The following is a 54,810-nucleotide window of genomic DNA, read 5'->3' as shown; positions in this document are numbered from 1 at the left end:
CCCGCTCGGCGACAACCTTCTCGGCCCACCCGGACCGGGCATACGCGGCGAGCGGCTCCGGATCCAACCCCATCTCCGCCCGCACCTCCCGCAGCAACGGCCGCACATCCGTGTCATACGCATCCATCAGCACGGCATTCGCACCGAGCACGTCCCCCGCGGCCTGCGCCGCGGCCAACGCCCCCCGGTCCACCAGCAACGCCTTCGCCGTGGCCTCCTGGACGTTCATCACCGAGCGGATGATCGCCGGGATCTTCGCCTCGATGTTGTGACACTGATCGAGCATGAAGGCCACCTCGGAGGTGAACCCGCCCCCAGCCACTACCTCGCACATGATCCGGAACAGCTGGAACGGATCAGCGGCACCGACCATGAGGTCGTCGTCCGCGTAGAACCGCGAGTTGAAGTCGAACCCGCCGAGCTTCCCCTCCCGCAGCAGCGTGGCGACGATGAACTCGATGTTGGTGCCCGGCGCGTGGTGCCCGGTGTCGACGACGACCTGCGCCTTCGGCCCCAGCTTCAGACAGTGGGCGTAGGCCGTGCCCCAGTCCGGTACGTCGGTCGTGTAGAAGGACGGCTCGAACAGCTTGTACTCCAGCAGCATCCGCTGCCCCTCGCCCAGCCGCGCGTACACCTCGGCCAGCCCCTCCGCGAGCCGGTCCTGACGCGCCCGGATGTCGTCCTGCCCGGGGTAGTTGGTGCCGTCCGCGAACCAGAGCTTCAGGTCGCGGGACCCCGTCGCGTCCATGATGTCGACGCACTCCAGCAGATGGCCGACGGCCTTGCGGCGCACCGCCGCGTCCGGATGGCAGATGCTGCCCAGCTTGTAGTCGTCGTCCTGGAAGGTGTTGGAGTTGATCGCCCCCAGCTTCAGGCCCTGCTTCTCGGCGTGCCCGGCCAGGTCCGCGTAGTCGTCCACCTTGTCCCAGGGGATGTGCAACGCCACCGTCGGCGCGACCCCGGTCACCGCGTGGACCTGCGCCGCGTCGTCCAGCTTCTCCTTCGCCGAGCGCGGCACGCCCTGCTGGGCGAACACCTTGAAACGGGTCCCCGAGTTTCCGTACGCCCACGACGGCGTCTCGACGGCCTGGGTCTTCAGCGCGGCCTTCACCGCGGCGAGGTCGGTCACTTGGGAGCTCCTGGGGTATGAACGGTGAAACGATTCAGGACGGCAAAGTATGAGCCCCCCGAAGGGGTGTCAAGAACTCCGACCAACCTGGTTTTCCGTGACTCGGCCGTGACCTTAGGCTATCGAAATTTTTTCGATACGGACCCATTGACGTGACATGCCCGTGGTGTCTACGGTCCCGGCAATCCAGTTGAAACCTTTCACGACGCTGTGGGGTCGGTGCCGACCGTCTCGCCGGTGTCGTCGAGGAGCCATCCATGACCCACCCGTCCGACACGGGACCGGCCCCGGTGCTGGCGCTGAAGGACGTCTCCAAGTCCTTCGGTGCCGTGCGCGCCCTGCGGGACGTCTCCCTGGAGCTGTTCCCTGGCGAGGTGCACGCCCTCGCCGGGGAGAACGGCGCGGGAAAGTCGACGCTGATCAAGACCCTCGCCGGGGTGCACCGACCGGACGCCGGTCAGGTGCTGCTCGACGGTGAGCCCGTCGTCTTCCACGGCCCCGGCGACGCCCGCGACGCCGGAATCGCCGTGATCTACCAGGAACCCACGCTCTTCCCCGACCTGTCGATCGCCGAGAACATCTTCATGGGCCGGCAGCCCCGGCGGGCGCTGGGCCGGATCGACCACAAGGCCACCCGCGCGGCCACGGCCGCGCTCATGAAGCGGCTCGGCGTCGCCCTCGACCCCGACCGCCCCGCCCGCGGCCTGTCCATCGCGGACCAGCAGATCGTGGAGATCGCCAAGGCGCTCTCCTTCGACGCCCGGGTCCTGATCATGGACGAGCCGACGGCGGCCCTCACCGGCAGCGAGGTCGCCCGCCTCTTCGGTGTCGTCCGCACCCTGCGCGACCAGGGCGCCGCCGTGCTGTTCATCTCGCACCGGCTTGAGGAGATCTTCCAGATCTGCCGGCGGGTCACCACCCTCCGGGACGGCGCCTGGATCGCCAGCGAGCCCGTCGACGGCATGACCGAGGACGACCTGGTCCGCCGGATGGTCGGCCGCGACCTGGACGAGCTTTACCCCAAGCAGGACCTACCGGTGGGTGAAGTCGCCCTCTCGGTACGGCGGTTGACCCGGGAGGGCGTCTTCACCGACATCTCCTTCGAGGTGCGCGCCGGTGAGATCGTCGGCCTCGCCGGACTGGTCGGGGCCGGCCGCACCGAGGTCGCGCGGGCCGTGTTCGGCGTCGACCGCTGGGACGCGGGGGAGGTGGAGGTGCGGGGCCGCAAGCTCACCAACGGCGCGCCCTCCACGGCGATGGCCGCCGGGCTCGCTCTGGTCCCCGAGGACCGGCGTGCGCAGGGCCTGGTGATGGACATGTCCATCGAGCGCAACATCGGCCTGACCGGACTGCGTACGACCGTCAGGGCCGGCCTGATGGACCGGGGCGCCGAGCGCAGCCGCTCCCTCGACTGGGCGGTGAAGCTCCAGGTGAAGTACGCCCGGATCGCCGACACCGTCAACACCCTCTCCGGCGGCAACCAGCAGAAGGTGGTCCTCGCCAAGTGGCTGGCGACCGGACCGAAGGTGCTGATCGTCGACGAACCGACCCGGGGCATCGACGTCGGCACGAAAGCCGAAGTCCACCGGCTCCTCGGCGAGTTGGCCGCCGACGGGGTCGCCGTCCTGATGATCTCCTCCGACCTGCCCGAGATCCTCGGCATGGCCGACCGCGTGCTGGTGATGCACGAGGGCCGGATCACCGCCGAGATCCCGCGCTCCGACGCCACCGAGGAAACCGTGATGGCCGCAGCGACCGGGAGGGCCGCCGCATGACGACCACCGCCGTGGGGAGGGCCGCCGCATGACGGTGACCGCCTCCGAACAGACCTCCGTCGCCGAGACGCCCGAGTCCAGCGGGACCCGGCTCGTCGACCGCGTCTTCAAGATGCGCGAACTCGCCATCCTGGTCGTCTTCCTGGTGATGATCGCCGTCACCCAGGCCGGCAACAGCCAGTTCCTCTCCCAGCAGGGCATCAAGGACCTGCTGCTCAACGCGACCATCCTGGTGCTGGTCGCCACCGGCCAGTCCCTGGTGGTGATCACCAGGAACGTCGACCTGTCCGTCGGCTCCACGCTCGGCATCACCGCCTTCGCCGCCGGCGACTACCTGCACGGCGGCGGCAACACGGTCGTCGCGATCGTGCTGGCCGTGCTGCTCGGCATCGGCTGCGGACTGCTCAACGGCCTTCTCGTCAGCCTCGGCCAGGTACCGGCACTCGTCGTCACCCTCGGCACGCTGTACATCATCCGGGGCGTCGACTCCATCTGGGTCGGCTCCCGGCAGATCACGGCCGCCGATCTCCCCGGCGGGTTCAACGACTTCGGCTCGGGAGGGCTGTCGGCCGTCCCGTGGCTCGCGCTGATCGCCCTCGCCGTCCTGGTCGCCACCGCCTACTACCTCAAACACTTCGGCAGCGGACGGGAGTTGTACGCCCTCGGCTCCAATCCGGAGGCGGCCCGGCTGGCCGGCATCCCGGTGCGCAAGCGGATCCTCACCGCCTACACCTTCTGCGGTGCCCTCGCCGGGCTGGCCGGGGCCATGTACCTGGCCCGCTTCGGCAACGTCGACTCCGGCACCGGCACCGGCTACGAACTCACCGTGGTGAGCGCCGTGGTGGTCGGCGGTGTGGTCTTCACGGGCGGCTCCGGGAGCGTGTACGGCGCCGCACTGGGAGCGCTGCTGCTGACCTCCGTCAACAGCGTGCTGCCCGCCCTCGGGGTCAGTTCCGTGTGGGTTCTCGCCATCAACGGCTTCCTGCTGCTAATCGCCATCGCCGTCGACCGGGTCGTGGCGCTGCGGGTGGCGGCCGCGCTGAAGAAGAAGTCGGCCCTCAAGAGGACCGCGATCAGCAAGGAGAGCACCAGCCATGCCTGAGTCCTTGACGCGTGCGATTCGCTGGGACACCGTCGTCGGCGCCCTGCTGGTCGTCCTGCTGCTGTTCTCCTTCGGTTTCGTGGACGGCTTCGGCAACTCGCTCAACCTGTCGTTCCTGATCGGCAACACGCTTCCGATCGCCCTGATCGCGCTGCCGATGACGCTGCTGGTCGTGGCCGGCGAGATCGACCTGTCGGTCGCCTCCACCGCCGGACTCTCGGGCGCGGTCATGGGCAGGCTCTGGAACGAGGGCATGGCGATCGAGACGATCATCCCGCTCTGCCTGCTGCTGGGCGTGGTCTGCGGCCTGGTCAACGGACTGCTGGTGACCCGGCTGGGCCTGCCGTCGCTGGCCGTCACCATCGGCACGCTCGCGGCCTACCGGGGCATCGCGCAGATCGTCCTCGGCTCGGACGCGGTCACCGACTTCCCCACGCAGTACCTCGACTTCGCGGCCGGGCGGCTCGGCGACACGTTCTTGCCGCGGGCCTTCCTGCCGTTCCTGGCGCTGCTCGTGGTCGCCGTGGTGGTGCTGCATGCCACGCCGTTCGGGCGGTCGCTGTTCGCCGTCGGGGCGAGCGAGGAGGCGGCGCGGTTCGCGGGGATCCGGGTGAAGCGGAACAAGTTGATTCTGTTCGTCGCCACCGGCTTGATGGCGTCTCTGACGGGGATCTTCTGGGCCCTGCACTACGCGAGTGCGCGGTACGACAACGCGACGGGGCTCGAACTGAGCGTCGTGGCCGCGGTGTTGCTCGGCGGTATCGACTTCGACGGGGGCAAGGGGACGCTCGGTGGGGCCGTTGCCGGGGTGTTTCTGCTCGGGGCGTTGCAGAACGTCATGAGCCTGCTGAATGTGTCCGCGCAGTCCCAGATCGTCGTGACCGGTGTGTTGCTCGTCGTCTCGGTGCTCGGCCCGAGGGTTGCACGACAGATCGCCCTTACCAGGCACAGGGGTGCGAAGGCCGTCTGAACACTGCGGGCCGTGTGTGGCTGGTCGCGCAGTTCCCCGCGCCCCTGAAGGGGCGCTCCCATGAACTCCACTTTCAAAGGAACCCGTCATGCGTAAGTCATCCCTTCGGCGTGCCTCCCTCGCGCTCGCCGCTGTCTCCGCCCTCTCTCTCGCCGCCACCGCCTGTGGCGGTACGACCAAGAACAACTCCGGCAGTGACGAGTCGGCGGCGGCCACCTCGACCGCGAAGGCCGACCCGAACGCGGCGCTGAAGAAGGGGCTGACCGTCGGCTTCCTGCCCAAGCAGGTCAACAACCCCTACTTCACCTCCGCCGACAAGGGCGGCGAGAAGGCGCTCACCGAGCTGGGCTCCAAGTACAAGGAGGTGGGGCCCTCCAGCGCCACCGACACCTCCGGGCAGGTCTCCTACGTCAACACCCTCACCCAGCAGCAGGTCAACGCCATGGCCGTGTCCGCCCAGGACCCCGGCGCCCTGTGCACCGCGCTCAAGCAGGCCATGAGCAACGGGATCAAGGTCGTCACCTACGACTCGGACACCAACGCCGGCTGCCGCAACGCCTTCGTCTCGCAGGCCAGCGCAGAGGACCTCGGCCGTACCGAGGTGCAGCTGCTCGCGAAGCAGATCGGGTACAAGGGCGAGATCGCGATCCTGTCCGCCGCGCAGACCGCGACCAACCAGAACACCTGGATCGGGTTCATGAGGGAGGAGCTGAAGGACCCGAAGTACAAGAACGTCAAGCTGGTCAAGGTCGCCTACGGCAACGACGACGCCCAGCAGTCCTTCCAGCAGACCCAGGGCCTGCTCCAGCAGTACCCGAACCTCAAGGGGATCATCTCCCCGACCACCGTCGGCATCAAGGCGGCCGCCCAGTACCTGTCCGGCTCCAAGTACAAGGGCAAGGTCAAGCTGACCGGGCTCGGCACGCCCAACGACATGCGTCAGTACGTCAAGAACGGCACCGTCGACGCCTTCGAGCTGTGGGACCCGGCCAAGCTCGGCGACCTCGCCGCCCGCACCGCCGTCGCCCTGGCCTCCGGGCAGATCACCGGCAAGGAGGGCGAGACCTTCAAGGCCGGCGACACCACGTACACCATCGGCAAGGACGGCGTGATCAGCCTCGGCAAGCCGACCGTGTTCGACACGAAGAACATCGACCAGTTCAACTTCTAGGGCATCAGGGGGTGTTGATGCAGCGGGTCTGTTTTCTCCTCAAGGTCCGGCAGGACCGCATCACCGAGTACCGCGAACGCCATGCCGCCGTGTGGCCGGAGATGCGCGCGGCGCTCGCCGCCACCGGCTGGCACAACTACTCGCTCTTCCTGCGCGACGACGGACTGCTGGTCGGCTACCTGGAGACCGAGGACTTCGAGGCCGCCCGTGCCGGCATGGAGGAAACCGAGGTCAACGCCCGCTGGCAGGCCGACATGGGGCCGTTCTTCGAGTCGCTGGACGGCACCCGGCCCGACGAGGCGATGAAACCGCTCACCGAAGTGTTCCACCTCGCCTGACCGCCCCCTCGCCCTGGAGCCGCTCATGAGACGCCGTACCGTGCTCACCACCGCCATACTGGCCGGCGTGGCAACGCCGGGCATCGCACGGGCCGCCGATCCCGGCCCCTCCGTCACCAAGCGGAGCACCAGCCAACTCGACCCGCAGGCCGTCTACTTCGTCTCCTACGACGGCCTGGTCAACAACAACTCCTTCCAGAAGAACGGCCTGTTCACCTACAAGGGCTACCAGTACGCCGGCTGGTACACCTCGACCGGCGCCGCGGTGATCGGGCGCCGGGCGCCGGGCGGTTCGTCATGGGCGACCGTCACCCTCGCCCACCGGCTGAAGGCCGACGACTCCCACAACGTCATCTCCATGGGCGTCTCCAGGGTCGACGGCCGCCTCCACATCAACATGGACTCCCACAGCGACGGCTTCTTCTACGTGAAGTCGGCCGCCGGGCTGCTGGACGACCCCGGTTCCACGGCGTGGACATCGGCCGTCTTCGGGACCGTACAGACATCGCTGGACGGAGTGTCGCCGACCTCGCAGTTCACCTACCCGCAGTTCGTCTCCACGCCCGAGGGCAGGCTCCAGCTGAGCTACCGGGTGGGGATCTCCGGGAACGGCCGCAACGCCCTTGCCGAGTACGACGGTTCGCGCTGGACCGTGCTGGGGGAGTGGTCCGGCGCCGGCGGGACGTACACGAGCGAGCACGGCTCGTCGACCGCCCGGAACATGTATCTGCACGGCGTCGACTACGACGTGAACGGGCGGCTGCACGCCTTCTTCACCTGGAGGGAGCAGAGCAGCACCGTGATGTGCAACGGCGGCGGCATCACCAACCACGACACCGGCTATGTCTACTCCACCGACCGCGGCCGTACCTGGCGCAACGACGCCGGCGTCCTGGTCGCCACCACCGGCACCTCGGACACGGTCGCCGTCACCGACCCGGGTCTCGTCGTCGACCCGCTCAACCCGGACCACTCGCTGATGAACCAGGAGAGCCAGTGGACCGACTCCGCGGGCCTGCCGCACGCGATCATCAGCTATGTGCCCGGCCGCTTCGGCCAGTGCACCACGAACTACGTCGGCGACCGCACGGCGAACGGGCGGGCCTTCCACGTCCGCAAGAACTCCTCCGGCACCTGGCAGAAGACCGAGATCCCCCTCGCCCTGAACTCCAGCCAGCGCACCAAACTGGTCCTGGACAGGTACGACAATGCCTACGCGGTGTTCCCGTACGGCCGGATCGCCGGTGCGTCCAGGGCCTCCGGGTACACCGACTGGGCGCTGCTCCACGACGGCAGTGAGCTGAACGCCTTCGGGGAGGTCGTGATCGACGAGATGCGGGTCGGGGCGGACCACGTGCTGTCGTTCATGTACCAGGAGAAGTCGAGCGGTACGACCCCCTCGGCACTCCATGTCGTCGACTTCGCCCTGCCCGGCTGACCCGGGCCGGTGTGCGAGTCATGTCGTAATGTGAAGCCCTTCCGGATGTGCCCTTCCTCGCTGTGAAGGTGTCGTCCACGGTTCCCTGGAGGTCTCGCCCGATGGCCCAGTCGGTGGGTATCAAGGACGTCGCCCGCGCCGCCGGAGTCTCGGTGGGCACGGTCTCCAACGTCATCAACCGCCCGGACACGGTCGCCGGCGAGACCCGGGCGCGGGTGCAGTCGGCGATCGACCGGCTCGGCTACGTCCGCAGCGAGTCCGCGCGTCAGCTGCGCGCCGGCCGCAGCCGGATCATGGGCCTGCTCGTCCTCGACATGGGCAACCCCTTCTTCGTGGACGTGGCCCGGGGCGCCGAGCGGGCGGCTCGGCAGGCCGGGGTCGGTGTGATGGTCTGCAACAGCGCCCAGAACGCCGGTGAGGAGGCCGACTACCTGGCGCTCTTCGCCGAACAGCGGGTGCGCGGCGTCCTGCTCACCCCGGCGGACGCGACCGGCCGCAACATCGAGACCTTCCGGCGGCACGGCATCCCCTTCGTGCTGGTCGACCGGGTCGCGGAGGGCACCACCGAGTGCTCGGTCAGCGTCGACGACGTGGCGGGCGGCGCGCTCGCGGTCCGTCATCTCGTCGACGCGGGGCATCGGTCCATCGCCTACGTCAGCGGGCCGCCCGGGCTCAACCAGGTCCGCGACCGGCGCACCGGCGCCCTGAACGCACTCGCCGAGGCGGGCCTCGGGCCCGACGCACTGCGCGAGCTGCCGACGGAGCGTCTCGACGTCGCGGCGGGGCGGGACGCGGGGGCCCGGCTGCTCGGTCTCGCCGACCGGCCCACCGCCGTGTTCTGCGCCAACGACCTGCTCGCCCTCGGTGTCCTGCAGGCCATGTACGCGGCAGGCGTGGTCGTCCCGGACGACCTGGCGATCGTCGGCTACGACGACATCGAGTTCGCCGCCGCGGCCGCCGTGCCGCTGACCTCGGTACGCCAGCCGGCCGTGACCATGGGCGCCATGGCCGCCGACCTGCTCCTGGAGGAGACCGAGGAGCGCGAGGGGCAGGCGGCGCACGAGCACCGCCGGGTGGTGCTCCAGCCGGAACTGGTGGTGCGCCGCTCCAGCCTCGCCGCCCGCTGATCGGTTATTCAGTAACGATTTCATGATCCCGGGGGCGGCCGGGCCCCGGACGTGTGCTGAACTGGGTCGCGACCATCCGTCCGTCACGGGAGAAACGTTGAGCCTCAGCTACCGCCAGCCCGGCGTCGTCCTCACCGACCGCCACTTCACCGTCCCTCTGGACCACGCGGACCCGGACGGCGAGACCATCGAGCTGTACGGCCGGGAGGCGGTCGCGAGCGACAAGGCGGACGAGGAACTGCCCTGGCTGCTCTATCTGCAGGGCGGCCCGGGATTCGGGGCGAATCGTTTCGTCGGACGGCAGGCCTGGCTCGACCGGGCCCTGCGGGAGTACCGCGTGCTGCTCCTCGACCAGCGCGGCACCGGCCGTTCCACTCCGGTCAACCGGCAGACGCTGCCGCTGCGCGGCGGCCCCGCCGCCCAGGCCGACCACCTGGCCCGCTTCCGTGCCGACTCGATCGTCCGGGACTGCGAGGCGATCCGTCCGCAGCTCACCGGCGGCGCCCCCTGGACCACCCTCGGCCAGAGCTTCGGCGGCTTCTGCACGGTGACCTACCTGTCGTTCTTCCCGGAAGGTCTCAGCACCTCCCTCATCACCGGCGGCCTGCCGTCCCTGGACGCGCACGCCGACGACGTCTACCGGGCCGCCTACCCGCGCATCGAACGCAAGGTCACCGCGCACTACGACCGCTACCCGATGGACGTCGAGCGGGTCCGGCGGATCGCCGAGCACCTCCTCGACCACCAGGTGGTCCTGCCGAACGGCTACCGGCTCACCGTCGAGGCCTTCCAGTCCCTCGGCCTGATGCTGGGCATGAGCGACGGCAGCCACCGCCTGCACTTCCTGCTGGAGGACGCCTTCGTCCGCACCCCGGCCGGCTCCGAACTCTCCGACGCCTTCCAGGAGCAGGCCCAGGCCCTGCTGTCGTACGCGAGCAACCCGCTGTACGCCCTCGTCCACGAGCCGGTCTACGGCCAGGACACCCGCCCCACCGCGTGGGCGGCCGAGCGGGTGCGCGCCGAGTTCCCGCAGTTCGACGCGGCCAAGGCGCTCGCCGACGACGCCCCGGTGCTGTTCACCGGTGAGACGGTCCACCCCTGGGTGTTCGAGACCGACCCGTCCCTGCGCCCGCTGCGCGAGACCGCCGAACTGCTCGCCGCCCGCACCGACTGGCAGCCGCTGTACGACCCGGCGCGGCTCGCCGTCAACGAGGTCCCGGTCGCCGCCGCCGTCTACCACGACGACATGTACGTCGATGCCGGGCACTCGCTGCGGACCGCCCGGGCCGTCCGGGGCCTGCGCACCTGGGTCACCGACGAATTCGAGCACGACGGACTGCGCGCCGGCGCCCCGCGGGTCCTGGACCGGCTCCTCGCGCTCGCCCGCGACGAGGTCTGACGCCCGCGAAGGAGAACGCGGACAGGGGGTGTCCGCACCTCCTGGTAGGAAAGGGCGCGGGGGAGCACGCCCGGCCATCGCCGCGCGCCCCCGGCCGACGAACGGGGAGACGGATGAACGACACGGAACTGCTGGCCCGCCGCTTCCAGGAGCACCGCGACCGACTGCGCGCGGTGGCCTACCGGATGCTCGGCTCGCTCGCCGAGGCCGAGGACGCGGTCCAGGAGGCCTGGCTCAAGCTCGGCCGCACCGACGCGGACGAGATCCGCAATCTCGGCGGCTGGCTGACCACGGTGGTCGGCCGGGTCTGCCTCGACATGCTGCGCTCCCGCACGGCCCGGCGCGAGCAGCCGATCGACGAGACGTTCGTCCCGGACCCGGTGGTCAGGCCACTGTCGGTGGTCGACCCCGAGCAGGAGGCGATCGAGGCGGACTCCGTCGGGCTCGCCCTGCTGATCGTCCTGGAGACGCTGGAGCCCGCCGAGCGGCTGGCGTTCGTGCTGCACGACATGTTCGCGGTGCCCTTCGACGACATCGCGCCGATCGTGGAACGCGGTTCGGCGGCGACCCGGCAACTGGCCAGCCGGGCCCGCCGCCGGGTGCAGGGGGCCACTCCGTCGGCCGACCCCGACCTCGGCCGACAGCGCCAGGCACTGGAAGCCTTCCTCGCCGCCTCCCGGGGCGGTGACTTCGAGGCGCTGGTCGCGGTGCTCCACCCCGATGTGGTGCTGCGGGTGGACTCGGGCGCGCTGGTGCGGGGCGCGGCCGCCTCCAAGGTGCTGCGCGGCGCCCGGTCGGTGGCCGAAGGGGCGTTCACCTTCCGGCAGTTCTCGGTCTGGTCGCGGCTCGTGCTCGTCAACGGCACGGTCGGCGTGGTCACCATGCCAGAGGGACGCCCGCTCTCGGTCATGGCGGTCACCGTCGCCGACGGCCGGATCACCGAGATGTACATCCTCGCCGACCCGGCGCGGCTCGAACACCTGGACCTGCCCGCCCAGGAGATGTGATCCACGTCCCACCCGGCGGCGGGATGTCACACTCGCCGCCGCCGGGCCCCTCCCAGATGCAGGACCAGTCGAACGACTGCACCGGATGCGCTCCCAGGCCACCGGTGGAGTCGTCCGCAGGAGACTGCAGGAGAGGGGAAGACACGTGAAACTCGTCGTATTCGGGGCGAACGGACCGACCGGGCGGCAGGTCACCGCGCAGGCGATCGCCCAAGGGCACACGGTCACCGCGGTCACCCGCCACCCCGAGGAGTTCCCGCTCGGCGACGCGCGGCTCCGGGTGGCCGGCGCGGACGTGCTCGACCCCGTCGCGGTGGAACGCGCCGTGGCCGGGCAGGACGCGGTGATCTCCACACTCGGGGTGCCCTACAGCCGAAAACCCGTCACGGTGTACTCGGAGGGCATCACCCGCATCACGCAGGCCATGACGAAGCACGGCGTCCGGCGCCTGGTCTGTGTGAGTTCGACCGTGCTCTTCGGCGTGGCGGCACCCGGCGAGACCTTCCTCTTCCGGAAGGTGGTCGAACCGTCCATCGCCCGCACCGTCGGGCGCACCGTGTACGAGGACATGCGACGCATGGAGGAGATCGTGCGCGACGGCGATCACCGGTGGACCGTCGTCCGGCCCGCCGGTCTCTTCGACACGGAGGCCGTCAGCTCCTACCAGGTCGCCACCTCGCGCCTGCCGGGCCGGTTCACCTCGCGCGCGGATCTGGGCAACGCGCTGCTGCGTGAGGCGGTCGACGATCGTCATGTGCACGCCTTCGTCGACGTGCGCACCTCGGAAGGCGTTCCGAGCATCCTCGACGTCATCCGGAAAGAGGCCTTCGGGGGCAGGAAGTGAATCCGGAATCGACCGAGCCGCCCGGGGAGGCCGCGCCCATGTCCGAAGACCGTTTCGTCCTGCTGGAGCCGGGTGCCGCCCGGCCCGGGCGGATCCCGCTGCCGCCCGCGTTCGCCGTGAAGGCGACGACCGAGGACACCGAGGGGCGCTTCTCGCTGCTGGAGGTGACCCTGGTCCAGGACATCCCACGGCATGTCCACCGGCACGCGGACGAATGCGTGTACGTGCTGGACGGCGTCCTGGAGATCGAGTTCGACGACCGCAGGCACCGGGCGCCCAAGGGCACGTTCGCGCTGCTCCCGCGTGGCGTCCCGCACGCCCTGAGCGGCGCCTCCGACCCGCCGCCCCGGGTCCTGCAGGTCTCCGCGCCCGGCGGCTGGGAGAGGTATCTGGAGGACCTGATCGAGGCGGGGCCCGCCGTCTTCACCGAGGGGCGGCTGGACCCCGTCAAGGTCAACCCCATAGCGGCCAGGTACGACATCGGCTACGAGGAACAGAGCTGAGCGCGTCGGACAGGAGGGGAACAGGAAGACAGGAGGGCGACCCATGACAGCCGAATCCGAGGAGAGCCCGGCGACGGGCGCAGCGGGACCGACCCGGGAGGTCCCGCCGGGCACGGCGGACCGGCGGGACGGCCCTCCGGACGCCGCGACCCGGCTCTTCGTCGACCACCGCGAGCTGTTGTTCTCCGTCGTCTACAACATGCTCGGCAGCGTCGCCGACACCGAGGACGTGCTCCAGGAGACCTGGCTGTCCTGGTCCGGCAAGAACCGTCGGGGGCCGTTGCCGGAGATCGGCAATCCGCGTGCCTATCTGGTCCGGATCGCGGTGAACCACGCGCTCGCCCGGCGGGCGGCCGTCGCCTCCCGGCGGGAGACGTACGTCGGTCCCTGGCTTCCCGAGCCCCTGGTCACCGATGCCACCGGCGGCCTCGCGCCGGACACCGCCGACCACATGGTCCGCTCCGACACGGTCTCCATGGCGATGCTGGTGGTGCTGGAGACCCTCACCCCGCTGGAACGGGCGGTGTTCGTCCTGCACGAGGTGTTCGGCTATCCCCACACCGAGATCGCCGGCATGCTCGACCGCAGCCCCGCCTCGGTACGCCAGCTCGCCCACCGGGCCCGCGCCCATGTCCACGCCCGCCGCCCCCGCTACCGCGCCCACCCCCGCGTCCGGCGGGAGGCGACCGAGCGGTTCGTCTCGGCCGCCCTCGGCGGGGACCTCCACGCGCTCATGGAGATCCTCGCCCCGGACGTGACGGTCTGGATCGACGGCGGGGGCGTGCGGCAGGCGGCCGGACTGCGCCCGGTGCACGGCCGGGAGAAGGCCGCCCGCATGCTGGCCGGCTACGCCACCCGTCGCGCCGGGGACCTGGACCTCCACTACCGTCGTGTCAACGGCGACGACGCGGCGGTGCTGTTCACGGGTGACTCCCCGTACGCCGTGATGGTCATGGACCTCACCCCGGACGGCGACCAGGTCTCCGGCGTCTACGTGGTCACCAACCCGGCCAAGCTCACCCACGTACGAGCGGACGAGGAGCCGGATCAGTAGCGCGCGGTGCTCTCCAGCAGCGGCGGATAGACCGAACTGGGCACCCCGTCGACGGTGGCGCCCCCGTACTTGAGCATCGCGCCGACCTGGCGGTTGAGGTCGTGGGGGAAGCCGAGGACGGGGGCCGAGACCTCGTCCAGGCGGCCCGTCTGCTCCGGTGTCAGGTGTACGTCGAGGGCGGCGACGTTCGCCTCCAGGTGGCCGAGCGTGCGCGGGCCGATCAGCGTGGAGGTGACACCGGGGCGGTGCTGCACCCAGGACAGCGCCACGGCGGCGGGGCTCGCGCCGGCCTCCTCGGCGACGGCCGCGAGCGCCTCGATCACGGTGAACTGGGCCTCGCTGGGCTGTCCGACGACCGCGGCCCGCCTGGCGTCGGCGGGTGCGGCCCGTCCGCGGCGGTACCTGCCGGACAGATAGCCGTTCTTGAGCGGGCTCCAGGGCAGCAGACCCATCCCCGCGTCCTGGGCGAGCGGGATCAGCTCGCCCTCGATGGTGCGCTCCAGCAACGAGTACTCCATCTGCAGCGCGGTCACCGGCGTCCAGCCGCGCAGCAGCGCCGTGGTGTGGGCCTTGGCCGTGAACCACGCCGAGGTGTCGGAGAAACCGACGTACCGGATCTTGCCGGCCGTCACCAGGTCGTCGAGGGTGCGCAGGGTCTCCTCGACGGGTGTGGCCCAGTCGTGGTTGTGCAGCCAGTACAGGTCGATGTAGTCGGTGCGCAGCCGGCGCAGGGAGTCCTCCAGCTGGCCGACGACCGCCTTGCGGCCCGCGCCGCCGCCGTTGGGGTCGCCGAGGTGCAGGTTGCCGAAGAACTTGGTGGCGAGCACCAGGCGGTCGCGCCGGCCGGGGCGGGCGGCGAGGAAGTCGCCGAGGATCGCCTCCGAGTGGCCGTTGGTGTAGAAGTTGGCGGTGTCGACGAAGTTGCCGCCGAGGTCGAGATAGGTCTGGAGGATCTTCTCCGACTCCTCGACCGAGCAGCCGAAGCCGCCGTCCTCGCCGAAGTTCATCGCGCCGAGGCAGAAGGGGCTCACCTTGAGCCCGGAACGGCCGAGACCGACGTACGAGTCGAGTGCCATGAAATGCTCCCTGGAAGCTGTGTGGGGAATCCGGCCCTTCGAGCCAACCAGCCTGAGCTGCGGGAACGTTAGAGCGATCGCACCGAGGACTTGCACGATCCTGTCGGGTTCCGGGGGCGGACGCGGTCCGGCCGCGCGGAGTCGACGAGGGTGTCCTCCTGCGCCCGGAGCGCGTCCGAGCCGTGGTCCCCAGGTCAGTACGCTGGGCAGATGCCAGAACAGATATCCGAACGCCGGCGGTTGCAAGGGCTGCGCGGGGACTGCGCCCACTGCTTCGGCCTGTGCTGTGTCGCTCTGCCGTTCACCGCCTCGGCCGACTTCGCGGTCAGCAAGCCCGCCGGCAGGCCCTGCCGGAACCTCGGCGGCGACCACCGCTGCGGGATCCACACCGACCTGCGGCAGCGGGGGTTCACGGGCTGCACGGTCTACGACTGCTTCGGCGCCGGGCAACGGGTCTCGCAGGTCACCTTCGGCGGGCAGGACTGGCGGACCGGGACCGAGGAGCACGCCCGCCGGATGTTCGACGCCTTCCCGGTCGTACGGCAGCTGCACGAACTGCTCTGGTACCTCACCGAGGCGCTCGGCCTGCCCGCCGCCCGCCCGGTCCACGGTGAGTTGAGGCAGCTGCTGGAGGCCACCGAGGAACTCACTCTGGGGACGCCCGAGGAACTCGCCGCCCTGGACGTGGCCGCCCACCGGCAGCGGGTCAACGTGCTGCTGCTGCGCACCAGCGAGCTCGCTCGCGCGGACGTGCGGGGCCGGAAGAAGGACCGCCGGGGAGCCGACCTGATGGGTGCCCGGCTCCGGGGCGCCGACCTGCGCGGCGCGAGCCTGCGCGGCGCCTGTCTGATCGCCGCCGACCTCACCGGCGCCGACCTGCGGGACACGGACCTGATCGGTGCCGACCTGCGCGACGCCGATCTCACCGGCGCGGACCTCACGGGTGCGTTCTTCCTGACCCAGCCGCAGGCCGACGCGGCCCGGGGGAGTTCCGGTACCCGGCTGCCGGTGTCAGTCACCCGCCCCGTGCACTGGACAGCCGGCGCCCTCTGAGGCGGGCGTGTCGTCCGGCACGGTCACCGGTGCCGGGGCGGGACGGCGCCGCTCCAGCCGCAGCCGCAGCCCGTCCGGCATCAGCGTCAGCCGTTCGGTCACCCGCAGCCGGTAGCCGGGGTCGGCCTTCAGGTCGTAGCGGCGCAGCAGCAGGCCGAGGACCAGGGTCGCCTCGTGCAGGGCGAACTGGCGGCCGATGCAGGCCCGGGCACCCGTCCCGAACGGCTTGAAGGTGTGCGGGGCCCGGCCGCGCGCCGCCTTCGCCTCGAAGCGGTCCGGGTCGAAGCTCTCGGCGTCCGGTCCCCACACCTCGGGGTCCCGGTGCAGCATCGGGGTCAGCACCAGGGCCCAGGCGCCCCGGCGCATCGGATGGTCCCCGGCGAGCACGGTGTCCTTGCGGGCCTCGCGGGCGAAGGCGGGGGCCGTGGGCCACAGCCGCAGCGACTCGTCGAGGACCCGGCGGACGTACCGGAGCCTGGCGACCTGGTCGTAGGCCGGTGCGGGCGTGTCGCCCCAGACCCGGTCGACCTCGGCGGCGGCCCTGGCGGCGACCTCCGGGTGCAGGGCGAGGTAGTGCAGGGCGAAGGAGAGCGCGCCCGAGGTGGTCTCGTGGCCGGCCACCAGGAAGGTGATCACCTGCCGCCGTACGTTCTCGGCGGACAGCCGCTCCCCGGTCTCCGGGTGGGCCATCTCCAGCATCCGGTCAAGGAGGTCGCCGTCCCCAGGGCCGGTCCTGCGGCGCTCGGCGACCAGGTCGTCGACCGTGCGGTTGAGATGGTCGATGTCGGCCGCGTTGCGCCGCGAGGCCTGCCGCAGCAGCAGCGGGGCCAGCGGCGAGGGCACGCTGTTGAGGCGCTGGGCATAGGTGAGGGTGCCGATCATCGCGGTCACGAAGGGGTGCGGCCGGTCCCGCTCGAACGAGCCGAAGTCGTGCCCGAACCCGGTCCGGGCGATCGTCTCCAGGGTCAGCTTGGTCATGTCCCCGGGCACGTCGACCCAGCGGCCGGCCGCCAGCTCCCGGTCCCAGTGGCCGGTCAGCCGGCCGGCCACCGACAGCATCATCGTGTGATAGCCCTCCATGGCCTCCCGGCTGAAACCCGGGGCCAGGACGTCGTGCGCCAGCTGCCAGTTCGGCTCGTGGTTGTACGCCGTGAACAGGCCGTCCCCGGCGATCGGGCGCAGATTGGCGACCCCCAGGCCCACGTGCTTGGCGAACCGCGACTCGTCGGCCATGTCGGCGGCCAGTTCGGCGCCCCACACGAACACGAACTCGTTGCCGAACGCCCGGCGCCGGAAGATCGGGCCCAGCTGCCCGGCGAAGCGCATCGAGTCCTGGAGCGGCTTGCGCCGGTCGACCCCGAGGACGTCGCCGAGGAGGGGCAGCCGGCGCGGCGGGTGCGGTATTCGGTGCAGCTCGGGCCAGCCCTGCTCGGCGCCCCGGAACCCTTTCGGCAGCGGGCCGTCCGCCCCCGTCGCCGTCTGCGTGGCCGTCTCCGCCATGGCGCGATCTCCCTCGATGCTGCGGCAGGTTGAGCTAGTTGTACGTGGGTTCAATAGGCGGTTTCAGTCTCATCCTGTTGTTGAACCCACGTCAAGTAAAGTGCGGGCATGGTCGCGAACCAGGGTGAGCGCAGCCGCCGCAGACTCAGCACCGCGGAACGACGTGAGCAGCTCCTCTCGGTCGGGGCCAGGCTCTTCTCCGAGAGCCCGTACGACGACGTGTGGATCGAGCAGGTCGCCGAGATCGCGGGTGTCTCCCGGGGCCTGCTGTACCACTATTTTCCGACCAAGCGTGATTTCTTCGCTGCCGTGGTGGAGCGGGAGAGTGAGCGGATGCTGCGGATGACGGCGGCCGAGCCCGGTGTGCCGGCCCGTGCGCAGCTCTCCGAGGGCCTGGACGTCTACCTCGAGTACGTCCACACCCACGCGCACGGCTTCCGCGCCTTCCATCGTGCCGAGGCCTCCGGCGACCAGGCCGTGCGTCGTGTCTACCGGCAGGCCCAGGCCGCCCAGGAGCGCCAGATCCTGGCCGCCCTCGCCGCCGACCCCGAGTTCGGCCCGACTCTGGAGCTGCGCCCCGACACCCGGCTGGCGGTGCGCGGCTGGCTCGCCTTCACCACGCACGTCTGCCTGGAGTGGCTGCGCACCGAGGAGTTGACCCGGGAGCAGGTGCGGGACCTGTGTGCGCGGGCGCTGCTGGGCGTCATCTCCTGAGCGCCGCGGCCCCCTTCCGCGGCTGTCCTCACCTTGTTCCTCACCCTGTTCTTCACGTACGCCACGCACTCCGCGCTTGGCGTACTCCCCGATCTTCGCTAAGTTAGGTGAGGCTTACCTAAGGAGGTTTCGGGATGGGTGACGAACAGGTGGCCTGGGCGGCCGGCCCCGGCGCGGCCGAACAGGCCCGGTCACTGGTGGCCACGGCATGGTCGTGCATGGTGACCGCGGACGGCGGACGCGAGGAGTTCGTCGGCGCGCACGCCGTCGCCGACGACGGCCGGGTGCTGCTGCATGTACCGGAGGACAACCCCCTGCTCGCGGCCGCGATCTGTGCCCCGCGCGGCGAGCCGTCCGCGGTGCTGGAGTTCGCCGACGTCGCGCCCGTCCCGGTGCGCAACCGGATCCGGGCCCGGCTGTGGATGGCCGGCTGGTTGGTGCCCTCCGACGAGCACCTGGTCTTCCAGCCCACCCGTGTGGTGCTGCGCCGGCCCTCCGGCGCGGTCGTCATCGACCTCGACGAGTTCGCCGCGGCGCACCCCGACCCGCTGGCCGGCACCGAGGCCCACCTGCTCACCCACCTCGCCGACGCGCACCCGGACGCCGTCGAGCGGCTCACCAGGCTCGTCGAGCCCGAGAGCCTGCACGCCGCGACCCGCGTCCAGCCCCTCGCCGTGGACCGGCACGGACTCACCCTGCGCATCGAACGCACCCGCGCCCACGGTGACGTACGGCTGGCCTTCCACGCGCCCGCCGACGACGTCGCCCAGCTCACCGAGCGCATGCACGTCCTGCTGACCCAGGCCAGTGCCGCCGCCTCCTGCCCGCGGACGCTACAGAGGCAGCGCGCAGACGGCGACGGGTGACGCGAACGGCTTGCCAGCGAGCCGGAGTTCACCGCTGCGCGGATCGACGGTGAAGACACTCACGGTGCCGGACCGCTGGTCGGCCGCGAACAGCAGCCGGCCGTCCGGCGAGAACGCGATCTGCCGGGGGAAGTCCCCTTCCACCGGCACCGTGTCCAGCAGTCGCAGCCGGGCCCCGTCGGCCTCGACCGCGTACCGCGCGAGCGTGTTGTCACCCCGGTTGGCCAGGTAGGCGTAGCCGCCGTCGGCGGTGACCAGGATCTGGGCCGGGTAGTTGGTGATGGCCGCCCTGCTGCCGGACGACTGGGGTGCGCCGATCGAGAGCCGGCCGGCGGCCGGGTCGTAGCCGCACACCGCGATCGTGTCGTCCACCTCGTTGGCCAGGTACGCGTACCGCCCGCCCGGATGGAAGGTCAGGTGGCGCGGGCCGGCCCCCGGCCTGGTGTGCGCCTGGGCGACCTCGGTGAGCCTGCCCTTCGCGAGGTCCAGGCGGTAGCTGTAGACCGTGTCGGTGCCCAGGTCGACGGCGAGGACATGGCCGCCGTCCGGGCTGGTGATGAACTGGTGGGCGTGCGGGCCCTGTTGACCGGGGCCGGGCGCCGGGCTGGAGTGCGTGACCAGGTCCGTGCGCTCGCCGAGGGCGCCCGTGGCGTCGATCGGGTGGACGGCCACACTGCCCGAGGTGTAGTTGGCGCTGAGCAGCCAGCGGCCGCTGGGGTGCACCGAGAGATGGCAGGGCCCCGCCCCGCCCGTGCTCCGGCTGCCGAGGATCTTCCGGTCCGCCAGGCGTACGGCGGTCACCCCGCCGTCCGTGCGCTCGTTCACCGCGTACAGCGTGCGGCCGTCCGGGTGGACGGCCAGATACGACGGGTCGGCGACGCCGGTGAGTGTGCCGGTGCCGGTGATCCGGCCGCTGTCGGGGGAGTAGGTGGCCAGGCCGATGCCGGTGCCGCCGCCGTCCACGGAGGTGTAGGTGCCGAGGTAGAGCGGGCGCGGGCCCGCGGATGGCCTCGTCGGCGGCTCGGCCGCCGGGCGCGGTGCCGCGTCGCTCTCCTCGAGCGGTGCCGCGGGTGCCGGGACCGCCACCACGGCCGCCGCGCCGGCCATCGCACCGACGAACCGGCGCCTGCTCCAGCCGCCGCGCGTCGCTTCCGTACCACTGCCCATGCCCGCACCTCAGGTCGTCGGTCACCTCGGTCGTCACAGCAACCTTGGCGCGGGCCCCTGGTCAAAAGCAAGACGGGCAACGACCGTTGCACACTCCGCAATGGCTGTCACCAGTCGCCGTCCGCCACCGGCTTGCCGGGCGTGTCCTTCAGCGGGATCACCTGCCCCTGGGACGGCTGCTGCCAGGGCTCCAGGTCGTCGCCGAGCCAGTCGCCGACCGGCTTGACCGTCTCCAGGGCGTCCGTGGGGGCGAGATCCTGGGCGTCCTGGTCGTAGTACTCGTACCAGGGCAGCCCGGCACGGGTGTACGCCGCCCGGTCCACCGGTGACGGCGGCGGCGCCTCGCCCGTGATCCGACGCCACTCCGGGGGCGTGACCAGGTGCACGAAGACCCGCCCGGCAGGGCTCTCGGCCCAGTCCCGCGGCGGCCGGTCGTCCTGGTAGATCTCCTGGCGCATCGAGCCGCCGACCCCGAGGCCCATCCCGGCCGAGCGGGAGCGCGGGGCGGCACCGGGTGCGGGGGCGGCGGCCATCATCGGAAATGCCGCGCCGTAACCGCCGGGCGATCCCGGCGCGGGCGTCCGCTCCCGCCGCAGTCGCTCCCGGCGCCGCCACTCGGCGAGGGGCTCCTCCTTGAGGGCGAAGGACTGGAGCTGCACGCCGCCCCAGACCTCCTCGCCGGTGACCTGCCCCTCCACCGTGGCGCCGAGACCGAGCGGCACCGCCACGAACTGGCGGACCGTGCCCTTCCCGGAGTTGATGCCGTCCAGCCAGGGCTGCCGGGGCAGCGCCAGGTAGTTCTGCGGATCCCGGGACAGCCGGTCGCTCCACGGCTCGCCGGAGACCGCGCACACCTTGCCGACGCCGACCTGGAGGGCGGCCGGCTCCACCGTGCCCGCGAAACTCAGCCACATCGCCTCGCGCAGATACACCGGCAGCATCACCCCGCCACGCGCCCGCCACCCGGCCGGAACCGTGTCCGGATAGTCGCTCACCCGCCGGACCGGGAACTCGCCGAGCCCCGGCGGCAGCGGATGCGTCCCCGTCTCCGGCAGTCGCAGCGTGCGCACGAAGCGCACCGCCACCCCGCCCGGCAACCGCAGCGTGTTTCCGTCGATCCGTACCGCCGTGTCCGTCACCGGCGTTCCCCCTTCTCCGTCCTGGACTGAGAACGCCCCGCACCGTCCGCCCGGTTCCGCTGCAGCCGCTCCGGTACGCCGATCCGCTCCCGCAGCCAGGTCAGCCGGGGCCGCCGGGCGCGCTGCTCGCCGGAGACGCGGTCCAGCTCCTCCAGCAGCCGGCGGGAGCGGTGCTCGGTGTCCATCTCGTCGAGGAGCCGGTTGACCTCAGTCAGGACGGCACCCAGGAGCTGCCAGTTCCGGTCGTCGCCGCGGACCTCGTCCCGGAGCAGCTCGGCGAGCTTGTCGCGGGTGCCGGTCGCGGTGTGCAGCTCGGCGGAGAGCCGGGCCTCGGCCGACTCGGCACTCTCGCTGATACTGGTGGTGACCAGCACCGCGAAGCTCACCACGGCGTCGGCGATCTGGGACAGCAGCTGCTCCACGGCCGCCCCCGCGTCCGAGGCGAACAGCGCCTCGGGTTCGCGGGCCTTGGCCAGGTCGGTGAAGGTGCGGGCCAGCACCCGCAGCACCACCGTGCAGATCTCCAGCGTGTCCAGACCGGTGCGCAGCACCACCCGGTGCAGCAGACCCTCCTTCACTCGCGGATTGAGCCGCAGGCTGTCCTCGGCCTGCCGCAGCGCCGCGTCCACCTCGACGATGGCATGGTCGAGCCGGCGGGCCTCGTGCAGTCGTTCGGCCGCCCGCTGCCAGGGCGTCAGCCCCGACGCCTCCTCGCCCATGCGCAGCATCAACTGCCGCAGCCGGCGGGCCAGGCCCTCGATCGACTCGCCGGCCTCGTCCACCCACACCGGGGGAGGGAGCAGCAGGTTGCAGGCCATGCCGACGACCGCTCCGATCAGCGTCTCCACGATCCGCGCCCAGGCCGTGCTGCTGATGGTGGTGACCCCGAGCACCAGCATGGCGCTGATCGCCACCTCGGGGATGTACTCGTCGACCCGGACCAGGTGCCCCACCGCCAGCGAGGCCACGATCAGCAGCGCCAGGCTCCACCAGGTCAGCCCCACCAGCTGGCTGAAGGCGATGGCGACCAGCACACCGGCCACCACCGCGTTGACCCGGCGGAAACCGTTGGTGAGGGTGGCGTACAAGGTCACCTGCACGACCAGGAGCGCGGTCAGCGGGGCGGTGAGCGGTGCCGGTTCGGGGCTCAGCCGGAGCGCGACGACGTAGGCGATCGTGGCCGCGGCGGCCGACCGCAGCGTCTGGACGACCACCGGGTCCCGATGGCGCCGCAGCAGTTGCGGCAGACCCTTGGCCCACTCCCTTACGTCTTGCATCCCTTGGCCTGTTCCCACTCACGGGTCACGTCGAACGTGTTTTCCGCGGATCACTCGGGCGCCAGTGGCTGGATGACCAGGGTGGACTACGGAGAGTTTCCGACCGCCGCGCCCCGGCCCCCGCAACCGAACACCAGGCCGACGCGTCTCCCGCTCCCGGGGGATCGAACGGACGGGCGGGACGGAAGGGTTGGGACGTTGGACTTCGGCGCGGTGCTGTGCACGGTGGTGGGCCTCGGGCTCCTCGGGGTCGCGGCGCGTGAGGGTGCGGTGGTGCGGCGGTTGCGCCGGCACGGGCTGCGCACCCGAGGAGTCGTCGTGGACAACGTGCGCACCCGCGACAGCGACGGGCCGAAGTGGATCCCCGTCATCGCCTTCACGGACCGCTCCGGCTACCGGGTGGAGTTCTCCCCACGCATGCACGGCTCCGGCATGGGCCTGGCCACGGGACGCGAGGTGGAGGTGGTCTACCTGGCGACGAACCCCCAGACCGCCCGCGTCCGCATGTGGCGCCACCTCGTGGGTCCGCTGGTGTTCCTGGTGTTCGGCGGAGTGGTCTTCCTCGGGGTCGGCGTACTCATCGCCCTGACGGGCTGACGCCCGGCCCGACGAAACGACCGCGACCGGGCGGGACGTGATCGGATAGGGTCGGCCGGCACCGAACGAGCGGGGACAGGCCGCGGGGGGAGCCGATGGAACTCACCGACATCGGGACGGCACGAGCCGCGGCGGCGCTGCGCCATGTGGCCGCGCTGTCCTCGGGACCGGCCCTCGACCCCGGTCTGCCCATCACCCTGAACTTCCACCCCGACCGGCTGTCGGCCGGGCTGCCGATCCTGGAGGCGCTGACCCGGGACGGGGCCTACCACTCACAGTTCGTCACCGGCACCAGCAACGGCGGGCTCACCGCGCACCCCGGCGGCGACCGCTGGCGCTGGGAGAGCCGGATCTTCGGCGGGACCTACGACGACGCGGCCCCGGCCGAACGACCGGTGTACGGGGCGCTGAACTTCCGCCGCCAAGTGGTCGGCGCGGCGCCCCGGTTCGGTTCCTCGCACCTGCGGCTGACCGGACCGGCACTGCACCGCGCGACCTTCTGCTACCCCGACAGCGCGGCCGAGCCGACGGACTTCGGCGTCGCCGCCGGAACGCACCTGCTCGCCCTCGCCGAGGCCGACGAGCAGGACGCCCTCAACGACTACATCGAGACACAGGTGCACGGCGGTGTACGGCTCGACCGGGACGTGGCGGCCCTCGTCCTGGACGCCTGCTACCAGGGCACCCCCGTCGAGACGGCGGCCCGCAGGCTGCCCCTCCCGGTCGAATGGCACCCCGGCTACCGGCTCACCGTGCCCGACCTGCGCCGCCACGCCGGCTACCGGGGCCCGCAGTACGCCGAACTCGGTGCCCTGATCGCCGAGAAAGGTGTCGTGGACCCCCGGATCATCGGCGACGCGGCCCGCACCGGCCGGTACGAGATCCAGGACCTCAAGATGGTCTGGCACACCGTCGCCCGCTTCGGCGCCCCGGAAGGCGCGGGTACGGCCTACTCCGCCGGCTCGGGTGGCCAGGTACCGGGGGTCAGTACGCCCAAGGCGTAGGCGCGGGCGACCAGTTCGGTGCGGTTGGCCGCGGACCAGCGGGCCGACAGGCGGCGCAGGTGGTAGGTGACGCCGTCCTTGGTGAGGCCAAGGTCGCGGGCGGCCCAGGCGGTGCTGGCGCCCCCGGCCAGCAGGGCAAGCACCCGCCCCTCGACGGGGGTGACCTTGGCCGGCTCCGCCGCGGGCGTCCCGCGCTCGCCGTCCACCCGCAACATCACCAGCGGCGACGGCGTCTCGCCCACGGCCTCGCTGACCGGGTCCGCCGTCAGTTCCCCATACCGCTCGGCCCCGCCGGGCGCCCGCCACCGTACCGACACCTGGTAGCGCGAGCGGTGCCGCAGCCGCAGCGCCTCGGCGATCCGCTCCACCTGCGCCTCCTCCTGCGGGTGGAACAGCTCCAGCACGTCCCGGCCGCGCAGCCGTCCCGGGGGCGTACCGCACTCGGCGGCCATCGCCGGATTGGCCACCAATACGAGCCCGTACACATCGCACACCGCGACCGGCACCGCCACCCGGTCGAAGAGCGTCAGCGCACGGTTGCGCCACACCACACCGTCGAGCCGGTCCGCCGCCATGCCCACCTCCGCTCCTGCGCCCTCCATCCAAGGCGACCACGCAGGTCACAGGCAACTTGACGGCCTGGCGCAAGAGCCGGCGCGCATTTCCCACTGCACGATCGTGTAGTGCGGCGGCACCGTGCCGCACCCCCGGAGGACCACGCTTGATCGCAGGACTTCCTTACCGCGAAAGGCAGTTGTCGCGCCATGCCCCCCACCGTGCCGCACCCCCTCACCGCAGACACCCTGCACGGCGTCCCCGTCGTCGACATCACCGCCACCGGACCCGGCCGCACCCCGATCCAGCAGGTCATGAACCTGATGCGGGAGCACGGGCCGGTCCTCGTACGGCGGCTGCACGGGCGGGACACCCTGTTCGTCGCCGACGCCGACCTGGTGGCCGACCTCGCCGACGAGCAGCGGTTCGCCAAGCACGTCGGGCCCGCCCTGGAGAACGTCCGGGCCTTCGCCGCCGACGGACTGTTCACCGCGTACAACGACGAGCCCAACTGGGCCAAGGCGCACGACATCCTCATGCCCGCCTTCGCCCTCGGCTCGATGCACACCTACCACCCGGTGATGCTCAAGGTCGCCCGCCGGCTCATCGAGTCCTGGGACCGCGCCGCACGGGACGGCCGGCCCGTCGACGTCCCGGACGACATGACCCGGATGACCCTCGACACCATCGGCCTGGCCGGGTTCGGCTACGACTTCGGCTCCTTCGAGCGCACCGACCCCCACCCCTTCGTCGAGTCCATGGTCCGCTGCCTGGAGTGGAGCATGACCCGCCTGGCCCGCAGGCCCGGCGCCGACCACTCGGCGGCCGACGCGGCCTTCCGTGACGACGCCGACTATCTGGCCCAGGTCGTCGACGACGTCATCGCCTCCCGTACCGGCACCGACCAGGGCGGAGCCGAGGACCTGCTCGGCCTGATGCTCTCCGCCCGGCACCCGGACGACGGCACCACCCTGGACCCGGCCAACATCCGCAACCAGGTCATCACCTTCCTGATCGCAGGCCACGAGACCACCTCAGGCGCGATGTCCTTCGCCCTGTACTACCTGGCCAAGCACCCGACCGTGCTGCATCTCGTCCAGCGCGAGGTGGACGCCCTGTGGGGCGACACGCCGGACCCGGAGCCGACGTACGACGAGGTCGGCCGGCTGACCTACACCCGGCAGGTGCTCAACGAGGCACTGCGGCTGTGGCCCACCGCGGCCGCGTTCGGCCGGCACGCCCTCGACGACACCCTGCTCGGCGGGCGGGTCCCGCTGCGGGCCGGCCAGTCCGTCACCGTGCTCGCCCCGATGCTGCACCGTCAGCCGGTCTGGGGCGACAACCCCGAGCTGTTCGACCCCTCACGGTTCACCCCGCAGGCCGAGGCGGCCCGCCCGGTGCACGCCTTCAAGCCCTTCGGCACCGGTGAACGCGCCTGCATCGGAAGGCAGTTCGCCCTCCACGAGGCGACCATGCTGCTGGCCATGCTGGTGCACCGCTACCGGCCGCACGACCACGCGGACTACCCGCTCACCGTCAAGGAGACCCTCACCCTCAAGCCCGAGGGCTTCACCCTGACCCTCACCCCGCGCGCCGCCGCCGACCGCGTCCACCAGCCGCTGCCGGGGGCCGCGCCGACGGTCGCCCACGACCCGTACGACACGGCCGCTCTCCCGGCCCGGGTCCGCACCGGCACCGGCGCCCTCCTCCTGCACGGCAGCAACTACGGCACCTGCCGCGGTTTCGCCGGCCGGCTCGCCGACGAGGCGACCGACATCGGCTGCGACACCGAGGTGGCCGCCCTGGACGCCTACGCCGGCGGGCTGCCCACCGACCGGCCCGTCGTCATCACCGCCGCCTCCTACAACGGCCGCCCCACCGACGACGCCACCGCCTTCGCCGCCTGGCTCGACGGCGGACCCGACCTCACCGGAGTGTCCTACGCCGTGCTCGGCGTCGGAGACCGCAACTGGGCCGCCACCTACCAGCACTTCCCGACCCGGATCGACGCCCGGCTCGCCGAACTCGGCGCCACCCGCCTCACCGACCGGGCCGCCGCCGACGCCTCCGGGGACCTGACCGGCACCGTCCGCACGTTCACCGCCCGGCTGCGCACCGCCCTCCTCGAGCACTACGGCGACCCGGACGCCACCCCGGCCGGACCGGAACCCACCGCCGCCTACGAGGTCCGCGCCCTGACCGGCGGCCCCCTCGACGCCCTCGCCGAGCGCCATGGACTCGTCCCCATGACGGTCACCGAGGCCCATGACCTCACCGCCCCCGGCCACCCGCGCACCAAGCGGTTCCTGCGCGTCGCCCTGCCCGACGGCGTCACCTACCGCACCGCCGACCACCTGACCGTGCTCCCCGCCAACGCCCCGGAGCTCGTCACCCGCGCGGCCACCGCCCTCGGCGCCGACCTCGACACCGTCCTCGACATCCGCGCCAACCGCCCGCGCCGCGACGGCCTCGCGGTCGACCGGCCGCTGACCGTACGTCAACTCCTGACCCATCACGTCGAGTTGCAGGAGCGCCCGAACACCCACCAGCTGTCACTCCTCGCCGACGCCAACCCCTGCCCGCCGGAGAAGGCCGCGCTCGCCTCCCTGAGCGACGACCCGCGCACGCTCGTCGAGATCGTCGAGGACCACCCGGCGCTGCGCGGCGCCCTCGGCTGGCCCCGGCTGCTGGACCTCCTGACCCCGCTGAAGCCGCGCCACTACTCGATCTCCTCGTCGCCCGTCACCGACCCCCGCCACGCCGACCTGATGATCTCCCTGCTGGAGGCGCCGGCCCGGTCCGGCAAGGGCACCTACCGGGGTACCGGCTCCGGCCACCTCGCGACGCTCCGTCCCGGAGACACGCTGTACGCTCGCGTCCAGCCCTGCCGGGAGGCCTTCCGGGTCGACACCGGCGCACCGCTCGTCATGATCGCCGCGGGCACCGGCCTGGCCCCCTTCCGGGGCGCCGTCGCCGACCGCACGGCCGCCCTTGCGGCGGGCGCCGAACTCCCGCCCGCGCTCTGCTACTTCGGCTGCGACGCCGCCGACGCAGACTTCCTGCACGCCGAGGAGCTCCGCGGCGCCGAGACCGCCGGAGCCGTGTCGCTGCGCCCGGCCTTCAGCACGGCCGGCACCTTCGTCCAGCACCGCATCGCCGCCGAGGCCGACGAGGTCTGGGCCCTGCTGGCCGCCGGCGCCCGGGTGTACGTCTGCGGGGACGGCGGTCGGATGGCCCCGGGGGTGCGGGAGGCGTTCCGTGCCATGTACCGGGAACGGACGGTCGACGGAGACGCTGAGAAGTGGCTGAACTTCCTGGTGGCGGACGGACGTTACGTGGAGGATGTATACGCGGCGTCCTGATCGGTGGCCTAAGCTGGAGCGCCCCGCGAGGGGCGCGGGGAACTGCGCGGGCGACCACGACGAGCCCGCCGCCCGCGCACCACCCCCACTCCCACGGCGCGATCCGCCGTCACCCCCTCCTTAGCTCACAGCGTGAACTAAGGGTTGGGAAAATGTCGCTTCCGCCCTCCCGAAGGAGTATGTTGCAGGTCGGGAAGGGTTCGTGAAGGGAGCCACATGGCGGGGCGGAACGGGCGCACGGTACGCGACCTCAGGAGGGCCAACCGCACGGCCGTACTCCAGCGACTCTATTTCGACGGCCCCCTCAGCCGCTTCGAGCTGGGCCCGGCCACCGGCCTGAGCTCCGGCTCGGTGAGCAACGTGGTCGCCGACCTGGTCGCCGACGGCCTGGTCGAGGAGGCCGGCAGCGTCGACTCCGACGGCGGCCGGCCCCGCACGCTGCTGCGCGTCGCCCCGCACAGCGGCCACATGATCGGCGTCGACGTCGGCGAGACCCGGGTCCGGGTCGAGCTGTTCGACCTCACGCTCACCGAACTCGCCCGGGTCGAGCGTCCGCTCGAGCAGCAGGGCTACGACGTCGAGGTGATCGTCGGCCACATCCGGGACGGCATCGCGGAGGTCCTCGCGACCGAGGGGGCCTCGCCCGAACTGCTGCTCGGCGTCGGTGTCGGCGTCCCCGGCATCGTCGAGCACACCGCCGACCGGGGTGCCCTGGTGCACGGCCAGACCATCGGCTGGGACGCCGTTCCGCTGGAGGAACTGCTCCGCACCGGCTGCCAACTCCCGGATACCGTGCGGTACTTCATCGACAACGGCGCCAAGACCCTGGGCCAGGCCGAGATGTGGTTCGGCGCCGGGCGCGGCGCGGACAACGCGGTCGTGGTGCTGTTCGGCTCCGGCGTCGGCGCCTGTCTGGTCAGCGCCGAGGTGGAGCACGGCCGGGCCGTCGAGTGGGGCCATCTCACGGTACGGGTGCGGGGCCGCCGCTGCCGCTGCGGTGCGCTCGGCTGCCTGGAGGCGTACGCCGGTGCCGAGTCGCTGCTGGCCCGCTGGCGCGAGGAGGGTGGCCGTCCGGCCGAGGGCCTCGACGAGGAGAGCGCGCTCACCGCGATGCTCGCCGCCGCCTACCCGCCCGAGGGCACCGAACCCGACCCGGTCGCGCTCGCCGTCCTGGAGGAGACCGCCGAGTACCTGGGCGCCGGCCTCTCCGACCTGATCAACCTCTTCCAGCCCGAGCGGATCCTGATCGGCGGCTGGGCCGGCCTCCAGCTCGGCGCCCGCTTCCTGCCCGCCGTCCGCCGGTACGCGACCACGTACGCGCTGCGCCACCCCGCCGAACAGGTCACCATCGACCTCGGCCGGCTCGGCCCGGACGCGGTCACCGTCGGCGCCGCGATCCTGCCCCTCGCCGACTTCTTCAGCCGCGGCGGGCGCCGCGCGGAACCGGCGACCGAGGACCGCCTGCCCGCCTGGCGCACCGCCCTGGAGGAGCGGACCCCGCGCTGAGCCGCGCCCGGTTTCACGGCTACCGGGCGAGGTACCCGGGTACTGCCCGGACCGACGTGACGTACGAGGGGAGCAGCCGTGGGTGACCAGCAGGGCAGGGGGCCCGTACCCCGGGACATGCCGGACCAGCAGGCCCGGTCCGACGGCCGCGACCCGTGGGAAGCGGCCGAGGACAGTGACCCGAACGCCCCCGACGACGCCGACCTCCCCGACACCGACGAGGCCGGGACCGGACTCCGGGGTGCACCGCGCCCGGGGGTGGTGCGCCCCGAGGAGCCACTGCCGGACGAACCGTCGGACTGAGCGCGGGACACGGACCGGAGCGCCGTTCGGGGCAACCACCCTCGGATCCGCGGGAGTTCGCCGTCGCCGGGAGCACGGCGGCCGGTGTCAGGCGAACGCGTTCACGCCCGTCAGCTCCGCCGAGAGGTCCCAGAGCCGGGCGGCCTGGTCCGGGTCGGTCGCCCAGGCCTTGACGCCGGTCGGCTCGCCCTCCACGGCGGGCTCGGCGATGTCGCAGTCCTCCAGGTACACCCCGCCCATGCCCGTGAGCTGCGGGGAGGTGGCCGCCCAGGTCTGGGTGGCCGCACCCTGCGGGGGCGTCTTGAAGCCCTGCGGGTTCAGCACGTTGCCCTGCTCGTCGATCCAGCCGCGTTCGAGCATCTCCTCGCGGGGGATGTGCCGCTGCAGCGGGGTCATGATGCCGCCCGGGTGCAGGGCGAAGGCCCGCACACCGGAGTCCTGGCCCAGCCGGTCCAGGTGCACGGCGAACAGCACGTTCGCGGTCTTGGCCTGGCCGTACGCCTGCCACTTGTCGTAGTCGTGCCGCCACTGGACGTCGTCCCAGCGCATCCCGGCGAAGTGATGGGCGCGCGAGGAGACCGAGACGACCCGTGCGCCGCCGGGTTCGAGGGCCGGCCAGAGCCGGTTGACCAGGGCGAAGTGCCCGAGGTGGTTGGTGGCGAACTGGGCCTCCCAGCCGGGCCCGACCCGGGTCTCGGGGCAGGCCATGATGCCGGCGTTGTCGATCATGAAGTCGACGGGCCGGCCGGAGGCCAGGAACCGCTCGGCGAAGCCGCGCACGCTGTCCAGGTCGCCGAGGTCCAGCTCGTCCACCTCTACCCCGTCCAGGCCGGCCAGCGCCTCCCGGGCGGCCTCGGCGCGCCGGGCGGGGACGACGACGTGGGCGCCCGCCTTGGTCAGCGCCCTGGTGGTCTCCAGGCCGAGCCCGGAGTAGCCGCCAGTGACGATCGCGAGCCTGCCGCCGAGGTCGAGACCCGCCAGGACGTCGTCGGCGGTGCTGTCCGCGCCGAATCCGGAACCGATCTTGTGCTGTGGAGTCGTAGTGCTCATGACTTGAACGCTACGAATTGGAGTGCTCTCGAAGTCAAGCCGAGGTCCCGGTGCCCGGGAGCCGCCCCCGAACAGCGGAAAGCCCCGGCCGCGACGGGGGATTCGCGGCCGGGGCGGCCAAGTGGTGGGCACGGATGGCGGTCGCCTCTCGGCGAAAGGCTCCACAGGGCTTCAGCCGAACGATCGTCCCTGTGGGCAAAAGGTGAGGCCCGGGGACACTGTCCCATCCGCACCCACGGCTGGTTCAACGGACAACCACCCCGTGCTGTTCCAGGCCCTGACGTGATGAGCGTCACCGGGCCCCGGTCCAGGCCAGCAGCCGCTCCGCCGGCCAGGTGTTCACCACCCGCTCGGCGGGCACCCCGCACTCCTCCGCCCGGGCGCAGCCGAGGATCTGCCAGTCCAGCTGGCCGGGCGCGTGGGCATCGGAGTCGACCGAGAACAGCACGCCCGCCTCGACGGCCCGGCGCAGCAGCCGCCGTGGCGGGTCCAGACGCTCGGGGCGACTGTTGATCTCCACGGCGGTACCGGACCCGGCACATGCGGCGAACACCTCGTCCGCGTCGAACTCGGACTCCGGCCGCTCCCGGCCGGTGACCAGGCGGCCCGTGCAGTGGCCCAGGACGTCCGCGTGCGGATCGCGTACGGCGCGCACCATGCGCCGGGTCATCGAGCGGGCGTCCATCCGCAGCTTGGAGTGCACCGAGACGACGACCACGTCCAGCCGCTCCAGCAGCTCCGGTTCCTGGTCCAGCGACCCGTCCTCCAGGATGTCGCACTCGATGCCGGTGAGCAGCCGGAACGGCGCCCAGGATGCGTTGAGCTCGGCCACCACCGCCAGCTGGTCGCGCAGCCGCTGCGGGGACAGCCCGCGGGCCACCGTGAGCCGGGGCGAGTGGTCGGTGAGCGCCGCCCACTCGTGGCCGAGCGTGGCCGCGGTGCGGCCCATCTCCTCGATCGGGCTGCCGCCGTCGGACCAGTCCGAGTGCAGATGGCAGTCCCCGCGCAGCAGCGCCCTCAGCCGGGACCCGCCGTCCGTCGCGGGTTCGCCCGCGTCTTCCTCAAGCGTGCGCAAATATCCGGGCAAATCTCCGGCGAGCGATTCCCGGACCACCTGGGCCGTCTTCGGGCCCACGCCCCGCAGCGATTCGAGGGTGCCGGCCCGGGCCCGCTCGGCGATCTCACCGGCGGGCAGGGCCGCCAGGACCCGTGCGGCGGTGCGGAAGGCGCGCACCCGGTAGGCCGGTGCCAGGGACCGTTCCAGCAGGAAGGCGATCCGTTCCAGCGCCTCGACGGGTCCCATGGCCACCTCCACCGTCAGGGTGACTCAGGCAAGTCACTTCCGCCCGGGGAGATCTACCCTCGATTGCATGACCGAGATAGCGAGCCCGTTCATCTCCCGGCCGCGGATCCTGGTGCTCGGCGTCATGACCGGCAGGCCGGGCACCTTGCCCTTCCGCATCGTGGAGATCGACGGTCAGGTGGTCGGTGAGGCGAGGGACATCACCGAGGTGCTGGCGGTCGCCGCGACCCACGGGATCACAGTCCACGACCTGGACGACCCGGCCGTGGTCTGCTGGGTGGGCGGGGACAAGTTCACCTGGATACCCCGCCACTAGACAGCGACCGCTGGACAGCGAGCCCTGCTCTCAGCCGACGGTCCACTTCTGGTTGGCGCCGCCGGAGCAGGTCCAGATCTGCAGCCGGGTGCCGTTGGCCGAGTTGTTGCCGGTGACGTCCAGGCACTTGTTCGCCTGTGGGTTCACGATGTCGTGTGCCGCGGAGACGGCCCACTTCTGGGCGGCGCTGCCGTTGCAGTCGTAGAGCTGGACCGTCGTGCCGTCCGCCGTGCCGCCGCTGGTGACGTCCAGGCACTTGCCGAGCGCGCGGATGGTGCCGTCGCTGCCCACCGTCCACTGCTGGGCGGCGGAGCCGTTGCAGTCGTAGAGCTGGACGGGGGTGCCGTTGGCGGAGTTCGCTCCGGCCACGTCCACGCACTTGCCGGCCAGGCCCTTGATCGCGACGCCGGCCGCGGTGTCGCTCGTCGTCACCGACACCGAGTCCACGACCAGCTGCGCCGGGAACGCCGTGGAGCTGTTGGGGTCGCCCGGCCAGTAGCCGCCGACGGCCAGGTTCAGGATCAGGAAGAACGGCTTGTTGAACGCCCAGGTGTTGCCGCCCACGTCGGCGGGGGTGCGGGTCTGGTAGGCGATTCCGTCGACCGACCAGGTGATCGAGTTGGGCGCCCAGTCGACCGCGAAGGTGTGGAAGCCGTCCGCGAAGGCCTGGCCGTTCGGCAGCGTGTAGCCCGCGCCTATCCCGGCCGAGCCGGAGTAGCCGGGGCCGTGGATGGTGCCGTGGATGGTCGAGGGCTCGAACCCGACGTTCTCCATCACGTCGATCTCACCGGAGTTCGGCCAGCCGACCTGTCCGATGTCGTTGCCCAGCATCCAGAACGCGGGCCACATGCCCTGCCCGCGCGGGATCTTCATCCGGGCCTCGACATGCCCGTACTGGGCGCTGAACTTGCCCGAGGTGTTCATCCGGGCCGAGGTGTACTGACAGGTGCCGTACCAGCACTGGTAGTTGGCGGGGTTCTCCTTCTTGGCCGTGATGACCAAGTGGCCCTGCCCGTCGAGGGCCGCGTTGTTGGTGCCGGAGGTGTAGTACTCCCGTTCGTGGTTGTTGACGTTGTCGCCGGTCTCCAGGGTCCACTTCGAGGAGTTGACCGCTGAACCGGCGGGCCCGTCGAAGGTGTCGGAGAAGGTCACGGCGGCCGCACCGGCGTCGGCGGCCTCGGCCCGGTGCGCGGGACCGACCGCGACGGATCCGACCAGCGCGGCGGACAGGGCGGCGAACAGACATCTGCGGATTAGACGTGGGGAGGCCACGGCTCGTCCTTCCGTACGGCGGCCGGGCGCGGGGAGGCATCCGGCCGGGGTGGGGGGTGAAGGCGTCGCCCTTGATTTAAGAGATGAGATAAGTGGCGCGTCAACACCTTGGTACGGACCAGTTCCAGACGATCACGCGGACCGGTTTCGGACGATCAGGCGATGATTCCTCCCGGGCCCCGCGCGGGGCGGTCGCGGGCGGGTCATCCCTTCACCTGTCAGGCCTTCGCCTTCTTCGGCTTGCGCGAGTGGACCGCCCGGCCGAGCCGGCGGCCCAGCAGCACCCAGCCGATCAGCGCCCCCGAGGTGTTGAGGATGACGTCGTCCACGTCGAAGGCGCGTCCTTCGACCAGCAGGCCCTGAGCCGTCTCGACCATCAGCATCACGAACGCGGTGAGCAGCAGCACCCCGAAAAAGCCCCGGGCGCGCGGCACGAGGACCGGCACGATGACCCCGAACGGGATGCCGAGCACGATGTTCCCGCCGATCTGCTTGACCGCGTCCCGCAGGGCGGGCTGGTCCAGATAGATCTTGAGGGAGCGGCCGGGATGCAGATTGGTGTGCGCGATCGACACGGACGCCGGCGAGGGATCCAGCGTCAGCCGGGCCAGCACGACGGCGAACGCCACCATCACCGCGAACGCGCACAGCATGGCCAGCACCCGCAACGGCAGCGGGAGCGGACGGCGTTCGGTGCCGGTGGCCTTGGCGGTGCGGCTCGTCCTGCCGGTGCCGCCGGCCTTCCCCGCGCCGCTTGTCCCGCCGGTACGGCCCGCCTTGCCGACGCGCCCCTTCTTCCCGGTGCCGCCCGTCTTTCCGGTGCCGGTCTTCGTGGGGGCGCCCGGCTCCGTGCGGCGAACGCCGACGGCGCGGGCGACCTTGGTCAGTACCCCGGCCTGTTTGCCGGTGTCCTTGTCCGTCTTCGTCCCCTCGTTCTTCTCGGCCCTGGTCGTGCGCAGGCGTGAGGCGGCACTGGCCATTAGGTCCTCCACTTGTCAACAGTCCGGCGTGCTGACCCAGTTACCCAGGAACCGCCCGGAGATGCTCGCGACCACGGCGGCGGCCGGAGCGCATCCGAGGTTTCCGGCCGCGCTCCCCGGGCACTCCGGACCCGTTCCCGCGTGCCGCCGCTCCCCGCGACGGATGCGGTGCTTGGATGCCGAAGACGGCGAAACGGGCATAGCGCTGCAAGGCGACCCAAGGAGGCGGCGGATGACCGGACGTACGGCGCTCGTCGCCGCGGCCGAACTGCTCACCTGGTGGGCCGGACTGGCCCTGCTCTGGCTGGTGTTCATCGGCAGCGTCGACACCCTGGAGCGGATCGTCGGCGCAAGCGCGGCGGCGGTCGGCGCCCTCGCGGCTCGGGCCGGCCGACGGGCGGTGACCTGGCGGTGAACGGCTGGATCCTGGCCGCGACCGTGCTGCTGGCCGGGGGAGCGGGCACGGCCCTGTGGGCGGTCGCCACCGGCCCGCTAGGCCGCCGGGTGGTCGCCCAGAACCTCGCCACCTCCGCGGTCTGCCCCAGCCTGCTGCTGCTCGCCCAGGGCTACGGCCGTACGTCCTACGTCGATGTCGCGCTGCTCCTCGCGCTGCTGGGCCCGGTCGGCACCCTGGTCTTCGCCCGACTGCTCGCCGACGACCTGGCGGACGAACGGCCCGCCGCCTGGGGCCTGACCTGGACGGCGGCCGCGGTCGGCGCGGTGGTCGTGCTGGTGCTGTGCGCGGTGACCGGACCGGGGCGGGCGATGGCGAAACTGCTGGTGATCGGGGCGCTGCTGATCGGCGGGAACGTGGTCGCCTCACGCGCGCTGGCCGGCGGGTTCCGGGGGGTGCGCGGTGGCTGACGCGGTGATCGTCGTCGCGCTGCTGCTGACGGCCGCCTCGGCGACCGCGGCCGTGGCGACCCGCGACCCGGCCCGTCAGGCCCTGGTCCTGTCCCTGCTCGGACTGGTCCTCGGCGCCCTGTTCACCGTGCTCCAAGCCCCCGACGTCGGCCTCTCGCAGCTCGCCGTCGGCTCCGCGCTCACCCCGCTGCTGATCATGCTGTCGGTCCGCAAGGTGAGGCGGCGCGGCAAGGCGGACGACAGGTGACCCGGCGCCTGCGGCTGTGGCTGCTGGCCGTCGGCGGCGCGGGCCTCGCCGCCCTGCTGGTCGCCGCCTGTCTCGACCTGCCGTCCTTCGGCGGTCGCAGCCACCCCTACGGCGAGCGCGCCGTCCGTGCCGCCCTGGCCCGGCACACCGCCAACGTCATCTCGTCCGTCAACTTCGACCAGCGCGCCTACGACACCCTCGGCGAGATGAGCATCCTCTTCGCCGCCGTCCTCGGCTGTGTGGTCCTGCTGCGTCAGACCCGCGACGAGCACCGGGCCCGTCCACGGTCCGCCGAAGTCGCCCGGCCCGTCCGCCGGTACGCCCTGCTGGTGCTCCCCGTCGCCCTGGTCACCGGCCTGTACGTCATCGCGCACGGTCAGCTCAGCCCCGGCGGCGGCTTCCAGGGCGGGGTCGTCGCCGCGACCGCACTGCACCTGCTGTACCTCGGCGCCGACTACCACGCCCTGGAACGCGTCCGCCCGATCGGCGTCTTCGAGGTCGCCGACTCCCTGGCCGCCTGCGCCTACCTGGTGCTCGGCCTCTCCGGGCTGCTGGCCGGCACCGCGTTCCTCGCCAACACACTGCTGCCGTACGGGACGTTCAACACGCTGTCCTCCGGCGGCCTGGTCCCCCTGCTGAACGCGGCCATCGGCATGGAGGTGGCGAGCGCGGTCGTCGTCCTGCTCGCCGGCTTCCTCGACCAGGCCGTGGAGATCGAGGACGAGAACGGGAGTTGAGCCGCCGATGATGCACGTATTCCCCTATCTGGTCGCCGTCTGGATCTTCCTGGCGGGCTGTTACGGCCTTGCCACCAGCCGGAACCTGATCCACGCCGTCGGCTGTCTGGCCGTCGTCCAGTCGTCGACGTACGTCCTGCTGCTCGCGGTCGGCTACCGCGACGGCGGCACCGCACCCGTCTTCTCCGATCTCAGGCCCGGCACCCGGCCGCTGGTCGACCCGGTGGTGCAGGCACTCGCCCTGACCGACGTGGTCGTCGGCGCGACCGTCACCGCGCTGCTGCTCGCGCTGGTCCTGCAGATCGCCAAGCGGCACGGCACGGTCGATCCGGACGAACTGACGGAGCTGCGCGGCTGATGCACCACCTGCTGCCGCTGCTCGTGGCCGTCCCGCTGCTCGGCGCCACCCTGCTGGTGGCCGGTGGCCGCCGGCTGCACCGGGTCCTCGCGGAGAGCTTCGCCTGCGCGGTGTGCGCGGGCACCTGCGCCCTCGCGCTGTTCCTGCTGCTCAACTCCTCGCCCCCGCTGGTCGAGTGGGCCGGAGGCCGGCGGCCGGTCGGCGGGGAGAGCGTCGGGATCGTGCTGACCGGGGACGGCCCCGCGCTCGGCATGACCGCCCTCGCCTCGCTGCTGACCCTGGCCGCGCTGGTCTATTCCTGGCATTACTTCGCGGAGCCGCCGCGCCGGCACGCGGGCTCCTTCCCGGCGCTGATGCTGGTCTTCCAGGCCGGGATGTGCGGCTTCGCGCTCGCGGGCGACCTGTTCAACGCGTTCGTCTTCTTCGAGCTGATGAGCGTCGTCGCCTACGCGCTGACCGGCTACCGCATCGACGAGGCGAAGGCGGTGCAGGGGGCCCTGACCTTCGGCGTGGTCAACTCCCTCGGCGCGTACGCCATGCTGACGGGTATCGCCCTCCTGTACGCCCGCACCGGCGAACTGGGCATGGCGAAGATCGGTCGCGGCCTGGACGCGCACGGCCGCCCGGACGCGCTGGTCCTGGCCGCCTTCGTGCTGGTGCTCACCGCACTGCTGGTCAAGGCGGCCGCCGTGCCCTTCCACTTCTGGCTCCCGGACGCCCACGCCGTCGCCCCCACCCCGGTCTGCATGCTCCTCTCCGGAGTCATGGTCGAGCTCGGCGCCTACGGCGTATGGCGGGTGTACGGCACGGTCTTCGCCGGACCCGGCGGCATCCCGGCCGCCGACCTGGAACGGGCACTGGTCGTCCTCGGCACGCTCACGGCCTTGCTGGGCGCGTTCATGTGCTGGCACCAGCGGCACATCAAGCGGCTGCTGGCCAACTCCACGATCGCCCACACCGGGCTGTTCCTTGTCGGCCTCGGCGTCCTGACTCCGGCCGGCGACTCCGGAATCGCCCTGTACCTGCTCGGGCACGCCGGGGTGAAGGCCGCCCTCTTCGCCTGCGCGGGGATCCTCCTGGACCGCTACGGAAACGTCGACGAACGCGCGCTGCACGGCCGGGCCCGGGAACTGCGCACGGTGGGCGTCCTGTTCACCGTCGGGGCGCTGGCCCTCGCGGGGCTGCCGCCGTTCGGCACCGCGCTCGGCAAGTCGGTCGCCGAGGAGGCAGTGGGCGCTCCGCTGACCGTGCTCTACGTCGTCGTGTCGGCGGTGACGGCGGGGGCGGTGCTGCGGGTCGCCGCCCGGGTCTTCCTCGGCCTCGGGGACCGGCCGCCCAAGGGCGACGCGTACGAGACCACCGGGGCCGACGAGGAGCCCGAGACCGAGGGCCGGCTCGGGCGGATCCCGGTCACGATGACCGCCGTCCCCGCTGTGCTGCTGGCCGGTGCCCTGGCCATGGGCCTCGCCCCCGGCTTCCCGGCGGCGCTGGCCCGTGCCGTCGACAGGGGCAGGACCCCGGCCGCCGTCCACTGGACGTCCACCGGGGTCCTGCTGGGCTGCCTGTCCACCCTCCTGGCCGTCGGCCTGGCCGCCCTCGCGGTCACCCGCCCCGGCCTCCTGGCGGCCCAGGGCCGGGCGCTGCCGCTGCGCCGCCTGCAGTCCGGGCACGTCGGGGACTACGTGGCCTGGCTGCTGGTCGGCGCCGCGACGCTCGGGGCGCTGGCCCTGCCGGGTGTGCTGGGCGGCTGATCACGCGGCCCGGATCACACGGTCCGGATCAGGCGGTCCTGACCACGCGGTCCTGACCACGCGGTCCTGACCACGCGGTCCTGACCACACGGTCCTGACCACACGGTCCTGACCACACGGTGCTGATCACCCGGTCCGGATCAGCCGGTGCTGGTCCGACGGGCCTGGTTCGCCGGGTCTGGTCCGACGGGCCTGATCAGACCGTGCCGTAGGACACATGCACCTCCGTGAAGCCAAGGGAGTGTAGCAGGCCCTCCAGCATGTCGGTGGTGTTGGTCTCGGCCCGGGTGGTCAGACCGCTGGTCTTGGCCGCGTCCGAGATGTGCTTCACGGCCAGCTTCTGCACCGCCTGCTCGCTGTTGGGGTTGTCCGAGAACAGGTCGCCGAGCCGGTCCAGCAGACCGCGCTGCTTGGAGACGGCGTAGGAGTGGTCGGCGTCCAGGGTGGCCTTGCCGAGCTGCGCGTGCGGCAGCCGGATGGTGGCCTCGGTGCGGTCGTCGTTGACCGTCACGTCCTTCTCGCCGATCTTCCCGAGGTCGACATAGGAATCGACGTTGCCCGCCCCGACGTACAGGGTGCGGGTGCCGCGGATCGCGCTCGGCAGGTACTTGGCGTCCTTCTCCAGGTCCACGACGACCTGGAAGTTGCCCGAGGCGGCGTCGTAACGGCTCATGTCCTGGATGGACTTGAGCAGAGCGGGGCCCGTGTTGTCACGGGTCTCCGTGCCGAACAGGTCCTTGATGCCCGGTAGCACCGCCAGCTTGATCCCGGCGAACAGCACCACGAGCACCAGCACGAACGCGGTGAGCAGCTTCGCCCAACCGGGCATACGCCGGGGCCGGGCCTTGACCGGAGTCTCCTTCTCGGAGGTCTCCTTGCTCTCCTTGGTGGAACTCGCCATGTGACGGTCCTCCTTTCCAACGAGACGAATGCCCGCCGAACGCCTTGCCAGACCGTGTTGTTGGCCGATTGAGACAGCTGACGCAGTACTGGTACACGCTTTGGCGTGGAGTGACCTCCCGTCGGCGGGCCAGGAGCCCCGGATGACCGCAGAAAGCACTTCCCGGCCCCTTTGTCCGATGCACCGCAGGGCGTATCCCGAGTCCGGACCGCCTGCCCCCACGCCCCGCCGGCATCGTCGAGGCGTTCACCCGGCGGCTCCCCGTGGCGGTGATCCGCCGGCTGACGGGGCTGGACCACATCGACAGCGAGCGCCTCCGGCACTGGGCCGGCCACGTCCTGTCCGGGGGTGCGCACAGCGCCGAGGAAGTCGCGGGCGCCATGCGGGGGTTCGGAGCCTTCGGGACCCGACTGGTGGCGCAGCGGCGGGCCCGGCCCCGACGCCGGCCATCTGACCGACGCCGGGCAGCCCACCGTGTACCGGCGCACGATGGCCCGCTTCCTGGCCGGCTAGACCCGCGCCGCAAGCTCCGCGATCCGGCGTGCCGACGCCGAGCCCGGATCGGCCGTGACGAGGACGACCTCCTGGTCGTCCTCCGGTACCAGCAGGACGTCGCAGTTCAGCCGTAGCCGCCCCAGCTCCGGATGGTCGAGGACCTTGGTGCGATGCCCCGGGGCATGCACCGGATGGGCCGCCCAGATACGCCGGAACTCCGCACTCCCCGCCCGCAACTCCTCCAGCAGGGCGGCGAGTTGCGCGTCGTGCGGATAGCGTTCGGCGGCCCGCCGCAGCCGGGCCACGACGATGTGGCCGAATTCCCCGGCAGCGGAGCTCGCGTACATCCGGCCCCGGCCCAGGAAGCGCCGCCGCGCCAGGTTGGTCGTGCCGCGTCCCAGGTCCCCGCCGAACAGCAACTGGGCGAGCGGATTCCAGGCCACCAGGCCGTAGGAGGCGTCGGTGACGATCGCCGCGGTGTCGGGCAGCCGCTCCAGCATTCCGGCCACGTGCGGGCGCACCCGCCGGACCGCCACGGGGGCGGGCGGCGCCGCGGCCGAGCCGGCCAGCCGGAAGAGATGGCTGCGCTCGGCGGGGGCCAGCCGCAGCGCCCCGGCCAGGGCGTCCAGGACGCGCGGGGAGGGGCGGGGGCCGCGGGCCTGCTCCAGACGGGTGTAGTAGTCGACGGACATGTGGGCGAGCTCCGCGACCTCCTCACGCCGCAGGCCGGGCGTCCGGCGTGGGACGGTGCCGGGCGCGAGTCCCACCGTCTGCGGGCGCAGTCCCGCCCGGCGCTCCCGCAGGAAGCGGGCCAGTTCCTGCCTCGCCATACCGCCGCCTCCCCGGTCCGCCTGGTACAGGTGGTCCCTGGCAGGACGGACGCGGCCGGGGAACCGTGGCTGTCATGAACGATCGCACAGCACTCGTCACCGGTGCCAACAAGGGCATCGGCTTCCATACCGCCCGGCTCCTCGTGGAGGCGGGCTTCAGCGTCCACGTGGGCTCCCGGGGCATCGAGCACGGCGAGCGGGCCGTGGCGGAGATCGGCGGCGACGCGCGGCTTCTGGTTGTCGACGTCACGGATCCCGACAGCATCGAACGCGCCGCCGCCCGCCTCGACCGCCTGGACGTCCTGGTCAACAACGCCGGCGTCCAGCCCGTCACCGGGCCGCCCACCGAGACCGGCGTCGAGGACCTCAGGCGGACCTACGAGACGAACGTCTTCGGTGTCGTCGCGGTCACCAACGCCTTCCTGCCCGCGCTGCGCCGCTCCGCCCACCCGCGTGTCGTGAACGTCTCCAGCGGCACCGCGTCCCTCACCTGGAGCACCCACCCCAATCCGCAGTTCGCCCACGGCAGCCCCCGGTCCGCCGCCTACCGCTCCTCGAAGGCCGCGCTCAACGCCCTGACCGTGTTCTACGCCCAGGAGCTGGCCGGGCACGGCATCAAGGTGAACGCCCTCGCCCCGGGGCGCCGGGCCACCGACCTGGTCCCCGGGGCGGCCGACGGGGGCGGCGATCCGGCCGAGGCCGCGCGGGGCGCCGTACGGCTGGCGCTGCTGCCCGACGACGGGCCGACCGGCGGGTTCTTCTCCTGGGACGGCACACCTGTGCCGTGGTGAGAGCCCAACGGTCCGTAGCATGAGCGTGTAGCCCGTATTGATCATGCGAGGAGCGGATCGTGCGAGACATCGCCGTCTTCAGCGGCAGCGCCCATCCCGAGCTGGCCGAGGAGGTCTGCGCGCACCTCGGGGTGCCGCTCAGCCCGACACGGGTCAGCCGGTTCGCCAACGACTGTCTGGAGGTACAGCTCCAGGCGAACTGCCGGGAGCGGGACGTCTTCCTGATCCAGCCCCTGGTCCGGCCGGTGCAGGAGCACCTGGTGGAGCTGCTGCTGATGTGCGACGCGGCCCGTGGTGCCTCCGCGGGCCGCATCACCGTGGTCATGCCGCACTACTCCTACGCCCGCTCCGACAAGAAGGACGCCCCGCGCATCTCGCTCGGCGGCCGCCTCGTCGCCGACCTGCTGGTGGCCGCCGGCGCGAGCCGGGTCCTCGCCATGACCCTGCACGCCCCGCAGGTGCACGGCTTCTTCTCGGTGCCGGTCGACCATCTGCACGCCCTGCGGGAGCTGGCCGCGCACTTCCGGCGCTACGACCTGTCGCGCACCACGGTCGTCTCGCCCGACCTCGGCAACGCGAAGGAGGCCGCCGCCTTCGCCCGGCTGATCGGCGCCCAGGTGGCGGCCGGCGCCAAGCAGCGGTTCGCCGACGACCGGGTGGTCATCAGCTCCGTCATCGGCGACGTGGCCGACCGGGACGTCATCGTGCTCGACGACGAGATCGCCAAGGGCAGCACGGTGATCGAACTCCTCGAGCGGCTGCGGGAGTTGGGGCCGCCCCGCTCGATCCGGATCGCATGTACGCACGGCCTGTTCGCGGCCGGGGCGCTCAAGCGGCTGAGCGAGCAGCCCGACGTGCTGGAGATCGTGTGCACCAACACCGTGCCGGTACCCGCCGAGGAGTACACCGACAAGCTGCGGATCCTGTCCATCGCCCCGGCACTGGCGGAGGCCGTACGCCGTATTCACAACGGTGAGTCCGTGAGCGCCCTGTTCGACGAGCCGCGCAACGTCTAGACAGGAAGGAGGAGTTGTAGCGCTGACCCGCGCTCGGTGGCACCGAGGCGGACGGGAGGCCCCCAGTGGCGAAGGCCAGGTTCGAGCGGACGAAACCCCATGTGAACATCGGCACCATCGGACACATCGACCACGGCAAGACGACACTCACCGCGGCCATCACCAAGGTGCTGCACGACAAGTTCCCCGAGCTCAACCCGTTCACCCCGTTCGACCAGATCGACAAGGCGCCCGAGGAGCGGCAGCGCGGCATCACCATCTCCATCGCGCATGTCGAGTACCAGACCGAGCGCCGGCACTACGCCCACGTCGACTGCCCGGGCCACGCCGACTACATCAAGAACATGATCACCGGGGCCGCCCAGATGGACGGGGCGATCCTGGTGGTCGCGGCCACCGACGGGCCGATGCCGCAGACCAAGGAACACGTCCTGCTGGCCCGGCAGGTGGGCGTGCCGTACATCGTCGTCGCGCTCAACAAGACCGACATGGTCGACGACGAGGAGATCCTGGAACTGGTGGAGCTGGAGGTGCGCGAGCTGCTCAGCGAGTACGAGTTCCCCGGCGACGACGTCCCGGTCGTCCGGGTCTCCGCGCTCAGGGCCCTGGCAGGCGACCCCGAGTGGACCGCGGCCCTGCTCGAACTCCTCGACGCCGTCGACGAGTTCGTGCCCGAGCCGGTGCGGGAGGCGGACCGGCCGTTCCTGATGCCGATCGAGGACGTGTTCACCATCACCGGCCGGGGCACGGTCGTCACCGGCCGGATCGAACGCGGCGTACTGCGGGTCAACAGCGAGGTCGAGATCATCGGCATCCACCCGCAGAAGACCAGGACCACCGTCACCGGCGTCGAGATGTTCCGCAAGCTGCTCGACGAGGGCCGGGCCGGCGAGAACGTCGGCCTGCTGCTGCGCGGGGTCAAACGTGACGACGTCGAGCGCGGCCAGGTCGTCATCAGGCCCGGATCGGTCACCCCGCACACGGAGTTCGAGGCGCGGGCGTACATCCTCTCCAAGGACGAGGGCGGCCGGCACACCCCGTTCTTCCAGAACTACCGGCCCCAGTTCTACTTCCGCACCACCGACGTCACCGGGGTCGTCACGCTGCCGCCGGGCACCGAGATGGTGATGCCGGGCGACAACACCACCGTGCACGTCCAGCTGATCCAGCCGGTCGCGATGGAGGAGGGGCTGAAGTTCGCGATCCGTGAGGGCGGCCGGACGGTCGGCGCCGGTCAGGTGACCAGTATCCTCAAGTAGGCGTCAGGAAGCCCGGCCTGACGTGACGTCATAAGGACCCGGACGTGGCCTCCGGCCGGCCGAGGGCCGCGTCCAGCGTCGCCAGCGGCGGCAGCAGCTGCGACAGTCCCGTCACCTTCAGCACCCGCAGGGTCAGCGGGTGTGTGCACACCAGCTGGAGCTGTCCGCCGCGCTCCAGCACCCGGCCCCGCGCCCGGTACAGCAGCCGCAGCCCGGAGCAGTCGAAGAAGTCGACGGGCAGCATGTCGATCACCACCCGGGTGCTCTCCCGCCCGGTCACCCGGTCCAGATAGGGCGCCATCTCGGTCGCCGCCGCGATGTCGATCTCGCCCCGGAACTCCAGCACCGTGTATCCGCGGTCCTGGTGGATGCGCAGGTGCCGGGTGAGCGGCCCGGGATTCTGTCGGGGTTCCTGGCGCACGACGGCATCACCTCCCACCCCAGCCGGTCCAATTCCGTTCCCCGCCTTGCAAGTTACCCTCGATGGAGGGAATTTGAGCATGTTCGATTGACATATGTCTGCTGCTTCGGTGCGCCTTTTTCTGTGGCGTGCGCGACAGTCGGCGAACGGGCACGTGGGAGCGCTGCCACTCCGCTACGAAAGCGCGTGCCAGGCCTTGCCCAGCACCTGGCGGAACTGCTCCTCCTGGTGCGCGCTGAGCTCGCGGACCATCCGCTCCTCCAGCTCCCGCACCGGCCCGGCGTCCCCGGCGAGCAGCTCGCGCCCGGCGTCCGTGAGCAGGATCAGCAGCTCGCGCCGGTTGCGTGGGTTGCGTTCCCGCCGGATCAGCCCACGGCTCTCCAGCGACCGTCGGCGCGCGGCAACTGCCGCAACTGCCACGGCGGCCACCCCGCCTACTGCGCCACCTGGCTGCCGCTGAACCTGATCGGCGGCCGCCGCGCCGACGGCACCGGCACCGTCGTCCGCGACGGCGAGCCGCTCGGCGGCCACTTCTTCGGCCAGTCCCAGGCCTTCGTCCCGGTCCTGGTCCGGCTGGTCAGGGAGGGGCGCCTCCCGCTGCACCGGCTGATCAGCACCTACCCGTTCGCCGAGATCGACCGGGCGGTGCGGGACATGAGCACGGGCAAGGCGATCAAGCCCGTGCTCACCTTCTGACCTCCGGGGCCTCTGTGGCTCCTGGGGGTCAGTCCACCACCAGGACCAGCTTCCCCGTGGTCCGGCCGGTGCCGCCCAGCTCGTGCGCCTTGGCGGCATCGGCCAGCGGGAAGGTGCCCGCGACGGTGGCGCGCAGCTTCCCCTCCGCCACCAGGTCGGCGACCGCCCGCATCCCGGCCCGGTCGGCGTCCACCAGCATCCGCACCGCCCGCACCCCCAGCCGCTCGGCCTCCTCGTACAGCTCCGCGGAGCCCACCGGCAGGATCGACACCAGGATCCCGCCCGGCCTCAGCACTCGCAGCGAATCGACGGAGGTGTCACCACCGATCGTGTCGAGTACGACGTCGACGTCCCGTACCGCCTCCGTGACCTCCACGGACCGGTAGTCCACCGGCTCGTCCACGCCGATCTCGCGCAGGAAGTCGTGCTTGGCGGCGCTCGCCGTGCCGATCACGTAGGCGCCGTGCGCCTTGGCGATCTGCACCGCCACATGCCCGACCCCGCCGGCCGCCGCGTGGACCAGCACCCGCTGCCCCGGCCGTACGTCGGCGTTCTCCACCAGCGCCTGCCAGGCCGTCAGCGACACCAGCGGCAGCGCGCCAGCCTGGACGTGGTCGACCCCGGCCGGCTTCGGCACCAGGGCGCGGGCGGGGACGATCGCGTACTCGGCGTGCGTGCCGTGGCCGAACGGGTAGGACACCATGCCGAAGACGTCGTCTCCGGGCTTGAAGGCGGCGACACCGATCCCGGTCTCCTCGACCGTGCCGGAGACGTCCCAGCCGAGGACGAAGGGCGGCTTGCCCAGGAAGCCACCGGTCTCCCGGTGCTTCCAGTCGGTCGGGTTGAGCCCGGCGGCCCGCACCCGGACCAGCACCTCGTTGGCGCGCGGCTGCGGCCGCGCCACCTCGATCACCTTGAGTACCTCGGGGCCGCCGAGGACGTCCTGACTGACCACATGCATCGTGTTCACATTGCTCATGGTCACCCAGCCTGCCGGGATACGCCCGCCCGGGAAATGGCACGATGGCCAACCTTCGATGGAATCGTGCCAGCCTTGGAGGCGGCGCACCCTCGCTTGTGCCGGAAACCTCAGCGGCTCATGTGCAGGGCGACCAGCAGTTGCCAGACCTGGTCGGCCACTTCGTCGGGGCCGGCGTCCAGCAGGCCGTGCAGCCAGTCGGCCAGCACCCCGGCGAAGGTGGCGGCCACCGCCGAGGCCACCAGGGGGGCGTCCGCCGCGCCGGCCAGCTCGCGCTCGGCCAGGCTGCGGGCCCGCAGGTCCCGGTGCAGTACCCGGCCCAGCGGGCCCCCGCCGCCCGGCGCGAGCAGCTCCCGGTACAGCGCCGCATGCGGCACCAGCCCCGCGAAGAACTCCAGCAGCGCCGGTGGCGCGTGCACCGGATCGGGCCGGCCCCGCCAGGCGTGCAGCGCGTCCACGGCGTCCCGTACGACGTCCGCACAGGTGTCGACCGCCAGTGCCTCCAGGCCGTCGTAGTGGACGTAGAACGTGGCCCGGCCCACCCCGGCGCGGCGCACCAGCGCGGCCACCCCCACCTCCGCCAGCGGCCGCTCGGCGCACTCCGCGAGCAGGGCCGCCCGCAGCCGCGCCCGGGTGCGGGCGGCCCGTGGGTCCTCGACCGCAGGGCGGGGCTCGGGGCCGGTCACCGGGCGGCGAGGACGGCGGCCAGGGCGAGGGCGCCGGGCAGCGCCTGCGCGAACAGGATCCGCCGGTTGGCGGTGACCGCGCCGTACACCCCCGCGACCACCACGCACGACAGGAAGAACACCTGGGTCCGGAAGCCCGTCGGGTCGGCCGCCACCAGCCCCCATACCAGGCCGGCCGCCAGGAATCCGTTGTACAGGCCCTGGTTGGCGGCCAACGGCGCGGTCCGCCGGGCCAGTTCCGCGTCGAAGCCATGGAAGCGCATCCCCGGCCCCTTCTGCCACAGGAACATCTCCAGCACCAGGATGTACGCGTGCAGCGCGGCTATCAGGCCGACCAGCACGTTCGCCAGGATTTCCATGATCGACGGACCCTCCCACTCACTTGGACAGGTGTCCACTATAACTGGACAGATGTCCAGGAGGTGACCCGGCCGCCCAGGGTCCGGCCCAGGGGGGAACATGTCGGCAAGTCGCAGGCAGGAATGGGTATTTGTTGATTTGCTACCAACTGGCGGAGCGTGACGGAACCCTCACTTCCTCTGGCTGTCGAGGTTGATCCTTTCGGGTTCAAACCCGATAAGCTCCCTTCCGTCACGGCCAGTTGACGCACCCCACGGTGGGTCCGTTCCGCCGTGTGTACTCACGAGTGCGGCCTTCGCACACTGCCCCTGTCCACTGTTGTTCGATTGTGTTGCTTCGAAGGATGCAGATGGAACTCGCCACTCCGCCGCCGGCGGCGCGGGCCCCTGTCGCCTGGTACAGCTGGTGGCTGATGCCGCTGGCCTTAGGGGGAGGGACGGTCGCCGCCACGTTCATGAGCTCCGAGCGAATAACCGCGGCCGTCGCCGGCGCCGCGGCCACCGTCGCGAGCTCCGTGTGTGTACGGCTCCTGATCCGCTCGCAGCGTCAACTGCGCAGCGCCGAAGGGTCGTTCCGCAGCTCGCAGGCCGAGCACTCCCAGCAGTGGCAGCAGCATGTCTCGGGCCTGGAGCGCAAGTTCTCCGCCGAGCGCGCCACGCTGGAGGGCCAGCTCAACGAGCAGGCCGCGGCCTTCGAGTCCCGGCTCGGCGAGCGGACCGCCCATTACGACGCCCAACTGGCCGAACAGGCGAGGGCGTACGAGGAGCGGCTGGCCGACCAGCTGAAGTCCTCCGAGGCGCAGCTCGCCGACCAGGCCGAGGTCTGGCAGGACCAGCTCTCGCACCAGCGGGCCGCGATCTCCCGGCTCGCCGACGAGCAGCTGCCCGAGGCGCTGAAGCGGCTGCGCGACGGCGACGCCATCGACGACCTGCTGCCCGTCACCGAGCAGTGCGCCAAGGTCGGCAAGGACGTCCAGGCCGACCTGCGCCGCATCCTGCGCACCTCGCTGATCGGCGTGGAGGCGGAGTTCAACCGTTCCACCTCCGCGGAGCAGGCCGTGATCAGCATCGGCAGCCGCATCCACGTCCTGACCAGCAAGCTGCGTGGCCGGCTGCACGAGATGCAGGGCGAGCACGGCCGGCTGCCCGCCGTGGCCCGCGGTCTGATGGAGCTCGACCAGGAGCTCGGCCCCGCCGACTCGCTCGCCGGCAGCATCGGCGTGCTGGGCGGCTCGGACCGGCCCGGCCGCCAGTGGCAGGAGCCTCAGCGCCTGCTCAGCGTGGTGCGCGGCGGCATCGGCCGGATCAAGGACTTCCACCGCGTCGAGGTCCGCCATCTGCCCGAACTCGGCGTCGACGGCGGTCTGGTGGACCACCTCACGCTGATCTTCTCCCACCTGCTGGACAACGCGGCCCGCTACTCGCCGCCCACGGAGCCGGTCGTCGTCTCCGGCAAGGAGGTACCCAACGGCGTCGGCATCGAGATCCAGGACTCCGGCAAGGGCCTGAGCGAGGAGAAGAAGCGCGAGGCCGAGCACTCCCTGGCGGGCACCGAGGCCGGACCCGGTATCGGGGGCATCTCCGAGGACGCCAACATCGGCCTGCGGGTCGTCGGCATCCTCGCCCGCCGCTACGGCATCCGGGTCACCTTCGCGGACTCGCCCTGGCTCGGCACCTCGGTGGTCGTCGTGGTCCCGCACAAGTTCTTCAGCCCGCTGCCCGCTGCCGGCCCGGCCCCGGTGTCCGCGTCGGCCGCTCCGGCCACCGCGTCCCCGGTGCAGGCGCACGGCCCGGTCGCCGTCGAAACCGTCACTCAGCCGGAGTCCGGCGAGGCCCTGGACACCACCCCGGGCGGACTGCCCCGGCGGCGCAGCCGGCGCCGCGAGGAGGAGCAGCCCGAGGAGCGCACCGCCCGCATACAGGGCACCGCGTTCCCTGCTGTCCCGCCCGAGGAATCCTTCGCGGGCCTGGCCGCCTTCGCCACCGCGGGCCGTGCGCCCGTCGCGGACGAAGCGGCGGACAGCGAGGCCGAGTTGACCGGAGACGAAGACGACGCGGCACCCGCGACCCCGGCCGGCGCCGATGACGCCGCCGCCGGACGCGAGACCGCCGAGCACCGCACTGAAGAGAGCGACTAGTCCACATGACGCAACAGGGAACCGACGTGAGCTGGGCGCTCCGCGATCTGGTGGAGAGTATCCCGGAGATCCGTTTCGCCCTCGTGGCCTCCAGCGACGGCAAGGCCATCACCTCCTTCGGCGCCGAGGACCCCGACGACGTGGACCGCTTCGCGGCCGTGGTGGCGGGGCTGCAGGCCCTGGCCCAGCCGGTCGCCGAGCAGTTCCCCAAGTACGCGGGGCAGCTGCGGCTGGCGATGATCGAGGTCGACGGCGGTCACCTCTTCGTCGTACGGGCCGGTGTGGAGACGTATCTCGGGGTCCTCGCCCGCGAAGGACTCGACCAGGGGCTGCTCGGTCACCAGATGAGGGACCTGTCACGGCGGATGGGCGAGCTGCTCGGCACCTCTCCGCGGCTGGAGGAGCACTCTGGATGAGTGCTCCCCGCCGGCCCACGGATCCGTCCGGTCTCGAGCGTTATTACGTCCTCACCGGGGGACGCAGCGGACCGGGCGGGTCGGCGTCGAGCCTCGACGTGGCCACCCTCGTCGTCTCCCGCACCGCCCCCGTCCCGGGGATGCAGCACGAGTACGAGGAGATAGTCCGGCGCTGCCGTGATCCGCTGTCGGTGGCCGAACTCACCGCCCATCTCGGATTGCCCTTCAACATTCTCGCGGTGCTGTTGGCGGATCTGCTGGACGCAGGCCGTATTGAAGCCCGTGATCCCATTCCGGCGCACCACGCCGGACGCGGGCCTGACCTCGCGCTCCTCCAGGAGGTACTCAGTGGACTTGAAAGGCTTTGACCATCCCGGCGACCCCGGTGCCGGGGGGACCCGCTCGGTCAAGGTGATGATCGCCGGGGGGTTCGGCACCGGGAAGACCACCATGGTCCGCTCCGTCAGCGACATCAAGCCGCTCACCACCGAGGAGACCCTCACCCAGGCGACCGTCGGCGTCGACAACCTCATCGGCGTCGCGGACAAGGCCGAGACCACGGTCAGCCTCGACTTCGGCAAGATCAGCCTCAACGAGGGCCTGATGCTGTACCTGTTCGGCACCCCCGGACAGGAACGGTTCTGGTTCCTGTGGAACGGCCTGTTCAAGGGCGCGCTCGGTGCGATCGTCCTGGTGGACACGCGTCGGCTGGCCTCCAGCTTCCGGGCGATCGAGGAGATGGAGCGGCAGAACGTGCCCTTCGTCATCGCCCTGAACGTCTTCCCGGACTGCAAGGAACACCCCATCGAGGAGATCCGGGACGCCCTCGACATCTCCCCGCACACCCCGATCGTGGCCTGTGACGCCCGTGACCGGGCCTCCAGCCGTGACGTACTGATCGCCCTGATACGTCATTTGAAGGAACGCTCCGCCGTCGCACTGGAGCCCCGATGAACGACCAGAGCCTCGACAGCCCCGACGCCCCCCGCGGTTGCCCGGTCGCGCACGGTTCGGCCGAGCTGGCCCGGCTGTACGGGCCCGAGGCGGCGACCGACCCGCTCGGCATCTACGAGCGGCTGCGCAAGGAGCACGGCTCCGTCGCGCCGGTGCTGCTGGAGGGCGACATCCACGCCTGGCTGGTGCTGGGCTACCGGGACAGCCGGCGGGTGCTCGACAATCCCAGCCAGTTCCCCCGGGACGCGCGGACCTGGCGGGACTATCGGGAAGGACGGATCGCGGAGACCTCTGCGCTGATTCCGATGCTCGGCTGGCGTCCTGACTGCGTGTCCCAGGACGGCGAGCCGCACCGCAGGCTGCGCGGCGCCGTCAACGATGTGCTGCAGGCAGCTGTCGGCCGCGGTATCCGGCGCCACGCCACGCACTTCGCCAACAAGCTGATCGACGGGTTCGCGGACAGCGGCCGCGCCGATCTGGTGGCGGACTACGCCGACTATCTGCCGATGCTCGTGATGTCCCGCATTCTGGGGCTCGCCGAGGCGGAGGGGCGCCGGCTGGTCGAGTCCTGCGCCCAGGTGCTCAAGGGCGGCGAGGACGCCGTGATGCACGACGGCAGGATCAGGGAGATCTTCGGTGAACTCGTCGAGCGCAGGCGGTCCGAACCCGGCTCCGACCTCACCACCGACCTGCTGGCGCATCACGCGGCTCTCGATCACGACGAGGTCGTCCACCACCTGCGCGTGGTCCTGATCGCCGCGGCCGTTACGACCAACCTGCTGGCCCGGGTGCTGCGGCTGGTCCTGACCGACGCCTCCCGGCTCTCCGGGCTGATCAGCGGTCAGCTGAACATCTCGGCGGTGGTGGAGGAGGCCATGTGGAACTCCCCGCCGCTGACGGTCCTGCCGGGGCGCTTCGCCGCCAGCGATGTCGAACTGGGCGGGCACCGCATCGAGGCGGGCGACCTGCTCGTTCTCGGTCTCGCCCCAGGCAATCTGGACCCCGAGGTCCGGCCTGACCCGGGTGTCTCGGTGGAGGGCAACCATGCGCACCTGGCGTTCGGCGCGGGCCCTCACGAGTGCCCCGGGCAGAGCATCGGGCAGTCCATGATCGAGATCGCGGTGGACGTCCTGCTGCACCGGCTGCCGGGCCTGCGGCTGGCCGTGCCGGCGGATGAGCTCACCTCGACCGCCTCCACCTGGGAGTCCCGGTTGGACAGGCTGCCGGTCGACTTCCCGGTGTGAGTACGCCGCTGCCCGGTCGGAAACCCGGCCGGGCAGCGACGTCGTCTCACACGGCCGGCCGGTCGTCCGTCGAGCTTCACCCGGCTCGGCCGCGGCCGCCGGGCCCTCCTTCACCGCCGGGTACCGGCTCGAGACCGGCGGTGCGGACGGCCTCATCACCATCCACCGGGATTCTGGAACAGGCTTGAGGCGTCAGCCGTCGAGCCAGTCGCCTGTGACGCCCGTGGGACGGTACCCCGTGGCGTTCCAGATGAAATGCGGGTGGGCGCAGCCGAACATGTAGGCGAGCAGGGCGGTGTCTTCCCTCCCGGTCTGAGGGTCGTACATGGTGTAAAAGTATTCGGATCCGACTGCGCCGGCGTCTTGTTGGACCTGCCGAGCGCGGTCCGGGGACGGCGCGGCCATGGATGCCTCCACGGCGGCGATGTAGGTGCGGCGCAGGATCTCCCATGTCCTGTCGGTGTTGCCGTGCCAGGGGCCGTGCAGTGCTTCGAAGGCATGGAGTTCGGCGTCGAAGAGGGGCCATGTCCGGGGGTACTGGGCTCGGCAGCGTGCGGACAGCTCGGCGGTCCCGGTGCTCAGCGCTGGTGCCGTGGGCCGCGGGCTGATGGTGAGGGTGGTGCCGTGGGTGAGGATGCCGGTGCATGCGTTGGGCTGCAGGTCGCAGAGCGGGCACTCCTCGGCCGGGGGGAGGCCCTGGGTGATGCCGTCGAACCACAGGGCGTGGCGGCCCGTGAGCCCCAGCCAGACGATGGTGCTGGTCATCAGCCAGGTGTTCCACATCGAGGAATGCGCCTCGGGCATGCAGCCGTACTTGATGAGGGCGATGGTGCAGGCAGCGTAGAGGGCCTTGGTGTGGGTGGGTATGTCGGCGAGCCAGAAGTTGCTGATCTCGCCGGTGAGGGAGTCGACTCGTACGTCGGCCATGTCGTCGATGACGCGGCACAGCAGCAGGGAGGCGAGGTGTTCTTCCTGCCAGAGTTCGGTGTCGGGCGAGACGTGCCAGAACAGGCAGTCCAGCATCTGCAGGGCTGAGTAGGTGCTCTGGCCGAGCGGGTTGGTCTGGGGGAGCGTGACGCTGCCCGCGTGGTGCTGTTGGAGCCAGTACTCGTCGACGGACCGCTTGTGGGCTGCGTAGAGTCCGCAGACCAGGGCCCGTGCGCTGTTGGTGCTGAAACTGTCGGCCAAGCGGCCTTCGACGAGTTGGGTGACGTGCGTGGTGTCGATGGTGTCGATCACGCGTTTGTACTCGTGGAAGACGAGGATGTCGTCTTCGAAGCGGTGGCGGAGGCCAAGGTCTCGTTCAAGGTCGTTCATCTGCCGGACCACGGACCAACCACCGGTCAGGACGCTGTCGAATTCCTCGCGGTACGGCCAGGTCTTGACCGTGAGGGGACGACCGGCGCTCAGCCGCCAACTGTAGTCACCCAGCGTGCGTGCGGGGGGCGTGGGCAGCCGACGGCACAGCGGGCAGGTGCAGGCGGTTGCCGGCTCCTCCTGGCGCGGCGGGGTGAGTGCCCGGCTCCGCCAGGCCCCTTCCAGCATCGTGCAGGTCAGTCGGCAGACCTCGATATCGGTGCTGACTTGGGGGAAGGCTGCTTCGATCATGCGCAGGCTGGTGTCGAGTCGTTTCAGCCTGGCGTAGCCCTCCTCGTCGGGTGGGAGGAACGCGCGTGGCGCCAGGTGGAGGGCTCCCTCCACATGCAGCGTGGTGCCGGCGTGGGGGGATCCGAGTGCGTCCAGCCGCTGCTGAGCGGCGTTCTGGGACCTTTGGTACTGCTCCGTGCTTCCATTGATGCGTTTCAGGAAGAGGCCGGCCAGGGTGTTCCCCGCCTCCGCGGGCTGGAACTGGGCGCTTGGCTGCGCCGGGAGCAGGCTGTCGGCGGACGCCTTCTGAACAGCACCTATGCCTTGAGATGTCACACCGGTCTCCTTCAAGCTGTGGTCCTGGCAACGGAATCGAGCGACCGTGGTCGTTGGCCGGTCGTGTCCGGGAATCTTCTGTTTCTTCCGCGACGGCATCGCCGAACAGCCGGACTCACGCGACCGGCTCCGGCTCCTGCTGCGAACGACCGTGAGGGGCGTGACTGCGGCGTTGACGGCCCAGGAAGTGGAGCGGGTCGCCGACCCGCCCTTCGAGGACGAACCGGCCCGTGCCCGCCCGGTTCTCCAACGCGGCGAGCCGCTGGTCCATGGCAGATTCGCCCTCGACACCGCGGGCCTTCCATGAGCGGCCCGCCCTTGTCGAAGCGCTCTTGCTACAGGACGAGCACCCGCATCGCCGCTTCAGCGGTGTTGATCAGGAAGCACTCGCGGCCCATCGGGCGTAGCGCGACCCCTGGCTCCGAGGTGCGTGGCCGCTCCGGGAAGGTCAGATGATCCGACGCCGGTCGCCGCGAATGCCCGATCAGTGCCCGCCTTGCTTCGCCCGGGCAGGGCACCCACAGCCTGCGGCAGGTCCCACGACGTGTACTCCTCGGACCTGGCTTTGCTGTTCATCGGGTCCATGTCCCGGTAATGGCAAGGAGGTTGGGCGCGCGCGAACTCCGGATGCTCACTGACGGGGGTCTCGAAGGGCAGGTCGAAGGTGACGTCCTGAGGCATGTGTTTCCTTTCGGGCGACAGTGCGCAGAGTCCCCCCGTCCCTGCGAACGGGGGGGGGGGGGGGGGCGCCCCCCCCCGCCCCCGGGGGGGGGGGGGGGGGGTTTTTGTCTGGGGGTGGGGGGGGGGCGCGGGCCGGCTGTGAGTGTCTGAGTGGGGCGAGCGCGCGC

General features: G+C 71.5%; 54 protein-coding genes and 2 pseudogenes (1 of these 56 only partly in view). 37 read left to right on the top strand and 19 right to left on the bottom strand.

All coding sequences use genetic code 11. The features are described 5' to 3' along the window. Window positions 1–1,129: the 5' portion of an L-rhamnose isomerase gene (gene rhaI / locus ACWGJB_RS22600; protein WP_453381916.1), read on the bottom strand. 32 nt of this gene lie to the left of the window's left edge; 1,129 of the gene's 1,161 nt are visible here — the first part of the coding sequence; the start codon lies at window positions 1,127–1,129; the stop codon falls past the left edge of the window. Between the two features lie 257 nt (window positions 1,130–1,386). Between rhaI and ACWGJB_RS22595 the strand changes: the two genes are divergently transcribed. The 12 genes from ACWGJB_RS22595 to sigJ (ACWGJB_RS22540) all read left to right on the top strand — a co-directional run bounded on the left by ACWGJB_RS22595 (window position 1,387) and on the right by sigJ (ACWGJB_RS22540) (window position 13,857). Then, window positions 1,387–2,904 carry a sugar ABC transporter ATP-binding protein gene (locus tag ACWGJB_RS22595; protein WP_453381915.1) on the top strand — a complete coding sequence of 506 codons (1,518 nt, stop codon included), beginning with the start codon at window positions 1,387–1,389 and terminating at the stop codon, window positions 2,902–2,904. A 28-nt stretch (window positions 2,905–2,932) separates the two neighbouring features. Then, window positions 2,933–4,006, top strand: coding sequence for an ABC transporter permease (locus ACWGJB_RS22590; RefSeq protein ID WP_453381914.1), 1,074 nt, complete (start codon window positions 2,933–2,935; stop codon window positions 4,004–4,006). Next, a complete protein-coding gene (locus ACWGJB_RS22585) occupies window positions 3,999–4,976 on the top strand; it encodes an ABC transporter permease (RefSeq protein WP_453381913.1) in 978 nt (325 codons plus the stop codon). The genes ACWGJB_RS22590 and ACWGJB_RS22585 overlap by 8 nt, the downstream gene beginning before the upstream one ends. 88 nt (window positions 4,977–5,064) lie before the next feature. Continuing rightward, window positions 5,065–6,147, top strand: coding sequence for a rhamnose ABC transporter substrate-binding protein (gene rhaS, locus ACWGJB_RS22580; RefSeq protein WP_453381912.1), 1,083 nt, complete (start codon window positions 5,065–5,067; stop codon window positions 6,145–6,147). A gap of 17 nt (window positions 6,148–6,164) precedes the next feature. Continuing rightward, window positions 6,165–6,485 (top strand): L-rhamnose mutarotase, encoded by a 321-nt coding sequence (locus ACWGJB_RS22575; protein ID WP_453381911.1) that lies wholly within the window; start codon window positions 6,165–6,167, stop codon window positions 6,483–6,485. A 25-nt stretch (window positions 6,486–6,510) separates the two neighbouring features. Further along, window positions 6,511–7,923: a BNR repeat-containing protein gene (locus tag ACWGJB_RS22570; RefSeq protein ID WP_453381910.1), complete on the top strand. Its 1,413-nt coding sequence runs from the start codon at window positions 6,511–6,513 to the stop codon at window positions 7,921–7,923. A gap of 101 nt (window positions 7,924–8,024) precedes the next feature. After that, the gene (locus ACWGJB_RS22565; protein WP_360493814.1) at window positions 8,025–9,050 is read left to right on the top strand and encodes a LacI family DNA-binding transcriptional regulator; all 1,026 of its coding nucleotides are present in this window, start codon (window positions 8,025–8,027) and stop codon (window positions 9,048–9,050) included. A gap of 97 nt (window positions 9,051–9,147) precedes the next feature. Next, window positions 9,148–10,449, top strand: a complete 1,302-nt coding sequence (locus ACWGJB_RS22560) for an alpha/beta fold hydrolase (protein ID WP_453381909.1) — start codon at window positions 9,148–9,150, stop codon at window positions 10,447–10,449. Between the two features lie 113 nt (window positions 10,450–10,562). Continuing rightward, entirely contained in the window at window positions 10,563–11,456 is an 894-nt protein-coding gene (gene sigJ / locus ACWGJB_RS22555) for an RNA polymerase sigma factor SigJ (RefSeq protein WP_453381908.1), read from the top strand. Between the two features lie 145 nt (window positions 11,457–11,601). Beyond that, a complete protein-coding gene (locus tag ACWGJB_RS22550) occupies window positions 11,602–12,300 on the top strand; it encodes an NAD(P)-dependent oxidoreductase (protein WP_453381907.1) in 699 nt (232 codons plus the stop codon). 38 nt (window positions 12,301–12,338) lie between these two features. Further along, on the top strand, window positions 12,339–12,803 hold the full coding sequence (locus ACWGJB_RS22545) for a cupin domain-containing protein (protein ID WP_453381906.1): 465 nt from the start codon (window positions 12,339–12,341) through the stop codon (window positions 12,801–12,803). A gap of 43 nt (window positions 12,804–12,846) precedes the next feature. Further along, entirely contained in the window at window positions 12,847–13,857 is a 1,011-nt protein-coding gene (gene sigJ / locus ACWGJB_RS22540) for an RNA polymerase sigma factor SigJ (RefSeq protein WP_453381905.1), read from the top strand. Here the strand turns inward: sigJ (ACWGJB_RS22540) and ACWGJB_RS22535 are convergent. Beyond that, window positions 13,851–14,933 carry an aldo/keto reductase gene (locus ACWGJB_RS22535; protein WP_453381904.1) on the bottom strand — a complete coding sequence of 361 codons (1,083 nt, stop codon included), beginning with the start codon at window positions 14,931–14,933 and terminating at the stop codon, window positions 13,851–13,853. The genes sigJ (ACWGJB_RS22540) and ACWGJB_RS22535 overlap by 7 nt on opposite strands. 210 nt (window positions 14,934–15,143) lie before the next feature. Between ACWGJB_RS22535 and ACWGJB_RS22530 the strand changes: the two genes are divergently transcribed. Next, entirely contained in the window at window positions 15,144–15,986 is an 843-nt protein-coding gene (locus ACWGJB_RS22530) for a pentapeptide repeat-containing protein (RefSeq protein WP_453381903.1), read from the top strand. Here the strand turns inward: ACWGJB_RS22530 and ACWGJB_RS22525 are convergent. Then, entirely contained in the window at window positions 15,945–17,486 is a 1,542-nt protein-coding gene (locus tag ACWGJB_RS22525; protein WP_453381902.1) for a cytochrome P450, read from the bottom strand. The genes ACWGJB_RS22530 and ACWGJB_RS22525 overlap by 42 nt on opposite strands. A 108-nt stretch (window positions 17,487–17,594) precedes the next feature. On the opposite strand from ACWGJB_RS22525, the gene ACWGJB_RS22520 reads away from it, so the two are divergent. Together ACWGJB_RS22520 and ACWGJB_RS22515 are read left to right on the top strand one after the other, a co-directional pair. Then, on the top strand, window positions 17,595–18,200 hold the full coding sequence (locus ACWGJB_RS22520) for a TetR/AcrR family transcriptional regulator (RefSeq protein WP_453381901.1): 606 nt from the start codon (window positions 17,595–17,597) through the stop codon (window positions 18,198–18,200). A 134-nt stretch (window positions 18,201–18,334) separates the two neighbouring features. Continuing rightward, a complete protein-coding gene (locus tag ACWGJB_RS22515) occupies window positions 18,335–19,066 on the top strand; it encodes a DUF2470 domain-containing protein (protein WP_453381900.1) in 732 nt (243 codons plus the stop codon). Here the strand turns inward: ACWGJB_RS22515 and ACWGJB_RS22510 are convergent. From ACWGJB_RS22510 to ACWGJB_RS22500, 3 genes are all read right to left on the bottom strand, one after another. After that, window positions 19,034–20,233, bottom strand: coding sequence for a lactonase family protein (locus tag ACWGJB_RS22510; RefSeq protein WP_453381899.1), 1,200 nt, complete (start codon window positions 20,231–20,233; stop codon window positions 19,034–19,036). The genes ACWGJB_RS22515 and ACWGJB_RS22510 overlap by 33 nt on opposite strands. Window positions 20,234–20,340: 107 nt before the next feature. Then, the gene (locus tag ACWGJB_RS22505) at window positions 20,341–21,372 is read right to left on the bottom strand and encodes a hypothetical protein (protein ID WP_453381898.1); all 1,032 of its coding nucleotides are present in this window, start codon (window positions 21,370–21,372) and stop codon (window positions 20,341–20,343) included. Then, window positions 21,369–22,649: an FUSC family protein gene (locus ACWGJB_RS22500; protein WP_453381897.1), complete on the bottom strand. Its 1,281-nt coding sequence runs from the start codon at window positions 22,647–22,649 to the stop codon at window positions 21,369–21,371. Before ACWGJB_RS22500 ends, ACWGJB_RS22505 begins: the two co-directional genes overlap by 4 nt. Before the next feature lie 198 nt (window positions 22,650–22,847). Between ACWGJB_RS22500 and ACWGJB_RS22495 the strand changes: the two genes are divergently transcribed. Together ACWGJB_RS22495 and ACWGJB_RS22490 are read left to right on the top strand one after the other, a co-directional pair. Beyond that, window positions 22,848–23,246 carry a DUF3592 domain-containing protein gene (locus ACWGJB_RS22495; protein ID WP_453381896.1) on the top strand — a complete coding sequence of 133 codons (399 nt, stop codon included), beginning with the start codon at window positions 22,848–22,850 and terminating at the stop codon, window positions 23,244–23,246. A gap of 95 nt (window positions 23,247–23,341) precedes the next feature. Continuing rightward, window positions 23,342–24,250 carry a DUF3626 domain-containing protein gene (locus ACWGJB_RS22490; RefSeq protein WP_453381895.1) on the top strand — a complete coding sequence of 303 codons (909 nt, stop codon included), beginning with the start codon at window positions 23,342–23,344 and terminating at the stop codon, window positions 24,248–24,250. Here the strand turns inward: ACWGJB_RS22490 and ACWGJB_RS22485 are convergent. Continuing rightward, window positions 24,196–24,825 carry a PAS domain S-box protein gene (locus ACWGJB_RS22485; RefSeq protein WP_453381961.1) on the bottom strand — a complete coding sequence of 210 codons (630 nt, stop codon included), beginning with the start codon at window positions 24,823–24,825 and terminating at the stop codon, window positions 24,196–24,198. The genes ACWGJB_RS22490 and ACWGJB_RS22485 overlap by 55 nt on opposite strands. A 189-nt stretch (window positions 24,826–25,014) precedes the next feature. On the opposite strand from ACWGJB_RS22485, the gene ACWGJB_RS22480 reads away from it, so the two are divergent. The 3 genes from ACWGJB_RS22480 to ACWGJB_RS22470 all read left to right on the top strand — a co-directional run bounded on the left by ACWGJB_RS22480 (window position 25,015) and on the right by ACWGJB_RS22470 (window position 29,976). Next, a complete protein-coding gene (locus ACWGJB_RS22480; RefSeq protein WP_453381894.1) occupies window positions 25,015–28,167 on the top strand; it encodes a cytochrome P450 in 3,153 nt (1,050 codons plus the stop codon). 216 nt (window positions 28,168–28,383) lie between these two features. Beyond that, a complete protein-coding gene (locus tag ACWGJB_RS22475) occupies window positions 28,384–29,673 on the top strand; it encodes an ROK family transcriptional regulator (RefSeq protein ID WP_453381893.1) in 1,290 nt (429 codons plus the stop codon). Window positions 29,674–29,790: 117 nt separating this feature from the next. After that, window positions 29,791–29,976 carry a hypothetical protein gene (locus tag ACWGJB_RS22470; protein WP_453381960.1) on the top strand — a complete coding sequence of 62 codons (186 nt, stop codon included), beginning with the start codon at window positions 29,791–29,793 and terminating at the stop codon, window positions 29,974–29,976. Window positions 29,977–30,063: 87 nt separating this feature from the next. On the opposite strand, the gene ACWGJB_RS22465 is transcribed toward ACWGJB_RS22470, so the two are convergent. After that, window positions 30,064–31,026, bottom strand: a complete 963-nt coding sequence (locus ACWGJB_RS22465) for an SDR family NAD(P)-dependent oxidoreductase (RefSeq protein ID WP_453381892.1) — start codon at window positions 31,024–31,026, stop codon at window positions 30,064–30,066. A gap of 292 nt (window positions 31,027–31,318) precedes the next feature. Next, window positions 31,319–32,329, bottom strand: coding sequence for a PHP domain-containing protein (locus ACWGJB_RS22460; protein ID WP_453381891.1), 1,011 nt, complete (start codon window positions 32,327–32,329; stop codon window positions 31,319–31,321). A gap of 67 nt (window positions 32,330–32,396) precedes the next feature. On the opposite strand from ACWGJB_RS22460, the gene ACWGJB_RS22455 reads away from it, so the two are divergent. Beyond that, window positions 32,397–32,645 carry a hypothetical protein gene (locus tag ACWGJB_RS22455; RefSeq protein WP_453381890.1) on the top strand — a complete coding sequence of 83 codons (249 nt, stop codon included), beginning with the start codon at window positions 32,397–32,399 and terminating at the stop codon, window positions 32,643–32,645. Window positions 32,646–32,675: 30 nt separating this feature from the next. Here the strand turns inward: ACWGJB_RS22455 and ACWGJB_RS22450 are convergent, their stop codons facing one another. Together ACWGJB_RS22450 and ACWGJB_RS22445 are read right to left on the bottom strand one after the other, a co-directional pair. Continuing rightward, window positions 32,676–33,917, bottom strand: coding sequence for a ricin-type beta-trefoil lectin domain protein (locus ACWGJB_RS22450; protein ID WP_453381889.1), 1,242 nt, complete (start codon window positions 33,915–33,917; stop codon window positions 32,676–32,678). 218 nt (window positions 33,918–34,135) lie between these two features. Continuing rightward, on the bottom strand, window positions 34,136–34,570 hold the full coding sequence (locus ACWGJB_RS22445) for a VanZ family protein (RefSeq protein ID WP_453381959.1): 435 nt from the start codon (window positions 34,568–34,570) through the stop codon (window positions 34,136–34,138). A 559-nt stretch (window positions 34,571–35,129) separates the two neighbouring features. Here ACWGJB_RS22445 and ACWGJB_RS22440 point away from each other — a divergent pair. The 6 genes from ACWGJB_RS22440 to ACWGJB_RS22415 are packed head-to-tail and all read left to right on the top strand — an operon-like array spanning window position 35,130 to window position 38,854. Next, window positions 35,130–35,312 carry a hypothetical protein gene (locus tag ACWGJB_RS22440; RefSeq protein ID WP_453381888.1) on the top strand — a complete coding sequence of 61 codons (183 nt, stop codon included), beginning with the start codon at window positions 35,130–35,132 and terminating at the stop codon, window positions 35,310–35,312. Then, the gene (locus tag ACWGJB_RS22435; RefSeq protein WP_453381887.1) at window positions 35,309–35,761 is read left to right on the top strand and encodes a monovalent cation/H+ antiporter complex subunit F; all 453 of its coding nucleotides are present in this window, start codon (window positions 35,309–35,311) and stop codon (window positions 35,759–35,761) included. Before ACWGJB_RS22440 ends, ACWGJB_RS22435 begins: the two co-directional genes overlap by 4 nt. Then, entirely contained in the window at window positions 35,754–36,008 is a 255-nt protein-coding gene (locus tag ACWGJB_RS22430) for a Na(+)/H(+) antiporter subunit B (RefSeq protein WP_453381886.1), read from the top strand. Before ACWGJB_RS22435 ends, ACWGJB_RS22430 begins: the two co-directional genes overlap by 8 nt. After that, window positions 36,005–36,745, top strand: a complete 741-nt coding sequence (gene mbhE / locus ACWGJB_RS22425; protein ID WP_453381885.1) for a hydrogen gas-evolving membrane-bound hydrogenase subunit E — start codon at window positions 36,005–36,007, stop codon at window positions 36,743–36,745. The genes ACWGJB_RS22430 and mbhE overlap by 4 nt, the downstream gene beginning before the upstream one ends. A gap of 7 nt (window positions 36,746–36,752) precedes the next feature. After that, window positions 36,753–37,103: a sodium:proton antiporter gene (locus tag ACWGJB_RS22420; protein WP_453381884.1), complete on the top strand. Its 351-nt coding sequence runs from the start codon at window positions 36,753–36,755 to the stop codon at window positions 37,101–37,103. Then, window positions 37,103–38,854: a complex I subunit 5 family protein gene (locus tag ACWGJB_RS22415; protein WP_453381883.1), complete on the top strand. Its 1,752-nt coding sequence runs from the start codon at window positions 37,103–37,105 to the stop codon at window positions 38,852–38,854. Before ACWGJB_RS22420 ends, ACWGJB_RS22415 begins: the two co-directional genes overlap by 1 nt. 196 nt (window positions 38,855–39,050) lie before the next feature. Here ACWGJB_RS22415 and ACWGJB_RS22410 read toward each other — a convergent pair whose 3' ends face one another. Beyond that, window positions 39,051–39,683 (bottom strand): DUF4230 domain-containing protein, encoded by a 633-nt coding sequence (locus ACWGJB_RS22410; protein WP_360494031.1) that lies wholly within the window; start codon window positions 39,681–39,683, stop codon window positions 39,051–39,053. 581 nt (window positions 39,684–40,264) lie between these two features. Continuing rightward, the gene (locus ACWGJB_RS22405) at window positions 40,265–41,080 is read right to left on the bottom strand and encodes a helix-turn-helix transcriptional regulator (RefSeq protein WP_453381882.1); all 816 of its coding nucleotides are present in this window, start codon (window positions 41,078–41,080) and stop codon (window positions 40,265–40,267) included. A 74-nt stretch (window positions 41,081–41,154) separates the two neighbouring features. Here ACWGJB_RS22405 and ACWGJB_RS22400 point away from each other — a divergent pair, with 74 nt between their 5' ends. From ACWGJB_RS22400 to tuf, 3 genes are all read left to right on the top strand, one after another. Further along, window positions 41,155–41,871, top strand: a complete 717-nt coding sequence (locus ACWGJB_RS22400; RefSeq protein ID WP_453381881.1) for an SDR family oxidoreductase — start codon at window positions 41,155–41,157, stop codon at window positions 41,869–41,871. A 59-nt stretch (window positions 41,872–41,930) separates the two neighbouring features. Continuing rightward, complete coding sequence (locus ACWGJB_RS22395; RefSeq protein ID WP_453381880.1) at window positions 41,931–42,887, top strand: ribose-phosphate diphosphokinase; 957 nt, start codon at window positions 41,931–41,933, stop codon at window positions 42,885–42,887. A 65-nt stretch (window positions 42,888–42,952) separates the two neighbouring features. Continuing rightward, on the top strand, window positions 42,953–44,146 hold the full coding sequence (gene tuf, locus ACWGJB_RS22390; RefSeq protein WP_453381879.1) for an elongation factor Tu: 1,194 nt from the start codon (window positions 42,953–42,955) through the stop codon (window positions 44,144–44,146). A gap of 28 nt (window positions 44,147–44,174) precedes the next feature. Here the strand turns inward: tuf and ACWGJB_RS22385 are convergent, their stop codons facing one another. Together ACWGJB_RS22385 and ACWGJB_RS22380 are read right to left on the bottom strand one after the other, a co-directional pair. After that, window positions 44,175–44,567 carry an anti-sigma factor antagonist gene (locus tag ACWGJB_RS22385; RefSeq protein WP_453381878.1) on the bottom strand — a complete coding sequence of 131 codons (393 nt, stop codon included), beginning with the start codon at window positions 44,565–44,567 and terminating at the stop codon, window positions 44,175–44,177. A gap of 174 nt (window positions 44,568–44,741) precedes the next feature. Continuing rightward, window positions 44,742–44,963, bottom strand: a pseudogene (locus tag ACWGJB_RS22380) (MarR family transcriptional regulator); the annotation flags it as partial. A 3-nt stretch (window positions 44,964–44,966) separates the two neighbouring features. Between ACWGJB_RS22380 and ACWGJB_RS22375 the strand changes: the two are divergent. Further along, window positions 44,967–45,113 (top strand): annotated as a pseudogene (locus ACWGJB_RS22375) (NAD(P)-dependent alcohol dehydrogenase); the annotation flags it as partial. A 178-nt stretch (window positions 45,114–45,291) separates the two neighbouring features. On the opposite strand, the gene ACWGJB_RS22370 reads toward ACWGJB_RS22375, so the two are convergent. From ACWGJB_RS22370 to ACWGJB_RS22360, 3 genes are all read right to left on the bottom strand, one after another. Then, window positions 45,292–46,242: an NADP-dependent oxidoreductase gene (locus ACWGJB_RS22370; RefSeq protein WP_453381877.1), complete on the bottom strand. Its 951-nt coding sequence runs from the start codon at window positions 46,240–46,242 to the stop codon at window positions 45,292–45,294. 110 nt (window positions 46,243–46,352) lie between these two features. Beyond that, entirely contained in the window at window positions 46,353–46,928 is a 576-nt protein-coding gene (locus tag ACWGJB_RS22365; protein ID WP_453381876.1) for a TetR/AcrR family transcriptional regulator, read from the bottom strand. Continuing rightward, entirely contained in the window at window positions 46,925–47,287 is a 363-nt protein-coding gene (locus ACWGJB_RS22360; RefSeq protein ID WP_453381875.1) for a DUF1304 domain-containing protein, read from the bottom strand. The genes ACWGJB_RS22365 and ACWGJB_RS22360 overlap by 4 nt, the downstream gene beginning before the upstream one ends. 350 nt (window positions 47,288–47,637) lie before the next feature. Here ACWGJB_RS22360 and ACWGJB_RS22355 point away from each other — a divergent pair, with 350 nt between their 5' ends. Genes ACWGJB_RS22355 through ACWGJB_RS22335 form a run of 5 tightly spaced genes read left to right on the top strand, consistent with a single transcriptional unit; the run spans window position 47,638 to window position 52,039 of the window. Further along, window positions 47,638–49,425, top strand: a complete 1,788-nt coding sequence (locus ACWGJB_RS22355) for an ATP-binding protein (protein WP_453381874.1) — start codon at window positions 47,638–47,640, stop codon at window positions 49,423–49,425. Between the two features lie 5 nt (window positions 49,426–49,430). Next, entirely contained in the window at window positions 49,431–49,841 is a 411-nt protein-coding gene (locus ACWGJB_RS22350; protein ID WP_046733906.1) for a roadblock/LC7 domain-containing protein, read from the top strand. After that, window positions 49,838–50,209, top strand: a complete 372-nt coding sequence (locus tag ACWGJB_RS22345) for a DUF742 domain-containing protein (protein ID WP_234537899.1) — start codon at window positions 49,838–49,840, stop codon at window positions 50,207–50,209. The genes ACWGJB_RS22350 and ACWGJB_RS22345 overlap by 4 nt, the downstream gene beginning before the upstream one ends. Beyond that, the gene (locus ACWGJB_RS22340; protein ID WP_351697096.1) at window positions 50,190–50,795 is read left to right on the top strand and encodes a GTP-binding protein; all 606 of its coding nucleotides are present in this window, start codon (window positions 50,190–50,192) and stop codon (window positions 50,793–50,795) included. The genes ACWGJB_RS22345 and ACWGJB_RS22340 overlap by 20 nt, the downstream gene beginning before the upstream one ends. Next, the gene (locus tag ACWGJB_RS22335) at window positions 50,792–52,039 is read left to right on the top strand and encodes a cytochrome P450 (protein WP_453381873.1); all 1,248 of its coding nucleotides are present in this window, start codon (window positions 50,792–50,794) and stop codon (window positions 52,037–52,039) included. The genes ACWGJB_RS22340 and ACWGJB_RS22335 overlap by 4 nt, the downstream gene beginning before the upstream one ends. A 192-nt stretch (window positions 52,040–52,231) precedes the next feature. Here the strand turns inward: ACWGJB_RS22335 and ACWGJB_RS22330 are convergent, their stop codons facing one another. Further along, window positions 52,232–53,962, bottom strand: a complete 1,731-nt coding sequence (locus ACWGJB_RS22330) for a hypothetical protein (RefSeq protein ID WP_453381872.1) — start codon at window positions 53,960–53,962, stop codon at window positions 52,232–52,234. Between the two features lie 160 nt (window positions 53,963–54,122). On the opposite strand from ACWGJB_RS22330, the gene ACWGJB_RS22325 reads away from it, so the two are divergent. Beyond that, on the top strand, window positions 54,123–54,269 hold the full coding sequence (locus ACWGJB_RS22325) for a hypothetical protein (protein ID WP_453381871.1): 147 nt from the start codon (window positions 54,123–54,125) through the stop codon (window positions 54,267–54,269). The last annotated feature ends 541 nt before the right edge of the window (window positions 54,270–54,810 follow it).

The organism is Streptomyces sp. NPDC054813 (assembly GCF_053611365.1).
Note: the sequence above shows the minus strand (reverse complement) of the source record. Positions and strands in the feature narration are given on the sequence as shown.

Excerpts from the sequence above, each read along its gene's own strand:
- ACWGJB_RS22350 (WP_046733906.1), top strand. The coding sequence starts at position 49,431 with ATGACGCAACAGGGAACCGACGTGAGCTGGGCGCTCCGCGATCTGGTG.
- ACWGJB_RS22420 (WP_453381884.1), top strand. The coding sequence starts at position 36,753 with ATGATGCACGTATTCCCCTATCTGGTCGCCGTCTGGATCTTCCTGGCG.
- ACWGJB_RS22440 (WP_453381888.1), top strand. The coding sequence starts at position 35,130 with ATGACCGGACGTACGGCGCTCGTCGCCGCGGCCGAACTGCTCACCTGG.
- ACWGJB_RS22500 (WP_453381897.1), bottom strand. The coding sequence starts at position 22,649 with ATGCAAGACGTAAGGGAGTGGGCCAAGGGTCTGCCGCAACTGCTGCGG.
- ACWGJB_RS22520 (WP_453381901.1), top strand. The coding sequence starts at position 17,595 with ATGGTCGCGAACCAGGGTGAGCGCAGCCGCCGCAGACTCAGCACCGCG.
- ACWGJB_RS22370 (WP_453381877.1), bottom strand. The coding sequence starts at position 46,242 with ATGAGCAATGTGAACACGATGCATGTGGTCAGTCAGGACGTCCTCGGC.
- ACWGJB_RS22355 (WP_453381874.1), top strand. The coding sequence starts at position 47,638 with ATGGAACTCGCCACTCCGCCGCCGGCGGCGCGGGCCCCTGTCGCCTGG.
- rhaS (WP_453381912.1), top strand. The coding sequence starts at position 5,065 with ATGCGTAAGTCATCCCTTCGGCGTGCCTCCCTCGCGCTCGCCGCTGTC.
- ACWGJB_RS22490 (WP_453381895.1), top strand. The coding sequence starts at position 23,342 with ATGGAACTCACCGACATCGGGACGGCACGAGCCGCGGCGGCGCTGCGC.
- ACWGJB_RS22335 (WP_453381873.1), top strand. The coding sequence starts at position 50,792 with ATGAACGACCAGAGCCTCGACAGCCCCGACGCCCCCCGCGGTTGCCCG.
- sigJ (WP_453381905.1), top strand. The coding sequence starts at position 12,847 with ATGACAGCCGAATCCGAGGAGAGCCCGGCGACGGGCGCAGCGGGACCG.
- ACWGJB_RS22410 (WP_360494031.1), bottom strand. The coding sequence starts at position 39,683 with ATGCCCGGTTGGGCGAAGCTGCTCACCGCGTTCGTGCTGGTGCTCGTG.
- ACWGJB_RS22400 (WP_453381881.1), top strand. The coding sequence starts at position 41,155 with ATGAACGATCGCACAGCACTCGTCACCGGTGCCAACAAGGGCATCGGC.
- ACWGJB_RS22510 (WP_453381899.1), bottom strand. The coding sequence starts at position 20,233 with ATGGGCAGTGGTACGGAAGCGACGCGCGGCGGCTGGAGCAGGCGCCGG.
- ACWGJB_RS22575 (WP_453381911.1), top strand. The coding sequence starts at position 6,165 with ATGCAGCGGGTCTGTTTTCTCCTCAAGGTCCGGCAGGACCGCATCACC.
- ACWGJB_RS22415 (WP_453381883.1), top strand. The coding sequence starts at position 37,103 with ATGCACCACCTGCTGCCGCTGCTCGTGGCCGTCCCGCTGCTCGGCGCC.
- ACWGJB_RS22545 (WP_453381906.1), top strand. The coding sequence starts at position 12,339 with ATGTCCGAAGACCGTTTCGTCCTGCTGGAGCCGGGTGCCGCCCGGCCC.
- ACWGJB_RS22530 (WP_453381903.1), top strand. The coding sequence starts at position 15,144 with ATGCCAGAACAGATATCCGAACGCCGGCGGTTGCAAGGGCTGCGCGGG.
- ACWGJB_RS22455 (WP_453381890.1), top strand. The coding sequence starts at position 32,397 with ATGACCGAGATAGCGAGCCCGTTCATCTCCCGGCCGCGGATCCTGGTG.
- ACWGJB_RS22360 (WP_453381875.1), bottom strand. The coding sequence starts at position 47,287 with ATGGAAATCCTGGCGAACGTGCTGGTCGGCCTGATAGCCGCGCTGCAC.
- ACWGJB_RS22595 (WP_453381915.1), top strand. The coding sequence starts at position 1,387 with ATGACCCACCCGTCCGACACGGGACCGGCCCCGGTGCTGGCGCTGAAG.
- ACWGJB_RS22585 (WP_453381913.1), top strand. The coding sequence starts at position 3,999 with ATGCCTGAGTCCTTGACGCGTGCGATTCGCTGGGACACCGTCGTCGGC.
- ACWGJB_RS22475 (WP_453381893.1), top strand. The coding sequence starts at position 28,384 with ATGGCGGGGCGGAACGGGCGCACGGTACGCGACCTCAGGAGGGCCAAC.
- ACWGJB_RS22460 (WP_453381891.1), bottom strand. The coding sequence starts at position 32,329 with ATGGGACCCGTCGAGGCGCTGGAACGGATCGCCTTCCTGCTGGAACGG.
- ACWGJB_RS22565 (WP_360493814.1), top strand. The coding sequence starts at position 8,025 with ATGGCCCAGTCGGTGGGTATCAAGGACGTCGCCCGCGCCGCCGGAGTC.
- sigJ (WP_453381908.1), top strand. The coding sequence starts at position 10,563 with ATGAACGACACGGAACTGCTGGCCCGCCGCTTCCAGGAGCACCGCGAC.
- ACWGJB_RS22480 (WP_453381894.1), top strand. The coding sequence starts at position 25,015 with ATGCCCCCCACCGTGCCGCACCCCCTCACCGCAGACACCCTGCACGGC.
- ACWGJB_RS22515 (WP_453381900.1), top strand. The coding sequence starts at position 18,335 with ATGGGTGACGAACAGGTGGCCTGGGCGGCCGGCCCCGGCGCGGCCGAA.
- ACWGJB_RS22535 (WP_453381904.1), bottom strand. The coding sequence starts at position 14,933 with ATGGCACTCGACTCGTACGTCGGTCTCGGCCGTTCCGGGCTCAAGGTG.
- ACWGJB_RS22525 (WP_453381902.1), bottom strand. The coding sequence starts at position 17,486 with ATGGCGGAGACGGCCACGCAGACGGCGACGGGGGCGGACGGCCCGCTG.
- ACWGJB_RS22570 (WP_453381910.1), top strand. The coding sequence starts at position 6,511 with ATGAGACGCCGTACCGTGCTCACCACCGCCATACTGGCCGGCGTGGCA.
- ACWGJB_RS22465 (WP_453381892.1), bottom strand. The coding sequence starts at position 31,026 with ATGAGCACTACGACTCCACAGCACAAGATCGGTTCCGGATTCGGCGCG.
- ACWGJB_RS22470 (WP_453381960.1), top strand. The coding sequence starts at position 29,791 with ATGCCGGACCAGCAGGCCCGGTCCGACGGCCGCGACCCGTGGGAAGCG.
- ACWGJB_RS22590 (WP_453381914.1), top strand. The coding sequence starts at position 2,933 with ATGACGGTGACCGCCTCCGAACAGACCTCCGTCGCCGAGACGCCCGAG.
- ACWGJB_RS22405 (WP_453381882.1), bottom strand. The coding sequence starts at position 41,080 with ATGGCGAGGCAGGAACTGGCCCGCTTCCTGCGGGAGCGCCGGGCGGGA.
- ACWGJB_RS22485 (WP_453381961.1), bottom strand. The coding sequence starts at position 24,825 with ATGGCGGCGGACCGGCTCGACGGTGTGGTGTGGCGCAACCGTGCGCTG.
- ACWGJB_RS22345 (WP_234537899.1), top strand. The coding sequence starts at position 49,838 with ATGAGTGCTCCCCGCCGGCCCACGGATCCGTCCGGTCTCGAGCGTTAT.
- ACWGJB_RS22445 (WP_453381959.1), bottom strand. The coding sequence starts at position 34,570 with ATGCTGTGCGCGTTCGCGGTGATGGTGGCGTTCGCCGTCGTGCTGGCC.